Raw genomic sequence first — 57035 nt, 5'->3', positions numbered from 1 at the left:
CCAGCTCGACACCTCGTTCGGTAGCGTGCCGACCTCCAGCATGGGCCGGTTGTTCGACGCCGTGGCCTCCCTGGTCGGCGTGCGGCATACGGCCGACTACGAGGCCGAGGCCGCCATCGTGCTGGAAGGCCTGGCCCGCTCCTGCGGTCGTGCGCCCCGCCGCGCGTACCCCATGGATGTTGATGGCTCGGTTGTCTCGCCGGCCGAACTGGTGCGGGCCGTGGTCGCCGACGTGCGGGCGGGCGTGCCGGCGGCGGAGATCGCGGCGGTCTTCCACGTCACGATCGCCACGCTGATCGCGGATCTGGCCGGGCTCGCCCGCGACCGCACCGGGCTGGCCACCGTTGCGCTGGGTGGCGGCGTGTTCCAGAACGCGGTCCTGCTCGACGCGGCCGAACGGCTGCTCGCCGACCGGGGCTTCACCGTCTTGCGCCCGCGCCTGCTGCCGCCCAACGACGGCGGCATCGCGCTGGGGCAGTTGTTGATCTCCGCAGCATCGTAGGAGGGAACCACCACCGTGTGTCTGGCAGTACCCGGGCAGGTCAAGAGCATCAGTGAGCGGGACGGCACCTTGATGGCCGACGTCGACTTCGGCGGGGTGCGCAAGGACGTGTGCCTCCAGTACGTCCCCGACGCGGTCGTCGGCGAGTACGTCGTGGTGCACGTCGGGTTCGCGATCCAGCGGCTCGACGAGGACTCGGCCAAGCAGACCCTGGCCAACTTCGAACAGTTGGGCATTCTCGAAGAGGAGTTCGGGGCGAAATGAAGTATCTCGACGAGTTCAGCGACCCGGTGCTGGCCCGCCGGCTGCTCGACCAGATCCACGCGGCCACCACCCGCCCGTGGGCGATGATGGAGGTCTGCGGCGGGCAGACGCACTCCATCATCCGGCACGGCATCGACCAGCTCCTGCCGGACGGCATCGAGATGATCCACGGCCCCGGGTGTCCCGTCTGCGTCACTCCACTTGAGATGATCGACCGGGCGCTGGCCATCGCGGCCACGCCTGGGGTGATCTTCTGCTCGTTCGGCGACATGCTGCGGGTGCCCGGCAGCGGTCGCGACCTGTTCACCGTCAAGAGCGCGGGCGCCGACGTGCGGGTCGTCTACTCGCCGCTGGACGCCCTCACCATCGCCCGCGACAACCCCGACCGCGAGGTCGTCTTCTTCGGGATCGGCTTCGAGACGACGGCGCCGGCCAACGCGATGACGGTCTATCAGGCGCGGCGGCTGGGTGTCCGCAACTTCTCGCTGCTGGTCTCGCACGTGCTGGTGCCGCCGGCGATCGCGGCCATCATGGAGGCGCCGAACTGCCGCGTGCAGGCGTTCCTGGCCGCCGGCCACGTGTGCAGCGTGATGGGCACGTCCCTGTATCCCGCGCTGGCCGAGCGCTACCGGGTGCCGATCGTGGTGACCGGGTTCGAGCCGCTCGACATCCTGGAGGGGATCCGGCAGACGGTCGTCCAGCTCGAGTCGGGCACTCACGAGGTGACCAACGCGTATCCGCGGGCGGTGCCGCCGGAGGGCAACGTGCCGGCGCGGCTGATGCTCGAAGACGTCTTCGAGGTGACCGACCGCACCTGGCGGGGGATCGGCATGATCCCGGCGAGCGGGTGGCGGCTGTCGGCGCGCTACCGTTCGTTCGACGCCGAGGAGCGGTTCGCCGTCGGGGAGATCCACACCGACGAGTCGCCGCTGTGCCGGGCCGGCGAGGTGTTGCAGGGGCACATCAAGCCGCACGAGTGTTCCGCGTTCGGCAAGGAGTGCACGCCGCGCAACCCGCTCGGGGCGACGATGGTGTCGTCGGAGGGCGCCTGCGCGGCCTACTACGCCTACCGCCGGCTCGACCTCGTGGAGGTCGGCGCGTGACCACTGTGGACTTCTCCAACTGGACCTGCCCGGTGCCGCTGCGGGACACCCCGAACGTGGTGATGGGGCACGGCGGCGGCGGCGCGATGTCGGCCGAACTGGTCGAGCAGATCTTCCTGCCGGCGTTCGGCGGGTCGGTGGCCGACCTGGCCGACTCGGCCGTCGTCACCGCCGGGGGTGCCCGGCTGGCGTTCTCGACCGACTCCTATGTGGTCAAGCCGATGTTCTTCCCCGGCGGGTCGATCGGTGACCTGGCCGTCAACGGGACGGTCAACGACCTGGCGATGTCGGGTGCGACGCCGCTCTACCTGTCGTCGGCGTTCATCCTCCAGGAAGGCACCGACCTGGCCGTCGTCGGGCGGATCGCCCAGGCGATGGGGCTCGCGGCGGCGGCCGCCTCGGTGCGGCTGGTGACCGGCGACACCAAGGTGGTCGACAGCGCCAGCGGCGACGGGGTGTTCGTGACGACGGCGGGGATCGGGCTGGTGCCGCCGGGCGTCGAGATCGGTCCGCGCCGGGCCAGGCCCGGCGACGTGGTGCTGGTCAGCGGCGACATCGGGGTGCACGGGGTCGCGGTGATGAGTTGCCGCGAGGGCCTGTCGTTCGGCACGTCGGTGCTGAGCGACACGGCGCCGCTGGCCGGGCTGGTCGCGGCGATGCTGGCGGCGGGGGAGGTGCACGTGCTCCGCGATCCGACCCGCGGCGGTGTTGCCGCGTCGCTCAACGAGATCGCCCGCGCGGCCGGTGTCGGGGTTTCGCTCGTCGAGCGCGACCTGCCGGTGCCGCCCGCGGTGCGCGACGCATGCAGCCTGCTCGGTCTCGACCCGCTCCAGGTGGCCAACGAAGGCAAGCTGATCGCGATCGTCCCGCCGTCGGCCGCTCCCGCGGTGCTGGACGCCATGCGGGCCCACCCGCTGGGCGCCGGCGCGCAGGTGATCGGCACGTGCGTGGCCGAACACCCCGGCATGGTGGTCGCGCAGACGGCGCTGGGCGGCAACCGGGTGATCAGCCTGCCGATCGGCGAGCAACTGCCGCGGATCTGCTGAGGTGACGGCCGAGGGCGCGCTGATGTTCGCGCGGTACGCGTACCCGCCGAACGCTCTGGGTTATTGCGGTCCGGCCGGTGCCGAGGCGATGCTGCGCGGCGACGCGACCGCGGACATCGCCCGGCGCGCGCGCCGCTTCGAGGGCGCATGGTCCTACCTGGAGTTCCTGGCGTCCTCGGCCGGCATCGCCGACCCACTCGACGAGCGGGTGGTCGAGGCCTACTGGGTCGGTGGCGACCTGCTCGCCGGGGTGTCGTCGCCCGCGTTGGTCGCGTTCCTGTCGGAGCGGTTCGCCGGCCAGTCCGGCGGAAGCTGGCGGTCGGCCGCCGACCGGGCGCTGCCACACCACACGTTCCAGGTCTTCGAGGTCTACCCCTGGTCGGGCCTGCTCGCCGCGACCGGCCATCCGCAGGCGCTCTCGGTGCTCGACCAGTGCCGCATCCGCACCGGCGTGGTGACGGCCGTGTCCGGCGAGACGGCGACGGTCGAGTCCCGGCCACTGCTGTCGGCGCCCGGTGGGGGCCTGGCCCGGGGCGCGCCGCGGCGCGAGACCGTGCGGTGGTCGGTCGAAGGATGGTCGCTGCTGCGCGGGCTCGGCGCGGGCGACCGGGTGGCGCTGCACTGGAACTGGGTCTGCGACACGCTCACGCCCGACCAGGCGGACCGCATCGAGGCTCTGGAAAGCCGCTACCACGCGGTGCCCAGCGACCACCCATGAGCGACTGGCGTTCGCGGGCGGCCCGGCCCTATCGGCGTGTCCGGGGCCGGTCATCCGAGCAGCAGCCGCCCGCCGCGGCACCCGAGCTGTCGATGGACCCGCGGGCCGTCTCCGTGGAAGTGCCGGCCGAGGCCAGCCTGGTCCGCTCCGCGGTCTACCGCGACGGCGCGAAGGTCGACAGCCCGACGACGCTGGCCGCCACCTACGAGTGGCTGCGCGAACAGCCGGACGCGATGGTGTGGATCGGGCTGTATCGGCCGGCGGAGGCCCGCCTGCTCGAGATCGCGGAGGAGTTCGGGCTGCACGAGCTCGCGGTCGAGGACGCGATCGTCGCGCACCAGCGACCGAAGCTCGAACGCTACGGGCACACGCTGTTCGTGGTGCTGCGCGCGGTCCGCTATCTCGACGAGGCGGAGGAGGTCGAGTTCGGCGAGCTGCACGTGTTCGTCGGCCCCAACTTCGTGGTCACCGTCCGGCACGGCCAGGCCCCCGACCTGGCGGCGACCCGCGACCGGATGGAACACGACCCGGACCTGCTGCGCCGCGGCCCGGAAGCCATCCTGTACGCGATCCTGGACACCGTCGTCGACGGCTACGCCCCGGTGATCGCCGGCCTCCAGAACGACATCGACGAGATCGAGACCCAGGTCTTCGGCGGCGACCCAAAGGTGTCCCGGCGCATCTACGCGCTGTCCGGCGAGGTGATCGAGTTCCAGCGGGCCACCCGGCCGTTGCTCGACGTGCTGGCCGGGCTGGCGTCCGGCTTCGACAAATACGGCACCGACGAGGAGCTGCGCCGCTATCTCGCTGATGTGATCGACCACGCCACCACGGCGGCCGAGCGCGTCGACGGTTTCCGGCAGATCCTGGCCGACATCCTCACGCTGAACGCGACGCTGGTCTCGCAGGCGCAGAACGAGGAGGTACGCCGACTCAACGAGGCCAGCTTCACCCAGAACGAGGAGATCAAAAAGGTCTCCGCATGGGCGGCGATCCTGTTCGCACCAACCCTGATCGGCACGGTGTACGGCATGAACTTCGACCACATGCCCGAACTCCACTGGCGGTTCGGCTATCCGTACGCGATCGGGCTGATGCTCCTCACGTCCCTGACCCTCTACCTGGTGTTCAAGCGCCGCCGGTGGCTGTGATCGTCACTGGTCATAGCGGCCGCCGTCCATCCGGATCGTCGCGCCGGTGATGTAGTCGGCGATCGGACTGGCGAGGTAGGCGACCAGATCGGCGTACTCGCGGGGCCGACCGATGCGCCCGACGTCGTTGCCGGCCCGAATCGGCGCCGCGTTGCGCTCGACCTCTTCCCAGGTGTCGCCCCACCCGTTGGCGCTGGCGAGACCCATCAGGTAGTCACGCGTGGTCGTCACGAGAATCCCGCCGGCGGCGATCGCGTTGGAGGTCACCCCGGTGTGCTTGAGGTCGCGGGCGAGCGAACGGGCAAGATTGAGCCGCGCGGCGTTGCTGGCGGCGTAGTGCGGTTGCGCCGCGGCAGGCATCTCACCGGTGACGCTGCTGATCTGGATGACCCGGCCCCATCCCTTGGCCCGCATGGCGGGAACCAACTTCTGGATCAGCCGCACGGAGCTGAGCACGTTGACGTTGTAGATCTCGGCCCACGCGCCGGCGTCGGCATCTGCCCACCCGGTCGCGGGATCGTAGAAGCCGGCGTTGTTGACCAGGATGTCGACCTCTCCGGCCGCAGCGGCCACTGCGGCGGCGCCGTCGTCGGTGGCGAGGTCCCCGATGACGGCCTGCCCGTCGACGACCCGCGCGACCTGCTCGGTGCGGGCCCGATCACGGCCGTGCACGATCACGGCGGCACCTTCCTGCGCGAGGGTCGCCGCGATCTCGGCACCGAGGCCGGCGCTCGCACCCGTGACCAACGCCCGCTTACCGCTGAGCCGCAGATCCATGTCTCTTCCCCGTTCGTCCGGAACGGTCGGGCTCCGCGCCCGACGCCGGTTGGAACGGTGACGCGAAAAAACTGGACCGGCAAGTCCAGAATGCCGGGCTTGATCAATCCTGTCCTTGCAGGTCGGCGGCCCTTGTCGAGAGACTTTGCTCTGCACCCCTATGGGCACCGCCTAACGGTTAGAGGTGGTGCCTATAGGGGTGCAGAGCAAGGAGTGCCGGCGTGGCGTCCGGCTGGCGTGTCGAAAGATCTAGGTAAATCCGCCGGGGCTATCGGCGGGCGATGACGTCGGGATCCGCGGCGCTACCCGCCGCGTAGGCGGCGTCGAAGGCCGGCCCCAGGGCGCCACGGGCCGCGGCCTCGGTGCGGGCGAGGTCGGCGAGTTCGGCCGGACCATGTGGCGTGCCCGTCGGCTCGCGCGTCGCGGCGGCGGTGCCGAGCAGCTGGGCGGCCTCGATGAACCGCCCATCGGCGGCCGCGACAGCGGCCAGCCCGCTCAGGGCCAGCGCCACATCACGGGTAGCGCCCAGCGTGCGGGCCGCGGCCAACGCGTCGAGGTGGTGGCGCCACGCGGTCGCCGCATCGCCGCGTTCGATGGCGACGTACCCGAGTTCGACCAGAACGCTCGGCAGATAGAGCGCCTGCCCACTCTCCGCGTCGTTGCGGCCCGCCGTCTCGAGCAGCCAGCCGAGATGGTTCGCCGCGGCGTCGAGATCCCCGGCGCGGCGGGCCGCGAATGCCAGGCCCATGGTGGCGAACACGGCCAACAGAGGGGCGCCCTGCTCCTCGGCCAGGGCCAGCGCCTCGGTGCAGCGCTCGCGGGCCGCGACATAGTCGCCCTGCTCCATCGCGAGCCAGCCCAGCCAGCCGAGGCGGCCGGATACGTCGGCCCACAGGCTCAGCTCGCGGGCCACCTCGAGGCCCTCCGTGTGCAGGCTTTCCGCGGCCGCGTGGTCGCCGGTCAGGGCCGCGTGGGCGGCGAGCCACTCCGTCGCCTGGAGCAGACCCCAGCGGTCGCCCAACTCGCGGAACATCGCCGCGCTGCGGTCGGCGTCGCGGCCCAGGGCGGCGGCGTCGCCCCGGATGTGGGCGAGCTTGGCGGCAAGCGTGAGGGTGGCGGCCGTACCCCATTGGTCGCCTTCAGCCGTGAAACGCGTCAGGAGCGAGGCGACCAGCGTCTCGGTCGCGGCGACGTCGCCCAGGTCGATCTCCGCGTAGGCCAGGAACCACTCCGCCCGGGTCGGGTCGTCGAGGCCGGCGATCGCGGCGGCGTGCCGGGACGGCCAGTCGGCGACGTCGCCGAGCAGGAAGGCGAAAGCGGTCAGCCAGGCTGTCGCGCGAGGGCTGGCCGGCGCGGCCTGGAGCGAGCGGCGGGCCTCGCCCAGGCGGCCGCGCAGGAACCAGTACCAGGCCAGGGCCTCGACCAGGCGGGTCGCCAGCGCTGGGTCGTGTGCGGGGTCGAAGGCGGCGCGCAGGTTGGCCGACTCGGCGTCGAGGACGCGCAGCCAGTGCGCCTGGTCGGGGCCGCGCAGCCGGGTTTCGGCCCGTTCGGCCAGCGCGGTGTAATAGCGCCGGTGCCGCTGCCGCGTCGCGGCCAGGTCGCCGGCGTCGCGCAGCTGGTCGAGGCAGAAGGCCGACACCGACTCGAGCAGGCGGTAGCGGGGCGGGCCGGCGGTGCGCACCACCAGCGAGCGGTCGACCAGTCGGGCCAGCAGTTCGGGAACGTCGGCGCGGACCACGTCGCCCACCGCGCAGACCGCCTCGGCCGCGTCGAGGGTGCAACCATCGGCGTGTACGGCCAGCCGGCGCAGCGCGATCCGCTCCGGCGCGGTCAGCAGCCGCCAGCTCCAGTCGATCGTGGCCAGCAGCGTCTGCTGGCGTGCTGGTGCGCCGCGCTGGCCGGCGGCGAGCAGCCGGAAACGGTCGTCGAGGCCCGCGACGAGGCGGTCGAGCCCGAGCCCGCGCACCCGGGTCGCGGCCAGTTCGAGGGCGAGCGGGATGCCGTCGAGGCGCTGGCAGAGCAGGGCCACCTGCTCCGGGTCGGGCTCGAAGCCCCGGGCGGCCGCGGCGGCGCGGGCCACGAAGAGCTCGACGGCGTCTGGAAGAGCCAGCGGAGGTACGGGCCAGACGACCTCGCCGACCAGCCCCAGCGACTCGCGACTCGTGGCGAGCACCGTCAGCTCCGGCGCCGCGCGCAGCAGCCGGGCCGTGAGCTCCGCGACGGGCTCGACGAGGTGCTCGCAGTTGTCGAGGACGAGCAGCATTTTCCGGGCCCGCAGGGCGGCGAGAAGGGGGTCGGTCCCGGTCGCGTCGCGCAGGCCGAGCGTGCCCATCACGGTGTCGGCGACCTCGTCGGCGCCGCCCTCGACGCCGGCCAGCTCGACCAGCCAGGCGCCGTCGGGGAACGTCGGGCGGGCCGCGCACGCCACCTCGACCGCGAGCCGCGTCTTGCCGACGCCGCCGGTGCCGGTCAGCGACAGCAGCCGGTGCTTGCCGAGCAGCGCGGTCAGCTCGGCCACCGCCTCGTCGCGGCCGAACAGGTCGCCGAGCGCGGCGGGCAGGTTGCTGGTCGGCGGCCGGGTGCCGGCCTTCTCCGGCGGGGGCCGGTCGAGGCTCGGGTCCTGGGTCAGGATCGCCTGGTGCAGCGCGGCCAGCTCGGGCGAGGGGTCGAGGCCGAGCTGCTCGGCGAGCTGGTGCCGCAGGTCGGCGTAGCTGTCCAGGGCCTCGGCCTGCCGCCCCGACCGGTAGAGGGCCACCATGCGCAACGCCCGGGTACGCTCCCGCAGCGGCTGCCGGGCGACCAGATCGGCCAGCTCGCCGGCCACTGTGGAGTGTCGGCCGAGCGCGAGGTGGGCCTCGGCGCGGTCGTCGAGGGCCGACAGTCGCCGCTCGTCGAGGCGCAGCACGTCGGCCCGCGCGAACTCCGCGTCGCGGAAGCCGGCGTAGGCGTCGCCCCGCCACAGCGCGAGCGCGTCGTCGAGCAGCGCGGCCCGGCCCGCCGGCGAGCCGTCGTCACCCGCGCGGGTCAGCAACTGGTCGAACTCGACGGCGTCGACCGCCCGGGTACGCAGCAGATAGCCGGCCGGCCCGGACTCGACCAGCGCCCGGGCGCCCGGTTCGGCGTCGTCGAGGGCCCGGCGGAGCTGCGAGACCTTGACCGCGAGCGCGGCGGCCGGGTTGCCGGGCGGGGCATCACCCCAGATGTCGTCGACGAGCCGGTCGGCCGAGGCCGGCTGGCCTTCCCGTGCGAGGAGGGCCGCGAGCAACGCTCGTACCTTCGTGCCGGGAATGGGCACCGTAGCCCCGTCCGCGGTCCACACCGCGAGCGGCCCGAGCACCCCGAAACGCATGCCCGCCACCCTAATCCCGCCGGCTCGCGCGGCCGTAAGGATTCCGTAATCGGCGTCCGCAGGATGGTGTGCGAGCGGGGCGGATACGCCGCCCCACACACGAGGGGTCAGGGTGCGATGAGCGACATCGAACGGCAGGTGGCCGAGGTCGTCGAGCGGCTGGTCGACGACGGTGCCGAGCGCGGCGTGCAGGTCGCCGTGTATCGCCACGGCGAGCAGATCGTCGACGTGGCCGCCGGCGAAGCCGACGCGGGGCGGCCGGTCACCGCGGACACGCTGTTCCATGTGACCTCGACCGGCAAGGGCGTCACCTCGACGGTGCTGCACACGCTCGTCTCAGACGACGTGCTCACCTATGACCTGCCGATCGTCGACGTGTGGCCCGAGTTCGGCGTCAACGGGAAGGACCGGGCGACGCTGCGCGACGCGCTCACGCACTCGGTTGGTGTGCCGGCGGTGCCGGTGGACACGACGCCCGAGGACCTGTGCGACTGGGACCGGATGTGCGCGCTCATCGCGGGTGCCACGCCGTGGTGGGAGCCCGGGACGCGGACCGGCTATCACCCGCACACGTTCGGGTTCATCCTCGGCGAGATCGTCCGCCGGGCGACCGGGAAGACGATCTCGACGGTGCTGCGGGAGCGGGTCGCCGAGCCGCTGGGGGTGGGGCGGGAGCTCTTTTTCGGCGTACCCCAGGATGATCTTGATCGGGTCGCCCGGCACGAAGACGCCGCGGGCATGACGATCACCCCGGACATGGCCGCGTCGATGGCCGAGACCGTCCCGTTCTTCCGGGTGCTCGACGGCTGGACCGCGGCGCCGCTGGGCGCGATGCCGGACGCGGCCTACTGCAACCGGCGCGACGTGCTCACCGCTGACATTCCGGCCGGCGGGGTCATGTCGGCGCGGGCCATCGCCCGGATGTATGCGGCCCTGCTGGGCCCGGTCGACGGCGTGCGGTTGCTCTCGCCATCGCGGCTGCGGGAGGTGACCACGGTGGCCGCCAGCGGGACCGACGCGGTGATCGGGTTCCCCGCCCGCCGCGGGCTCGGGTTCGACCTCGGGTTCCAGGGTGCGTTGGGCAGCGCGACGCTGTTCGGCATGGCGGGCAGCAGCGGCACCGCGGCCTATGCCGACCCGGCGACCGGCGTGGTCGTCGCGGTCGCGAAGAACCGGGTCACCGCCGGCGACTACGCGACATTCGGTGCGGTCAGCGCCGTCGTCGCCGCGAACCTCTGAGGGAGAGATCATAAAGGACATCGACGAGTACGTCACCCGCCACCTCACCGAGCCGCAGTCCTCGATCGTGGGGGCGGTGCGGGCGCTGATGGCCGCGCACGCCCCAGGCGCGCACGAAGTGATCAGCCGCGGCTCCCCGGCGTGGGAGGGCAAGAAGATGATCGCCATCATCAGCCGGAGCAAGACGCACATCACGCTCGCGTTCGCTCGGGGTGCCGAGTTCAAGGACCCGCATGGGCTGTTGGACGGGGTGGGCAAGACGACGCGGCACGTGAAGCTCAAGACCGTGTCCGATGTGGAGGACGCGCGGCTGGTTGATTATGTGCGGCAGGCCGTGGCGCTGGACGCGCAGTAGAATGATCAGGATGGACGCAGAGGCCTACACCCGGGAACTGGCCCATCGGGCGATCGCCGAGGGTGATGCGACGGCCTGGTTCGAGCGCCTCTACGCGGCCGCGGCCAACGGCGAGGCCGTCGTGCCGTGGGACCGGGAGGCGCCACACAGTTTGCTCGCCGAATGGGCGGCGCGGTCTTTGACGGCCGGCGACGAGCGGCCGGCGGGGTCCGCCGTGCCTGGTGGTGACCGTTCGGCGGGGTCCGCCGTGCGTGGCGGTGACCGGCCGGCGGCGTCCGCGGTGGCTGGCGACGGGCGGCGTGCGCTCGTCGTCGGCGCCGGGCTGGGCCGTGACGCGGAGTTCGTGGCGGGGCTGGGGTTCGACGTGGTCGCGTTCGACATCTCTGAGACCGCCATCGAGTCGGCCCGTCGGCGGCATCCCGGCTCGCCGGTGCGCTACGTCGCGGCCGATCTGTTCGACCCGCCGGGGGAGTGGATCGGGGCGTTCGACCTGGTGGTCGAGAGCATGACCGTGCAGGCGCTCCCTGACCCACCCCGCCGGTCGGCGATCGTCCAGATCGGACGGTTCGTGGCGCGGGGCGGGACGCTGCTGGTCATCGCGGCCGGTCGCGACCCGTCGACGGTGTATGAAGGCCCACCGTGGCCGCTGACCCGACCGGAGATCGACGCGTTCGCGGTCGGCGACCTGGCGCCGACCAGTATCGAAGAGCTACGCGACGGCGACGCCCCGATCTTCCGCTGGCGCGCGCAGTTCCTTCGCCCGACGGCGGTTTCATCCTAGGATGCCTTATAGGGTGTGACGGCCGTTCCACGGACCCGGACATCGGCGACCAGGCAACCCCGAATGTCGTCAGGCGCGCGGCGCCGTCTGGAACGATTGACCGCATGGGGTTCCTGGAACGCGAACCGGGTCCGCGGGCAACGCCCGCGGCCGGGGACGCGTCCGCCGCCGCACCGCGGGAGGCCGAGCACCGACGGACGGCATCCGCCGTCGAGGGCCCATCGGGCGCCGCACCCCAGGACCCTGAGCCCCAGTGGACGGCATCCGCCGTCGAGGGCCCATCGGGCGGGGCACCCCAGGAAGCCGAGCCCCCGCGGACGGCATCCGCCCCAGAAAGCCCAACCGCCGCCGCAGACCAGGATGGGCAGCGGCGGACCACATCCACAGCAACGGGCCGATCGGCCGCCGCCGCCGCGCCGCCACCGACGGCATCAGCAGCAGGCGGCCCATCGGGCGCTGCGCCACCGCTGGGATTCACCGTGGACAGCCTGCGTCAGTGGTACCACCGGCACAGCACCCGGTTCTACCGCCCCAGCCGCCGCAACACCTGGCTGAGCTGGATCGGCGCCGAGCGCCTGGCAGTCGGTAGCCTGCCGACCGGCGTCACCCTCCCGCTGCTGCGCGACGAAGGGATCACCGACGTCGTCAACTGCCGTTCGACCGCGCAGACCTGGCTCTCCCAGGATCTAGCGGCCGAGCGCGCCGTCTTCGGTCGCGCTCACGTCGTGCACGCGCCGATGTGGGACTTCGGCCAACCACAGCACCCCAGACTCTGGTCGGCCGCCGCGCGCTATGTCGCCGACCTGCTCAACGAGAACCCCGACGCCGGCGTGCTGATCCACTGCCATCAGGGGCGGCGGCGGTCGATTCTGCTGACCTACGCGGTGCTGCGGTTGCGCGGGCAGGACCCCGACGAGGCCGCCGCGCTCATCGCCGACCATCGGGCCGAGGCCCAACTGGTGCGCGCCTACGCCCAGAGTGTCGAACGCTGGCTCGCCAACGGCGCGGTCCCCGTCGGGCGGCTGCGTTGAAGAGAAACACGCGGAAAGGGCCGGGAGAATCCCGGCCCCGTTCCGCAGAGAGTTGATCAGCGTGTTGCGAGGCGGCCTCCACCGCGGCTCATCATGCTCATTCGGGAGCTGCCGCTCACGCGCCGGCGCATGAGGTTGCCGGCCGCGCCGAGCAGGCCGAAGAAGATGATGAAGCCACCGACGATGATGTCGCTCCAGCCGGGGCGTCCGCCGCTGCCGAAGTGCGGGTAGCCGAATGCCCATGGCGACGCCATCATCCAGGCGCCGGCCACCACCGTGACCAGGTTGATCATCGGGTTCGACCGGTATGCGGACATCCGCACCAGCGCCATGATCGCCACCGCGATGCCGATCACGACACCGTTGAGGACCCCGCCGGCCGTGGAGCCGGCGAGCGGGAAGTCGAAGACGAACCGCGAAAGGATCAACCAGATGCCGGCGATCAGCAGCAGCGCGTTCGGCGCGGAGATCGCGGTCTGCTGGACGCGGTCCGACATCGCCATCGGTCCCATTGGTGCGCCCTGGGCCCCGTAGCCCCCATCGGCCATCTGCCCGCCCGACCCGTCGCCGTAGGACCCGGCGTCGGTGGCATGCCGGCCGGCCATCCCATTGCCGGCCATCCCGTTCCCGGCCGTGCCGTTCCTGGTCATGCCGCCATTCGTGGAGGTGCCGTTCGGCGCCCGGTCGGTGACCCCGTCACGGACCGGATCGTCCTGCCGTGATCTGCGTGGGCTTGCCATTGTTCCCTCCAGGTGCGTGTAGTTACTCCTCGCCTCGGGTTGGCTACCCCCTGCTACTAACTGCAAAACGCCATAACCCACCCGTAAAACGGCCCAAGAGGCGCAGATCACACCTACTCCGGCGTTGGCGGCTGGTTGGCCCACCGCATGACCGCCCCAATGCCGTGCTCCAGCGGCACCTCGTCGGGCCCCACCAGCACCAATGCGGCATCGGTACCCTCGATCGCGCGCAGCAGCGCCTGGTCCGCGCGTACCCGAAGCGGATCTTCGACCCCCTCGCTCCGCAGCGTGTCGGCGTCGACGGCGACCAGCGACGGGTCGTCGAGCCCGACGAACAGCGTGTCCGTCGAGGACAGGTCGTTGACCAGCAACACCGTCTCCACCTGCCGCCGCTGCAACGCCGACACCACGTCGGGCAACCCGGTGGTCGACACGTTTTCGCCGCGCTGCGTCTGATAGCGGTCGATCGCCTGCTGGGTGTGCTGGTCCGCGAGGTCGGCGATCGCCTGGATGGTCACGTCGTCGAGCGCTTCCTCGTCGGCGCCCGGTGCCCGCGACCCGGCGTCGGTCCGCACCACCCGTTGCTGCCAGCGCTTGGGCAACTTCGCGACAAACATCGGCACGGTACGCACATCGCCGCCGACCACCACGACCTCCGCACCGACGGCCTCGGCCAGTTCGGCCGTCGCCGCCGCGACGTCACCGGCGTTGCGCTGCCAGTTGTCGTCGATGCTGGCCGTGTCGCCGACCCGGCCCTGCCCGCCGCTGTGTGCCTTGTGCAGCGGGAACGGCTCGCTACCGCGCACCGTGCGGTCGATCTCGCGGAGCCGGGGCGCGGTCGCGACCGCCAGGCCCTCCAGGTCGGCGCCGGCACGGTCGGCGACGACCCGGACATAGGGGATGTCCTCCCCACGGAGGGCGACCAGCGGCATCGCGTGCGGAAGCTCCGAGTAGCGCGCCTCGTCGGCCGGCGGCGGCGCGTTCATCGGCTCGACCAGCGCGACCCGCCCGGCCCGCGCGAACGCCGCCAGCCCGTAGCGCCCCACCTGGTTCGGATAGTTCAACAGCGCCTCGCCGGTCACGTCGATGGTCGGCTGATCGGCGCCGAGCGCCTCGAGCTGCGACGCCAACGCGCGCCAGCGCAGCGCGACCTCCCGGTCCCCGCTCTCGTCATTGCGCGACGCGTCGAGATAGACCGACGCCCAGGGCCCCGGCTGCGCGTAGATCGGGTGTAGGTAGTGGAGATCCATGCCCCAGCGTCTACCCGCGATGCACCGCTTCTCACGATCCAGATCATGATCAATAGGGGGTACGGGCGAGAGCACCGACGATGCCCTCGCCCGTAGTGGGGATCAGGCCTCTTCCACCGTGGACGAACGACCGCCGGAGCCGATCGCCTCGTACACGGCCGGCTGGTTGCCCCGCAGCCACATCGCGTAGCCGGCGCCCAGGAGCCCGACCACCACGAGCACCACCGGGATCGCCCACGCCAGCGCGCTGTCCGGTGCGACGCCGAGCAGCGCGTCGAAGTTGCGCACCGCCAGCACCACGACGACGACCAGCACGATGAGCGCGATCGCCGGCGCGATCAGCCGCGACCACAGGGACTCGCCGTGCGCGTCGCGGCGGAAGAACAGCAGCACCGCCAGCGCGGTCATGGTGATCAGGAACAGCACGCCCAGGCCGCCCGAGGTGCCGCCCCAGAAGAACAGGTGCACGGTCGGCTCCCAGCCGCCGATCGCGTACACGATGATGACGACCAGGCCGATCACCGACTGCACGAGCGACGCGTTGCGGGGTGCCTGGGTGCCCTCGCTGGTGCGGCCGAGCGCGGCCGGCAGCATGCGTTCGCGGCCGAGAGCGAACATGTAACGCGCGATGGTGTTGTGGAACGAGATCATCGCCGCCGCGATCGAGGTGGCGAACAGGACCTCGCCGATGGTCACCCAGGTGCTGCCGAGGTTGCCGCCGGCCAGGCTGAAGATCAGGCCGACGCTCTCGTCGCGGGACCGGTCGACGATCGCGTCGGGGCCGGTCGCGACCGTCATCGCCCACGACGCGAACGTGTAGAGCACCGCCGTGGCGCCGACCGCGACGTAGGTGGCGGTGCGGATCGTGCGCTTCGGGTCCTTGGCCTCCTCGGAGAACACCACCGAGGCCTCGAAGCCGACGAAGCCGAGCAGCGCGAGCACCAGGATCGCGCCGACGCCGTCGCCGAACAGGTTGCTCGGGTCGAGGGTGGTGGTGCTGATCGCGCCGCCGGCCGGGCTGGACAGGTCGGCGATCGAGTAGACCAGGATGATCAGCACCTCGGTGCAGAGCAGCACCGCGAGGATGGTGCCGTTGAGGTCGATCCGCAGCACGCCGAGCACGGCGACGAGCGCCCAGGCGACCAGCGCGATCACCCACCAGTCGGCGTTGATGTCGAACCAGTCCTTGAGCAGCGGGCTGGCCGCACCGCCGATCGCGCCGTAGAGGCCGACTTGCAACGCGTTGTAGGCGACCAGCGCGACCCACGCGGCACCGACGCCGGCCGGGCGGCCGACACCGCGCGCGATGAACGTGTAGAAGGCACCGGAGTTGGCCAGGTTGCGCGCCATCGCGACGTAGCCGACCGAGAACACCGCGAGCAGCAGGCCCACGACGACGAACGCGACCGGGATGCCGATCAGGCCGGTCGTGGCGAAACCGGTGGTCACCACGCCGGCGACCACGGTCAGCGGGGTCGCCGCCGACATGACGAAGAAGAGGACCGCGGGTACGCCGAGCCGGCCGGCGGCCAGCGATGCGGTGGGCTGGGCGCCGACGGCGCGAGGGGGAGCGGACATGGAGCGCCTCCAGATTGGACAACAACCGAGTGGATATTGATCTCCGTCGCGTCTGCCGTCAAGGACAATGTCCGGCATGATGTCGACGGAGCTCGCTGACCTCGTGACCAACCGTTACGGTCTGGGGAGCCTGACCACGCCACCGGTGTACGCGGCCCGCGGCGAGCTGGGTCGGGTCTGGCGCTTCGATACCGGGCGCGGCACCTGGGCGGTCAAGGAAGCGCTGGTCCCGGTCGACGAGGCCGACGCCGTGGCCGATGTGGAGTTCCAGCACGCGGCGGCGGACGCCGGGCTGCCGCTGCCGAGGCCGGTGCGCACCACCGACGATCAGGTGACGGTGCGTGGCCCTGAGGCGGTGCTGCGGGTCTACGAGTGGGTCGACCTCGACGCCAGCCCGGCCGACGCCGCCGACCTCGGCGGGCTGCTGGCCCGGCTGCACGCGGTCGAGCATCCGCCGCGCGGCCCGGTCGGGGAGTGGTTCGCCATGCCGCTGGGCAAAACCGCCTGGCGGTCTCTCGCCACGACCGCGACCGGTGCCGGCGCGCACTGGGCCCCGGCCCTCGCCGCCGCCCTGCCCGACCTGGTCGCCCTCGACGCGCTGGTGGTGCCGCCCGACCCGGCCCGGGTCCGCACCTGCCACCGAGACCTGCCCGACAACGTCCACCGCACCGCCGCGGGCGGCCTGGTCGTGCTCGACTGGGAGAACAGCGGGCCGGCCCAGCCGGAACGCGAACTCGCGGCGCTGCTGGCCGACCTCGGCGACGCCGCACCGCGGGCCGCCGCGGCCTACGGCGACGCGAAGCTGGAGCCGGAAGACTTCTCGATGGCCATCGCCGTGCAGGGCCACCTGCTGGAGTTCTACGCCCGCCGGGCGCTGGACCCGGCCGAGCCGGCGGAGAACCGCGAGCGGGCCGAGGGCCGCCTCACCTCGATCCTGGCCCGGCCGCTGACCCCCGACGGCATCGAAAAGCTCCTCGACACATTGCGCTGAAAAGCCGCGGCCGCCCGGGGCCCCGATGCCCCGAGCGGCCGCGACTGGCTCAGCGACGAACCGGCCTAGGAGAAGATGCCGATCGACAGCCGCAGGTCGACGTCGGCCTGGTCGACGAACGCCACCCGCTGCCCGAACTGGATCTCCACATAGGTCTTGTCGCCCTGGATCACCGTCCAGTCGCCGGGTGAGGTGCCGGCGAACGTGGTGGCCCGGTAGTACTGACCGGGCAGGACCGCGCCGACCGCGTAGCGCTGCCCGGCCGAGAGCGTGTATTGCAATGGCGAGATCGCCTGCACCGGCACGCCGGCCGGGTAGGCGGCCGCCTCGGGGTAGGCACGCCCGTACACCGGGATGGTGGTCTTGTCCTTCTTGGGTATGGCGACCAGGCCCAGCTGCCAGTTGGCGGTCGGCTTCGAGCGGGGGTTGAGGAACCAGCCCTTTTGACCGAGATACCAGATCGCGGTCCAGTCGCCCTGCCGCCCGGCCAAGGCGAACGTCTGCCCGGCCGAGGCGCGGGCGCCGTGGTCGGAGATGTGCATCGTGGACGGTGCGCCGTTGGGGTGCAGGCCGAGGTCGGTGAGCAGCGGCGCGTCGGCCGACGGCGCGGTGCGCAGGATGACCGCCGAGGACCCGTGCGGTGCGCACGGCACGCCGGCCGTCACGCAACCGGTGAACGCGGGCTGGTTGCTGGCGTAGTCGGGATCGATCTGCACGAGCCCGGTCAGCGCGGTGCCGGTCGACCAGAGCGGTGCGCCGAGCAGGTCGAAGTAGTGCGACCAGTCCCAGTAGGGGCCCGGGTCCCAGTGCATGCCGGCGACGGTCGCGGCGGTCGTGCCGGGAACCGTGTCGTGGCCGAGGATGTGCTGGCGGTTGAGCGGGATGCCGAAGCGCTGGGCCAGGTAGCGGACCAGCTTCGACGAGGATCGGTAGAGCGCCTCGGTATACCAGGAGCCGTCGGCCGCGAAGCCCTCGTGTTCGAGCCCGACCGAGCGGGCATTGACGTCCCAGTTGCCGGCGTGCCAGGCCACGTCGTTGGTCTTCACGTGCTGTGCGATCTGACCGTCGACCGAGCGCAGCGAATAGTGCCAGCTGACGTACGTCGGGTCCTGCACCAGGTCGAGCGTGGTGGCCCAGGACGCCTCGGTGTCGTGGATGACGATGTATTCGATCTTCTGCCGCTCCGGCCGCTGCGACAGGTCGTGGTTGCCGTAGGCGCCGGGCGTCGTCCCGTATTGCTCGTAGGGCGCCGGAACCCACTCGCAGGCCACGGTGACCGGGCACTCGAGCCCGTCGGGCCGGGTCGTCTTCCGCAGGCCGAGCCGGTCGGCCAGGGCCCGCTGGGGCGCCACCGAGCGCCCGTCGAGCCGCACGGCCTGGCCGTCGTCGGTGGTGCGCGCGGCACCGTCGCGGATGGTCGCGTAGACCTCGTCGGCGAACGTGGTCGCCGCCTCGGCGGTGTCGGCACCCGAGTAGCGGGCGACCGCGCCGAACCAGGCGGCCGGGTCGCTGCCCGCGCCGGTGGGCGCGCCGAGCGCGTCCTGGTAGGAGGCGAGCAGGGCCGCGCCGCCGCGGATGTTGGCCGCCGGGTCGGTGCGCAGTGCCTCGGGGGCGGCGCCGGTCAGGCCGGCGGCCGCGTCGAGGGTCTCCAGCGCCGCGGCCGGCGGTGCGGGGTCGGCCTCGGCCGGCGGCGCGCCGGACAGCGGGCGGCTCTCGTCGCCGCGCGGGTCGACCGCCTCGCCGGCCGTGCCGTCGGGCCGGGCCGCCGCCGACGCGGCCCGGATGCCGTCGGCGTCGGTCAGGTGCATCGGGCCGTAGCCGCCGCTGGTGCTGGGCTTGCCCGCGTTGGTGTCCCAGCGGGACTCCAGGTAGGACACGCCGAGCAGGACGCTCTCCGGCACGCCGAACTCGGCCGCCGCGCCGGCGTACACCTGTTGGCGGCTGGTTGGCGCGGCGCTCGCCGTGCCGGGGGTGACCAGGGTGAGTCCCGCGAGCGTGAGGGTCGCGGAGGTGAGATAGCTGAGGGTTCGTCGCATGCGTGCGCCTCCCGGGGGTGCCTCGGGTCACCTTGCTCCATCGACGCCGATCGCGTCAATACCTGCCACGCCGCACGCATGCCCTGAAAGTAAGTTTCACAACTGCGCGTTGTTGCGGGTCAACTGCGGGTGAGTTGCGGATCGGCTACGTGGTGGGGCGTCGATGGGTTCGGCACCGTGAACACATGCGGATCGCATTGCTCGGGCCCCTGCGGGTGCAGGCCGCGGGGGTTCCCCTGGAGGTTCGCGGCCTGCGTGCGCGGCGGGCGATCGCCCTGCTCGCGTTGAACGCGGGCCGGCCCGTCGCGCTCACCCAACTGGTCGACACGCTATGGCCCGACGATCCGCCGGCCACGTTCCGGGAACAGGTCTACAACTGCGTCGCCGGGCTGCGCCGGACGCTCGGCACCCGCCCGCGGCCGGAGGTCGACGTGGTCCGCACCGGCGGCGGCTACGCCCTGACCATCGACGCCGACCGCGTCGACGCGTTGGCATTCGAGGCGGCCCTGCGGGTGGCGGCCGCGCGGGCGAGCGCCGGCGACCGGGCCGGTGCCACCACGGTGCTCCGGTCCGGGCTGCGCCTCTGGCGGGGCGAGGCGCTGGAGGGTGTCGTCGACGGGCCGCTCGGCTTCGCCGCGACCCGGCTCGACCGGCTGCGCGGCGAGGCGTGGGAGAAGCTTTTCGAGCTGGAGATGGGGGTACGCCGTGATCCCGGCCTGATCGCCGAGATGTCGGCGGTGGCCGAGCGCTATCCGTTGCGCGAGGGGCTGACCTGCCAGCTCGGCACCGTCCTGTGGCAGGCCGGGCGGGCCGCCCAGGCGCTCGAGGTCTGCCGGGAACACCGGCGGCGGGTGTTGGCCGAGTTCGGTGTCGACGCCGGCCCGGCCGTGCGCGACCTGGAGACCCGGATCCGTGCCGCGGGGCCGCCGGCCGGCGTCGACCGGCTGATCGCCGACGTGGAGGTGCTGCTGGCGGAGGTACGCGGCCTGCTGACCAAGGCTGCCCGGTGCCCGGCCTGCCGCACCGGCTAGAAGCGGATGGCCTGTCGCCAGTTGCGCCGGGCGCCCTCGAGGTCGCCGAGGGCGCGCTGGGCCAGGCCGAGCACCACCCGGTAGGTGTCGGCGGCGTTGCCGTCGCCGAGCCGCTCGAACTCGCTGACCGCGAGGGCGAGTCGGGCCCGGGCGGTGTCCGGCTGACCCGCGGCGAGCAGGGTCAGGCCCAGCTCAGCCAGGACGTAGGCCGAACCCTCGCGCAGGCCGTGCCGCCGGGTCAGCTCCAGGCACGCCTCGTGCTCCTCGATCGCGTCGGCGTAGCGGCGCAGCGCGAACAGGCAGCGCGCGGTCTGGTGGCGCAGCATCACCGAGGCCACCTCCGGGCCGGGCGGCAACAACCGGCGGGCCTCGTCGAGCACCGCCAGACCCTCGGCGCCGCGGCCCTGGGTGGCCAGGCACTTGGCGAGGTTGATCCGCGAGTTGACCACCCCGGCGGTGTGGCCGAGCGTCTCGAACAGCGCCAGCGCGGCCCGGTGCGCCACGATCGCCGGCCGCGGACTGGCCTCGGTGAACCGGAGCAGGCCGATCAGGTTGAGGGTCCGCGCCTCGGCGGCCCGGTCGCCGAGCGCGCGGGCGAGGTCGGTCGCGGCCGCCAGATGGCTGCCGGCCAGCGCGTAGTCGTTGCGCAGGATGGCCAGGTGGCCGAGTTGCATGCCGGCCAGCAGCGCCGCCGGACGGTTGCCGTCGCGCACCGCGACCTGGCGCACCGCGTCGGCCAACCGCTGCCACTCGTCCCACTCGCCGGTCGCCCGCAGGTGTGGGCCGAGCGCCCGGGCCAGGTCGGCGCACGCCTCCGCGTCGACGTCGGCCGTCAGCTCGGCGGCCAGGCAGACGGCGGCCACGATGAGCTGGCCCTCGGCGGTCAGCCAGCCGGTGGCCGCGGCGGCGTCGCGGAACGGCGGCGACGGCAGCTCCTCGATGGTCTGCAGCGCGGCGACGGCGGTCTTGCGGTAGCCGTCGACCAGCCGCCGCACCAGCCGGGCGGCCACCTCGGGCGGGTCGGCGGCCCGCGACCGCTCCTGGGCGAACAGGCGCACCAGGTCGTGGTAGCGGTAGCGGCCCGGCCGCGGCGAGAGCAGCAGCCGGGCGTCGACCAGGTCTTCCGCGATGCCGGCGGCGATGGCCGCGTCGACGTCGCAGGCGGCGGCCACCGTGTCGACCGAGATCTCGCCGAGCCGGGGCCAGGCGAGCTGGCGGAACGCCTCCGCCAGGTGCGGGGGCAGCGCCTGGTAGCTGAGGTCGAAGCTGGCGCGGACCGCCTGCTCGGTGCCGCCCAGCTCGTGCAGCCGGCGGTCGCTCGCGGCGAGCCGGTCGGCGAGGTCGCGCATCGACCAGGCCGGCCGGGCGGCCAGCCGGACCGCGGCGAGCCGCACGGCAAGCGGGAGCCGGCCGCACGCGTCGACCACCTCGGCCGCCGCGGTCGGGTCGGCGACCGCGCGGTCGGTGCCGGCCACGCCGGCGAGCAGCCGCACGCTCTCCTCGGCGGAGAACAGGTCGAGGTCGACGGCGAGCGTCACCGGCAGGCTGGGCAGCGGCTTGCGGCTGGTCAGCAGCAGCCCGACCGGGCCGGCGCCGGGCAGCAGCGGCAGCACGTCGCGGGCGTGTTCGACGTCGTCGACCAGCACCAGCACCGACCGCTCGGCGAGCACCGAGCGCAGCAGGGCGGCCCGCTCCTCGGCGTCGGTCGGCACGGCGCCAGCGGGTGTGCCCAGGGCGCGCAGGAAGAATCCGGCCGCCCGGTAGGGCTCCGCGCGGCCGGCCCGCCGCAGGTCGATGTAGAGCTGGCCGTCGGGGTAGTGGCCGCGCACCCGGTGGGCGACGTGCAGCGCGAGGCTGGTCTTGCCCACGCCGGCCATGCCGGAGATCGACACCACGACCGGCCGGGCACCGGGCCGCAGGGCGGCGGCGAGCCGGTCGGCGACCTCCTCCCGGCCGGTGAAGTCGGGCAGCTCCGCCGGTAGCTGGGCCGGGCGCGGCGGCGCGTCGTCGCGGGCCGGTTCGTCGTCGTCGCCGGTCATCGCCCGGGTGAACCGCTCACGGTCGGCGCCGGCCAGGCCCAGGGCGTCGGCCAGCAGCCGCACGGTCGAGGAGCGCGGCGCGCGGTTGCGCCCGGACTCCAGCGACTGGATGCTGCGCACACTCAGCCCGGTCGCGGCGGCGAGCTCCTCCTGCGACAGCCCCAACCGTCGGCGGTGCACCCGCAGCGGATGAGGCGGCATGACCATATCGAACACCATCTGTGCTGCACCGCGCAGTCTGCGGTCCGAAGCGTGGGAGGCTGCTCAGTCGATCAAACCAGGCGTTCGCCGCCGTCGACGCCCAGGGACACCCCGGTGAGGAAGGTGTTCGTCAGGGCGAAGACGACCGCGTCGGCGACGTCGTCGGAGGTGCCGACGCGGTGTGCCGGGTTGTGGGTGCGGCGGTTGTCGTAGAGCGCCGCCTTCTTCTCGGCGCCGAGCGCGTCGTAGGCGCCCGTGTCGATCGTCCCCGGCGAGATCGCGTTGACCCGGATCGGCGCGAGCTCCACCGACAGCGACCGCGCGATGGCGTCGACGGCACCGTTGGTCGCCGCCACCGCGAGCATCCCCACGGTCGGCTTGTCGGCCGTCGCGCCGGAGAAGAGCACGAACGAGCCGTCGGGCGGCATCCGGTCGGCGAAGTGCTTGGCCAGCAGGATCGGGCCGACCGCCTTCGTCCGGAACGACTCGACGATCGTGTCGGGCGCCAGGTCGCCGACCGTGCCGCGGGCGCGGGCCGATGCCGTGCAGACGACGTGGTCGACGCGGCCGAGCCGCGCGGCCAGGGCCTCCACACTGGACTCGTCGGTCAGGTCGACGGTTTCCGTGACGACGCCGGGGTCGTCGTAGGCGTCGGCGAGCGCGGCGGAGTCGCGGCTGGCGGCCACGACGGTGCCGCCGGCCGCGCGGACGGCCTCGGTGGTCGCGCGGGCGATGCCACTGCCGCGGCCGATGACCAGGACGGTGCGGTCCTTGAGACCTGCGAACATGATCGTTTCCTCTCAGGCTTTGGCCAGAACCTCGTCGACGTCGAAGCCGCGGTCGATGCCGTGCGGCACGACGGTCTGGCCCGGTTCCATCGCGACCTGCCGGCCGTCGAGGAAGACGTCGATCTTGTCCGGCTCGAACGAGACGTAGTCGGAGATCAGGTCGACCTCCGGCCAGGCCTCCTCGTAGGACCAGGCGGCACGGGCCCGGCCACCGATGTCGTAGTAGCTGGCCAGCCCCTTGTAGGGGCAGAAGGTCTGCCGATCCACCGGCGCCAGCGCGGCCGGGTCGACGTCGGCGCGCGGCACATACCAGCGCGGCGCGAAACCCGATTCATAGAGCACCCGCGGGTGTACGGAGTCCGCCACCACCCGATCGCCGTCACGCACCACCAGGTGGCGCGACGAGCGCCGGATGTCGATGCGGTGGTAGAGGTCGGCGGCATGGCCGGTGATCCGCTCGTCCTCCTCGTAGAACGCCTCCATCGGGTGCCAGGCGAACGCGACCCGGTGGCGCAGCGGGCCGGCGTAGCGGGGCAGGTCGGCGAACCGCCAGGCGGCCCGCTCGGCCCGGGCCGGGCCACGGTGGACGGTGAACCAGTCGGTCGGACCGAGGTCGCGGTGGGTGGTGACGTGGTCGGTCGGTTCCAGCACGCCCGGCGCGATGGCCGCCTCGGGGAAGTAGGCCACCGGGTAGCGGCCCGGCTCGTGCAGCAGCGTGACGTCTTCGCTGTCGGCGATCCAGTCACCACCGAACCGGACCCGCAGGCGGCGGCGCAACGGTTCGGCGTACAACATGCGCTCGGGGGGTGGGTCCGGAGTGAGGAACTGCCCGACGCTGCGCTGCGCGAGCGGGCCCTGCTGCCAGGAGAGTCCCATGGTCGTCGTCCTTCCGGTTCAGGTGAGCGGCTCGCCGCCGTCGATGTGCAGCGTCGTGCCGGTCAGGAACGGGCTGGTCAGCGCGAACAGCACGCCGTCGGCGATGTCGCCGGTGGTGCCGATGCGGTGCGCGGGGTTGCGGGTGCGGATGCGCTCGAAGTAGGCGGCCTTGCCCTTGTCGCCGAACTCGTCCCAGGCGCCCGTGTCGACGACGCCCGGGGAGATCGCGTTGACCCGGATCGGCGCCAGTTCCAGGGCGAGCGAGCGGGCCAGCACCTCGACGGCGCCGTTGGTGATCGCCACGGCCATCGTGCCGACCGCGATCTTGGCGGCGGCGACGCCGGAGAAGAGCATGATCGAACCGCCGTCGTGCATGCGGGGGGCCAGGTGCTTGGCCAGCATCAGCGGGCCGATCACCTTGGTGTCGAACGAGCGCCGCACCGCGTCCCGGTCGAGGTCAGCGAGGTGGCCGCGGGCCCGGGCGGAGGCGGTCGAGACCACGTGGTCGATGCCCTCCAACCGCCGGCTCAGCGCGGCGATCGACTCCTCGTCGGTCAGGTCGACCCGCTCCGCGATGATGTCCGGCTCGCCGGCGTAGGCCTCGGCCAGCCCGGGCTGGTCGCGCCCGGCGACGACGACCCGGGCTCCCGCGTCGCGGGCGGCGACCGCCACCGCGCGGGCCATGCCGCTGCCGCGGCCGACGACGAGCACGCGCTGGTCCTTGAGCAGTCCAGACATGGCGGTTCCTTCCTGTCGCACCTGACCAGCGTCCGGCCGCACCTGCCCGCCGCGCATCCGCCAGTGGCCAGCGACGGGGGCGGGCCGGCGATAGCGTGGTGGCTGTGCACCGGCCCATCGCGGGGACGGTCGCGGCGGCGCTGACCGGCCGCCGCGGCGAGTGCGCGGTGCTCGACGACCTGGTCCGGGCCCTGCGCGCGGGTGACAGCCGGGCACTGGTGGTGCACGGTGAGGCCGGTGTGGGCAAGACGGCGCTGCTCGACCACCTGGCCGTGGAGGCGCAGGGCTGCCGGGTGGCCCGCGCCGCCGGCATCCAGTCGGAGATGGAACTGCCGTTCGCCGCGCTGCACCAACTCTGCGCGCCGATGCTCGACCGGCTCGACCGCCTCCCGGCACCCCAGCGCGACGCCCTGCGGACCATGTTCGGCCTGAGCGCCGGCCGCGCACCCGACCGGTTCCTGGTGGGGCTGGCGGTGCTGGGGCTGCTGTCGGCCGTCGCCGAGCAGCAGCCGCTGCTCTGCCTGGTCGACGACCAGCAGTGGCTCGACCGGGCGTCGACGCAGGTCCTGGCCTTCGTCGCCCGGCGGCTCGGCGCCGAGTCGGTCGGGCTGGTCTTCGCCGCGCCCGACGTGCACCCTGAGCTGGCCGCCCTTCCGGACCTGCGGGTCGGCGCGCTGCCCGACGCCGACGCGCGCACCCTCCTCGACGAGGCACTTGCCGGACCGATCGACGCACGGGTACGCGACCAGATCGTCGCCGAGGCCCGCGGCAACCCGCTGGCCCTCCTGGAGTTGCCGCAGGGAATCACGCCGGCCGAGCTGGCGGGCGGGTTCGGGCTGCCCGGTGCCGGCGCGGGAGGCATCGAGGAGCAGTTCGAGCGCCGGGTGTCGGCCCTGCCGGAGCCGACCAGACGGTTGCTGCTGCTGATGGCGGCCGACCCGGCCGGCGACCCGGCGGTGCTGGCCCGCGCGGCCGCGGTGCGCGGCATCGGCCCCGGAGCCGAAGGCCCGGCGGCCGACGCCGGCCTGGCCGACTTCGGCGCCCGGGCCCGCTTCCGGCACCCGCTGGTCCGCTCGGCGGTCTACCGGTCGGCGCCGGCCGACGAGCGGCGGGCCGCGCACCAGGCCCTCGCCGACGCCACCGACCCGCGGCAGGAACCCGACCGGCGGGCCTGGCACCGGGCCGCGGCCACCGCCGGGCCCGACGAGGACGTGGCCGCGGAGCTGGACCGCTCGGCCGGCCGGGCCCAGGCGCGCGGCGGCCTGGCCGCGGCGGCCGCGTTCCTGCAACGCGCCGCGGCACTGACCCCCGACCCCGCCCGGCGGGCCGGCCGCGCGCTGGCCGCCGCCGAGGCCGAGGTGCAGACCGGCGGCTTCGACGCGGCGCTTGACCTGCTCGACGTGGCCGCCGACGGGCCGCTGAGCGACGATCAACAGGCCGGCGTCGACCTGGTGCGCGCGGAGCTCGCGTTCGTCGCCAACCGCGGCAACGACGCACCGCCGCTGCTGCTCAAGGCCGCCGAACGGCTCGCCCGGGTCGACCCGGCGCTGTCCCGTGCGACCTACCTCGACGCGCTGTCCGCCGCGATCTTCGCCGGCCGGCTGGCCGCACCCGGCGGCGACGTCCACGACGTGGCGCGGGCCGCGCGCACGGCACCGGCCGCGCCGGACCCGGGCGCGGCCGACCTGCTGCTCGACGGCACCGCGGCCGCCTACAACGACGGCTACGCCGCCGGGCTGCCGGCGCTGCGCGCGGCGCTGCGCGACTTCGGCGCCGGCCTGTCCACCACCGAAGAGCTCGACCTGCTCTGGATGGCGAGCACCACCGCGCTGCGGCTGTGGGACGACGAGCGGTGGGACGCGCTCTCGGCCCGCCACCTCGAGCTGGCCCGGGAGACCGGGATGCTCAGCCAACTGCCGCTGGCCCTGACCACCCGCGCCTACCTGCTGCTGTTCTCCGGCGACCTGGCCGGAGCGGCGTCACTGACCGCGGAGACGACGGCGATCACCGAGGCGACCGGCACCAACCTGGCGCCCTACAGCGCGCTGGGCCTGGCGGCCTTCCGCGGCGACGAGCCGGCCGCGGCCGCGCTGCTCGACGCGACCACGATCGACGTGACCCAGCGGGGCGAGGGGGTCGGGATCACGTTCGCGGAATGGGCCAACGCGCTGCTCCATAATGGACTCGGTAACTACCGGGAGGCGCTGGCGGCGGCCGAGCGGGCCACCGCCTACCAGAGCGACCAGGGCGCGCTGATCTGGCCGGCGGTCGAGCTGATCGAGGCGGCGAGCCGGGCCGAGGCCGCCCCGGCGGCGGTCGCCATGTTCGACCGCCTCGCGGCGATGACCAGCGCCAGCGGCACCGACTGGGCGCTCGGCATCCAGGCGCGCGCGCAGGCGCTGCTGACCGACGACGACGCGGCCGAGGGCCACTACCGCGCGGCGATCGAGCACCTGGAACGCACCCGGCTGCGGGTCGACCTCGCCCGGGCACACCTGCTCTACGGCGAGTGGCTGCGCCGGGACCGCCGGCGCACGGACGCCCGCGAGCACCTGCGTACGGCCAACGAGATGTTCGACGAGATGGGCACGGCGGCGTTCGCGGCCCGGGCGGGGCGCGAGTTGCGGGCGGCGGGCGGGAGCAGCAACCCGCGCGTCCCGGCGCCGCAGGACGAGCTGACCGTGCAGGAGGCCCAGATCGCCCGGATGGCGGCCGGCGGCCTGTCCAACCCCGAGATCGCCACCCGGCTGTTCATCAGCGCCCGCACCGTCCAATATCACCTGCGCAAGGTCTTCACGAAGCTCGGCATCACCTCGCGCGGCCAGTTGGATCGTGTGCTGCCAGCCGGCTGAGCGCCGGTTGTCAGCTTTGCTGCTCTGAGGACTGTCGATATCTCCGCGCCTACACACTGGGCGGATGAGGCCGGTGCGTGCGGTCGTGGCCGTGGTGGCGGTGCTCGCCGCCACGGTGGTGAGCGTGGTGACGCCGTCGCCGGCGGCAGCCAGCTTCGCCGGTCGGGTGTCCGTCACCTCGCACGAACTGCACGGCGGTCCCGAGTGTCTGGACCGCACGTGGGGCGTGTTCTGCCCACGTCCCGACCTGTTCGCCCGGGCGATCATCAACATGGCCGACGGCACGCGGGTCTGCCCGACCGGGCCGGTGACCGACGACTTCGAGAACGTGGTGGCTGACCAGGCGCTCTGCATCAACGTCTACGTCAAGGGTGATTTCACGGTCACGTTCGAACTGTGGGACTCCGACGAGGACGACGCGCCCGGCGCGAGCCAGCAGGGCGACCTCGCCGCGGGCGACGCCAAGGGCTGGACGACACCGCGGTTCACCGGCGGCGTCGAGGGAACCCAGCGGTTCACCACCAGCGGTGGCCCGTCCACGGCGGTCTTCTCGGTCCTGATCAGGCCGGTGACCACGACCATCACGGTGACGGAGCCGGTGGCGGCGGGCACCGACTTCGACCCGAGCCTGGGGGAGCGGGCCTGGATCCGCGGCATGCTGAACGACCCCGCGCGGCTGCGGTTCGTGATCTCCGTGTCGGCGACCGGCGAGTCTTTCGAACTCGTCACCGGGCCGTTCTGGGGCGGCACGTTCAATATCGACTGGGATGGGCGGCGAACACCCGGCGCCGGGCCGGTTCTGCCGGTCGGCGACTACACGGTCACCATCTCCGATGTCTCGCACGCCAACCCCGCGACGCGGCCGTCCGTGTCACGCCCGATCCGGATCGTCAGACGGGCCTCGTCTCTGCTGGCGATCACCGGTGCGCGGCCGGCTGCCACCTGGGACGTCGCGAGCGGGCCCATCACGGTCGACGCGATCACCGGGCAGGGTGGATCCTTCTGGGTCGAGGTGGCGCCCCGATCGCCGGCCGGCCCGTGCGGCCCCACGCTGGCCCGCACGCCGGAGCAACAACGCGGGGCAGGACAGCTCGAGCTGGGCTGGGACGGCAAGGCCGCCGACCAGAGTCTGGCCACACCCGGCGAATACTGCCTGCGCCTGTTCGGACGCGCCACGAGCGGCGGCGCGCTGGGCCCGTCCACGCCGTTCGTGGTCACCGTCGCGCCGCGTACGGTGGGGCTGGAGGCCTACGCGCTGCTGAACCCGGCGGTGCCTGCCGCGCTGCCGACCGCGGGCGGCGGCCGGATCCAGATCGTCGCCGAGGCGCTCCGGGCGAAGCACTCGGGCCGTTACGCCGCGAGCATCACCATCGAGGCCACCGCCGCCCGCACCCCCGGCGCCAGCATGGCGGCGGCACCGCGCGTGCTGCGGCGCTGCGAGCGGGTGACCAGTTGCATCGTCGACCTGCCACCCGACCTGGCCGCGGCCGAGGCGGTCGCCTACCGGGTGTCCGCGGCGGAGCGTGCCGACCTGGCCGACGCGGCCACCTTCGCCGGCACCTGGCGGATCACCGACCTGCACCCACTGCCCAACCGGGTGTGGCGGGTCTCCTCGCCCGCGGTGGTGACCACCATGGTCTCCGGCACGCCGGTAACCTCGCAGATCAACGTCGTCTACTACCCGGGTACGGGCTACGACCTGACCAACACCGTCGCCGCCACTGACTTCGCCGCGACGGTCGGCGACAACGTGTGGCAGTTGCTCGGCGCCGGGCCCAGGGCGCGGTTCCCCTCGTCGGTCGCGGCCGGGTGGGATGCGGTTTCGGTGCACGTGGCCAACATCCCCGTCGCCGTCTCGCACACCGACGGCACGATGCCGGGCTCGGCCGAGGACCTGTGCGAATGGCCGGGCTTTCCCACCGTCAGCTTCGGTGAGGTGCACGGGGTCCCGCACCGGGTCGACTGCCGCGACAACGCCGGCAACGGGGTGTTCACCGCGAACGACCCGCAGATCGGCTGGCACGAGTTCCACCACGCCGCGTACGCGGAGGAAGGCCTTAGTTTTCTGACGCCATGAAAGTTCACGCCAGACGCCGCCGAGCCCGATCGCCAGCGGCGGCACGGGCGCGCCGCGAAGGTCGTTGGCTCGGCGCACGAGCGTCAGGGACTGGCGCATCTTCAGTAGGTAGAACGACGCCACGACAGCGCCCACCGGGACGCAAACGAGCGCCAGCGCCGGCGATCCGATGACCATAAAACGGAACCTTTGACCGTAGCCCGCTGCCGACCACTCTAGAGGGTGATACCGGAACGCGTCGACGGCCGCGACGGCACTGACAATGAATGAGCCCATTAGCAGGACTCCATAGATATCACCGAGAAACATGGGCCCCACCCAGTCGAAGCCAACGATGCGGCGCACCGCCATGGTCGGTGCAGGCACGCCGTGATCGCTATAGGCCAAGAGTCCGTTTTCTACGATTCATCCTTTCGGGGCCGTGCCCACGGGTAGAACCGCGCCACTCTCTACTGAGTGCTACGGCGACGCTGCGCTCCCACGGCGCACATACAGTGTGGCGAAATCGCCTTATGCTCTGCCCTATGCGGTACGTGTCTGCTGTCGCCTTCTACGGCCCCAAAAAAGACCCTCTGGCCAGCCTGCTATCCGAGCTACAGGACATCGTGGCCCGGTCCTTGGGTCGTGCGTTCCGGCCATACGTCCTGGACCAGATCCACGGCACGCTGATCGCGCTCGGCGGTGCCTCCGGCGTGAACGACTTCTACAGAGAGCACCGAGGCGCGCGCAAGCGCATGGATTACCCGGCGGCCCTGCGTATGCTCACCGCGGCGCTTACCGACCCGCTGACGGTCCAGTTCGGAGGGGTTGCGGAGGAGCTTGGCTTCAGTAGTCGAGGACAGGCTCTGCGCACCAGGTGTCTTTCGGAACAGGGAGGCAGCGTCGTCATTATCGGCTGGCCCACGGAGGCGTTCCGTTCCAGCGGCGCGGACCGGCGTCTCGACGAGTTGCGACGTCGGATGATCTCGGCCAACGTCCTGCATCGCTATCATGCGACACCTTCGGACGTTGATGACGACCTGTACATGGTGCTCGGCCACTGCCACGGCGCGGACCTTACCGACGTGACCAAGGCGGTCGACGCTGGACGCGGCTACCTGGCAGCCCGTCCGACTGCGGTCACGATTCAAATGGCCGATGTCTCGGTGGTCGCCGCGGACACACCCACCCTGCTCCCGACGATCCGGACGATTCCACTGGCGCAGGCGACCGTCGCGGACCTGATTGAATTGAACGGTGGTTAGGCAGTGAAGATCGGGATTGTGGTCTCAGGAGGGTTCCGAGGGACGGTCAACTTGTGGCGCCGCGTTGGCTGGAACTTTACGTAGAACGTCACTCCCGCACCGACGACGCCCGCTACTAGGCCGTAGGCCGGGTTGGCATGGTCGGTGTTCGCCAAAAAGTCGAGCGTCTTCGTGAACGCAGTGCTGAAGAACCCGACCGATGCGCTCTGTGCGACAACGATGGTCAGATTGCTGCGGCCACCCTTTGCCACCTCGCGTAGCTCGCGTGCGTAGGCCTCTGCGTGCAGCCTCAGGGTCTCCGACATGCGGGTCTCGTTGGTCGGTTCACGATTGGCCATCCATGCCCGTCTGCTGGCAAAGAAACCTTGCCCAGCCCCACTCGTCATGGCGTCAAGCACCCGCGCACTGTCGGCCTCGAGCAGCGTCCTGACTGTCGGCACCCTTACGGCAATCTCCAAGGTCGTCGGCAACGCGTTGATCCCGTCATCATCAGGGTAGAGCGACATGGTCACAGGCGAGAGGGGGCCAATAGAGTTGTGCAGGCTGCTGAACCCCGTAGCCTGACTACGCTGATAGGTAACGTTTACAACATCGACGAAAAATCGCACTCTTCGCGAAAGCTGCTCGTCTCGCAACGCGTCCACTGCCGTGATCAGGTCACGTGGCTTGTCGAAATCGCGCGGCCCGCCAATGATCGGCAACCTGGCGCCTAAGGCGTTGAACATCTCGGCCCGGCGCAGGCCTAGACCACCCTTATCACGCGTTGCACGCATCGCCGCCTCCGGCACTGTCTCGCGCCACTCCTCAATGCCTACCCACAGGTCGTGCTGGCGCTCGTCGAGTGCGCGGGGCAATTCCGGACGACTAAAAGTCGCTTCGACCACCTTTTGATATCGACCACCCATGTTCGAGGGCCAACTCATTCGCAACGCTTTCGACGACCCAGCAGTAGCGACATCGAGCGCCTCGGCGAGGAGTTCGGGCTGGGTGCTGTGCCTCAGGTACTGCTGGTATTCGATCCCCAGAATCTGCTCGCCGCCGATCGCTGAAAGCGCACCGCCGAATGTCTCAGTATCCTCGGACCGGAACGCAGGAATGATCAGGCCCCGCCGCAGCGCTTGGAGGACGAGCGGCCAATGTCCTGTGTTGTACCTGGCGACGTGCCCGATTAACGGCTCGCAATTGAAAAAGAAGATGTCCGGGATGACGAGTCCGCCCTCGGAGAACAGCAGGTTGTAGACGAGGCTGTTATCGAAGATCGCCGGATCTCGTGAGATCGAGTGTTCGACGCCACCATCAGACGCCGAGAAATATTGCGGCGTTGTCCAGGACGATCGCCGGGATGAGTCGTATGCGTCCATGAACTCACCGTATGTCCGTGCGTCCACGCAGGACAGTCCACCGAAAGCGGTCCGTCCCTGTCGAGCTTGACGAAGGACCAACGATTGCCGTCAAGGCCCGTTTGGAGCCGGGAGCGCCGGACGGCAGGCGGATCAAGCGTGTTTCTGGTTTCTTCGTGGCATCGGTGGAGGAGCCAAAGGCGCCGTCGGTGCAATCTGATGACGATGCGGCCGCGCCGACGTACGGCGTCGCGGATGGAGGTAGATCTCGATGTTGTTCACGGCGTCTGTTGCCCCAGCCAGGTTGCGGCCATTGGCTTCGCCTTTGGTTCCCCGTATCGCGCAGGTCAAGGTAGAGCTCTTGCAGTTCCTATCGATCCCCCCGTGCTGCACCGATCTGACATGGCGTCCACGTGTTCGTGGCGAACATACCGATCCATCCCATCATCGAAGCTCCGGAGCAGGCACCGCTGGGCGGCAGGCCACCGTCGACTGCACTCACGTCGGCAGACGGGGCGTCCTGGTGCGGCTCACTCCGTGATTCCGACTAGTCGCGGGCGTTCTCCTCGAACGCGGGCGTGCGTGGGCGTCTGCCACTCACCCCGTCTCCTCGGGATGATTTGCGCGATGGCCTCGCTTCCTGGGTCCAGGTCGCCTGTTGTGGCCATCGGGCAGCAGCTCTGCTTGTGGTCATCGCCGCGTCGATCCGCCGGCGGCCGCGACCTAGACCTCCGGGGCTTCGGTGCTGGCGTTGGGGCGGAGCCGGGCGAGCAGCGGCGGGGAATACCACGCCGCTTCGCCGCCGAACCAGCGCAGCAGCGCGGGCTTGGGCGGCCGGACGCCGCCGAGCGTGTAGAGCGCGACCCCGACCAGGGCCCCGAAGACCGACAGGCCCAGGCACACCCAGAGGGCGGTGCGGATGCCCGCGGTAGCACTGCTCCCGACGTTCAGGGCGACGTAGAGCAGGACCGGTGCGATCATGAAGGCCGCCACTGCGCGCATCAGCTCGACGATCGCGAAGACCCGCTGGAGAGCGGCGTTGCGCAGCGAGAAGCCGGCGATGAACAGCGCCGGCGTGACCGAGGCGCCGACGCCGACGCCGATCAGGCCGGTGGCAATCAGCACGACGATGGTGCTGGGCGGCATGTCGACGGCGAGCAGCGCGATTCCGGCGCTCAGGCAGGCCAGCCCGACGAGCGCGAAGTAGTGCAGGCCCTTCGTCGTGAACAGGATCGCGAACAGGATCGCGGTGATGAACGCGCCGCCGAACTCGGGCAGGTAGAGCAGGCCCAGCTTGAGCGGCGAGTAGCGGTCCTGGAGGAGCACGCTGCTCAGCGTGATCGCCGAGACCGAGGCGGCCGCGGCGCAGATGGCCACCACGATGCCCGACGTCGGCATGGTCGTGGTGAGCGGCTTGATGATCAGCAGCGGCCGCTTGGAGTGGTACTGCTGGATCAGCAGGGCGACGATCACCAGCACGCCGCCGATCAGCGGCCCCAGCGTCTCGGCCTCGATCTTCTGTTTCGTGAGGAGCTGCGCGGAGCCGTAGAACGCCGCGATGCAGCCGACTGCGGCCATCGAGACCGCGAGCGGCGAGCGGGTCGAGGTGAGGTCGGCCGGCGGTATGTCCTCGAACGTCAGCAGCACCAACAGCAGCGCGAGGATCGAGATACCCGCGATGATCCAGAACAGCGGCCGCCAGTTGTGGTAGTTGGCCTGGATGCCGCCGATCAGCGGACCCAGCGCGACCGCGCCGAAGATCGACAGGTTCAGGATCACCGCCGTGTAGCGGATCTTCGACGGCGGGAAGCCGGTGACCAGCGGCGGCACGGCCGCGATCAACAGGAGGCTGGTGCACAGGCCCTGGAGCACGTGCCCGGTGATGAACTGGATCGCGCCGGTCGCCGATGCCGCCAGCAGCGAGCCGGCCACCAGCACCAACGCGTAGATGATCAGCATGCGGCGCTGTGGCAGGTGCTGGGCGAGCTGCACCGACAGCACGGTGCCGAGCGCGTAGCCCGCGTTGGCCAGGCCGGTCGCCAGGTTGATCTGCTCGGTGCTCATGCCCAGTTGCTGTTGCACGATGGGCGTGATCGGCCCGAGCGCCGCGGAGAGCACCAGGTAGGGGATCAATGCGGTGACGACCATCGTCGCGACCACGGGGTAGTGGCCCGCGAAGGGACCGCGTCGGCTCATTTCGCGAACCTCCTTTGCCCCATTCCATGGAGTTCATCCAAATTAGCCCGCTTTGCGATTCATTCGGGCGGCATTGTCCATAAAGGCTTTCACGTGGTCTAGATCACGAGAGCGGGCGCTACGGCGAGTCCAGCTATTACAGTCCCACCGCTGGTTAGGGCAGGCTTAGCTAAGGACTCGGGTGCGTCGTCGTTTGGTGCTGCTGGCTGGGGCGGTGCTGCTCCTGCTGGTCGTGTTGACCAGCCTGGCCGTGGGCAGCAATCCGTTGAGCCTGGCCCGCGTGTGGCACGCGCTGGTCGCGCCGGACGGCGGTGAAGCGGCCACTGTGGTCTGGGACCTGCGGGTCCCGCGCACGCTGCTCGGCCTGGTCGTCGGTGCCGCCCTGGCCGCCGCCGGTGTGCTGCTCCAGGCGCTGACCCGCAACCCGCTGGCCGAGCCGCGGATCCTGGGCATCAGCGCCGGCGCCTCGCTCGGAGTGGTCGTGGCCATCACGGTGTTCGGCATCGGCTCGCTGACCGGCTACGTGTGGTTCGGCATCGCCGGTGCGCTCGGTGCCGGGCTGCTGGTGTTCGGCGTGGCCGCGCGCACCCGCGAAGGGGCCTCGCCCGTCACCCTGGCCCTGGTCGGCGCCGCGCTGGACGCGAGCCTCGGCGCGGTCACCGCCGGCCTGCTCAGCGCCGACGCGCGGACGTTCGAGGAATACCGCTTCTGGGTCGTCGGCGGCCTCACCGGCCGGGACTCGGCGGTCGCCCTCCAGGTGCTGCCGTTCCTGCTGGCCGGCCTTGTGCTGGCCGCCGTGGTGGCCCGCGGTCTCGACTCGCTCGCGCTGGGCGACGACGTCGCGAAGGGCCTCGGCACCCGGGTCGGGCTGACCCGGATCGGTGGCGGCGTCGCCGCGGTGCTGCTGACCGGCGCCGGCGTGGCGGCGGCCGGGCCGATCGCGTTCGTCGGGCTCGCCGTGCCGCACCTGGCCCGCTACCTGGTCGGCTCCGACCAGCGCTGGGTGCTCGCCGTCTCGGTGCTGCTCGGACCGAGCCTGCTGCTGGCCGCCGACGTGATCGGGCGGGTGGTGGTGCTGCCCGGCGAGGTGTCGGCCGGGATCGTCACCGCGCTGATCGGCGCGCCGCTGCTGGCCGTGCTGGTCAACCGCGCCCGGGTGGTGGCGGCGTGACCCTGCTGCGGGTCGGCGGGCTGGCCCTGGTGGTGCGCCGCCGCGCGGTGCTCGTCTCCCTCGTGCTCCTGGTGCTGCTGGCCGCGGCGCTGGTGCTCGCGGTCTCGCTGGGCAGGCCCTATGTGGCGCCCGGCGACGTGCTGCGGTCGCTGTCCGGCGCGGGCACGCCCTACGACGTGGTCGTGCAACGGCTGCGGCTGCCCCGGGCCGTGCTCGGCGTCGCGGTCGGGGTGCTGTTCGGCGTGGCCGGCGCGCTGATCCAGAGCGTCGCCCGCAACTCGCTGGCCAGCCCCGACGTCATCGGCATCACCCAGGGCGCCGGGCTGGCCGCGACCGTGGCGCTGACCACCGGCGCGGCCGCGGCGGTGATCGCACCGGCGGCGCTGGCCGGCGGGCTGCTCGCGGCCGCCGCGGTGCTGGCCCTCGGTGCCCGGCACGGCCTGGCCGCGCAACGGTTCGTGCTCGCCGGCGTCGCGGTCGCGATCGCCCTGCGCGCGCTGACCGAGATCGTGATGCTCTCCGCCGAACCGATCGACGGGCAGCGGGCACACATCTGGCTGGTCGGCACGCTGGCCGGGCGGGGCTGGACCGAGACGCTGTGGTTGACCGGCACCCTGGTCGCGCTGCTGCCGGTGCTGTTCTGGGCCGGCTGGGCGCTGCGCACCAGCGCGCTCGACGACGACACCGCGCGCGGGCTGGGCGTACGCCCGGTCGCCCGCCGGGTCGGCCTGGCCGCCGCCGGGGTGCTGCTGGCCGCGATGGTCACCGCGCAGGTCGGCGCCGTCGACTTCGTCGCGCTGGTCGCGCCTCAGGTGGCCCGCCGGTTGGTGTGCGCCGAACGCCCACCGCTGGTCGCCGCCGGGCTGACCGGTGCGCTGCTGGTCGTACTCGCGGATCTGGTCGGCCGGTTGCTGTTCGCGCCGACCCAGTTGCCCGCCGGGGTCGTCACCGCCGCGATCGGCGGCCCGTACCTGCTGTTCCTGCTCGTCCGGAGGAAGTCGTGAAGCTGACCGCCCGGGACCTCGCCGCGGGCTACCAGGACCGCGCGGTCTTCGCGGGGCTCGACCTGGACCTGCCCGACGGCGCGTTCACCGTGATCGTCGGCCCGAACGCCTGCGGCAAGTCGACCCTGCTGCGCACGCTGGCCCGCCTGCTGCCGGCCCGGACCGGCAGCGTCCTGCTGGACGGCACCGACATCACCACGCTGCCCACCCGCGAGGTCGCCCGCCGCCTCGGCGTGCTGCCGCAGAGCCCGCTGGTGCCCGAGGGTGTCACGGTCGAGGACCTGGTCGGCCGCGGCCGCCAGCCGCACCAGCGCTGGTGGCACCAGTGGTCGGCGGAGGACACCGCCGCGGTGGCCGAGGCGATGGACCAGGCCGGTGTCGCCGATCTCGCCACCCGGCCGGTCGACCACCTCTCCGGCGGGCAGCGGCAGCGGGTCTGGATCGCGATGGCGCTGGCCCAGCGGACCGAGACGCTGCTGCTCGACGAGCCGACCACCTTCCTCGACCTGGCGCACCAGGTGGAGGTGCTCAACCTGCTCAACCGGATGCGCGAAGGCGGCCGCACGATCGTCGCCGTCCTGCACGACCTCAACCAGGCCGCCCGCTACGCCGACCACCTCGTCGCGATGCGCGACGGCGCCGTGGTCGCCGCCGGACCACCCCGCGAGGTGGTCACCGTGGACCTCGTCCGGGAGGTGTTCGGCCTCGACTCCGTGGTCGTGCCCTGCCCGGTGAGCGACGCGCCGCTCGTCCTGCACATCTGACCGAAGGAATTCCAGTGAACCGACGTTCCATAGGCGTGCTCGCCGCCCTCACCGTTGTCGTCATGACGGCCGCGTGCTCCAGCGATCCGGTGCCCGCGGCGACCGACGACGGCGGCACCCAGCAGATCACCCACGCGATGGGCACGACCACGGTCCCGCTGCACCCGAAGCGGGTCGTGGTGCTCGACACCGACAAGGTCGACACCGCGGTCAGCCTGGGCATCACCCCGATCGGCGCGACCCAGCCGCCGGAGATCGACACGTTCCCGGCCTACCTCGGCGACCTGTCGTCGGTGAAGAACGTCGGCGAGATCTCCGAGCCCGACCTGGAGGCGATCGCCGCGCTCCAGCCCGACCTGATCCTCGGCAGCAAGTTCCGCCAGGAGAAGTTCTACGACGAGTTGTCGGCGATCGCCCCGACCGTGTTCACCGAGAAGGTGGGCATCACTTGGAAGGACAACTTCCTGCTCGACGGCAAGGCTCTCGGTCAGGAGCAGAAGGCCAAGGACCTGCTCGCGGGGTACGAGCAGCGGGCCAGGGACCTGGGCGCCAAGATCCCGAACGCGGCGGGCATCAAGGTCTCCATCGTGCGCTTCATGCCGGCCGAGATCCGGGTGTACGGCCCGGACGGCTTCTCCGGCATCGTCGTCGGCGACGTCGGCCTGGGTCGCCCCGAGCGGCAGAAGCTGGCCGACAAGGACGACAAGCGGTTCGACAAGGTCAGCCCGGAGCGGATCGCCGACCTGGACGGCGACGTCATCTTCGTGACCGCCCAGGGCCCGACTGCGCAAGCGCAGCAGAAGAAGGTCGTCGACGGCAACCTGTGGAAGGACCTGTCCGCGGTCAAGGCCGGCAAGGCCTACGACGTGCCCGCCGAGGTCTGGATGACCGGCATCGGCGTCACCGCCGCCAACAAGATCCTCGACGACATCCAGAGTCGCTTGATCACCGCCTGATACCCGGCCGGTACGGTGCAACGATGAGCGCGTCACCTGGTGAGATCGCCCGCGAGCTCGAGGTCGGCCCGGCATTTGACGCCGGCAACGAGATCGAGCGGCGGGTGGCGTTCCTCGCTGACGCGCTCATCGGCACCGACACGCAGGCGCTCGTGCTCGGGGTGAGCGGTGGCGTCGACTCGGCCACCGCGGGCCGGCTCTGCCAACTCGCCGCCGAGCGCGCCCGGCGGGCCGGCCACGACGCGGCCTTCGTGGCCATGCGGCTGCCCTACGGCGTGCAGCACGACGAGCCCGACGCCCAGGCGGCCCTGGCGTTCATCCGCCCCGACCGCACCCTGACCGTCGACATCGGACCGGCCAGCGACGCGAGCCTGCGCGCGTTGCTGGCCGGTGGCCTGGTGGTGCGCGACACCGACCAGCAGGACCTGATCCTCGGCAACATCAAGGCCCGGGAGCGGATGATCGCGCAGTACGCGGTCGCGTCCGCCATGCACGGCCTCGTCGTCGGCACCGACCACGCCGCCGAGGCGATCACCGGCTTCTTCACCAAATACGGCGACGGCGCCGCCGACCTGGTGCCGCTGACCGGTCTGACCAAGCGCCGGGTCCGTGCGCTCGCGGAGGCCCTCGGCGCGCCGCCCGCGTTGATCCACAAGGTGCCGACCGCCGACCTCGAGTCGCTGCACCCCGGCCGGCCCGACGAAGAGGTCCTCGGCTTCAGCTACGCCGACATCGACGACTTCCTGGAAGGCAAGCCGGTGCGGCCCGAGGTGGCCGAGTTGATCGCGCGGCGGTTCCAGTTTACGGCGCACAAGCGTCGCCTCCCGCTCGGTCCCGCCTGACCCAGCCGCAACCAAAGGTTGCGCATCCAATGGTCCCGCGCTAACGTAATGAGCAACCAAAGGTTGCGATAACGCGGGAGCATTCATGGAGTACGCCAGCATCGAGCGCGAGATCCACGTCGACGCACCGCCAGAGGTGGTGTTCGAGGTGGTCAGCCAGCCCGAGCACATCAAGGACTGGTGGCAGGCCGACACCGACGTCCGGCCCACCCCGGGTTCGACCGGTGAGCTCGTCTGGGCCGACGGCGACAACATGCGCGCCAACGTCGTGCCGATGAGCGTGGTCGACGTCGACCCGCCCCGGCTGTTCAGCTTCCGCTGGACCCACGGCGCGGGGGAGACGGCCGCCGACGGCAACTCGATGCTGGTGACCTTCGAACTCGTGCCGTCCGGCGCGGGCACGCTGTTGCGCCTGACCGAGACCGGCTTCCGCGAGCGCGGCTGGGAGATCGCGGCGCTGGAGAAGCAATACCACGAGCACGGCGTCGGCTGGGACATGTTCGTGCCCAGGATCGCGGCGTCGGCCGAGCGGCTGGCGTCGTCGCGATGACGGTCGCCATCGACGACGAGCTGTGGTCGGCGATCGGCGACCCGACCCGGCGACGGATGCTCGATCTGCTGCTGGCGACCGGATCCTGGACCGCCACCTCGCTCAGCGAGCGGCTGCCGGTGACCCGGCAGGCGGTGGCCAAGCACCTCGCGGTGCTCGACCGGGTCGGCCTGGTGGAAGCGACGCCGGCGGGCCGGGAGAAGCACTACCGGGTCGACGAGGCACAGCTGAGCCGTGCCGTGGCCCAGCTCACCGCCGTCGGCGACACCTGGGACGCCCGACTGCGGCGGATCAAGCAGATCGCCGAGACCATCCAACAGACAAAGACACAAGAGGAGAAGCGCAATGGTTGACATCCTGCACCGGGTCGGCGTCATCGGCTCGAAGGAGGCCGTCTACGCGGCCATCACCTCGCCGGAACAGCTCGCGGCCTGGTGGACCGACGACACCAAGGGCGACGGCGGCGAAGGCGGCGTGCTCAAGTTCCAGTTCGTGCCCGGCGGTTTCGACATGAAGGTGCTCGAGGCCAAGCCGGCCGAACACGTGCTCTGGGAGGTGATCGAGGGCCCGGACGAGTGGATCGGCACGCACGTCCGCTGGGACCTGCACACCGAAGACGACTTCACCATCGTCATGTTCAGCCACGAGGGGTGGCGCGAGCAGGTGCCGTTCATGAACCACTGCAGCACGAAGTGGGCGACCTACCTGATGAGCATGAAGCAGCTGGTGGAGACCGGCACCGGCGCACCGTCGCCCAACGACGTGCAGATCAGCAACTGGCACTAAGGCCCTGTTTGATAACTGAGGCCGGGCTGCGGCGGGCCCAGGCGCCGCCTGACCGCACGGCGGCTTTACCCGGATACAACACCGGTATCCGGGCAAAGCCGCCGCACGCCCAGACGACACCTGGACTCCGCCTCGCCTCGACCCCAGTTATCAAACAGGGCCTAGATATGCTCGCGGCCTGTCGTCGCCGGAGGCCAGGTCGTGCGGTTCGGGGTGTTGGGGCCGTTGCAGGTGTGGCGCGACGGGGCGGCGGTCCCCGTCGGCGGGCCCAAACAACGTGACCTGCTGACGCTGCTGCTCTTCCGGCCCAACGTGTTCGTCAGCGCCGACTGGCTCTCCGACGCGCTCTGGGACGGTGCGCCACCGGCGAGTGCCCAGGTCACGCTCCGCACCTATGTGGCCGGCCTGCGGCGCGCCCCTCGAACCCGACCGCGATCCCGGCGGCGAGTCGAAGGTGCTCCGCGGGCTGCCCGGCGGCTACGAGCTGTGCGTCGACCCCGACGCGCTGGATGCCGCCAGGTTCGAGGCCCTGGCGGACTCCGGCGCGCGGGCGCTGGCCGACGGCGATCCCCGGACGGCCGAACAGGCCTTCCTGTCCGCGCTGGGCCTGTGGCGGGGCGACAGTGTGGCGGCGGGCGATCTCGCGGCCCTGCGAACCGAGGCGGCCCGGCTGGTGGAGGCGCGCCGGATGGCCGAGGAGGGCTGGCACGCCGCCGCGATCGCGGCCGGCCGGCACGCCGCCGTGCTGCCGGCACTGCGGCGGTTCGTCGCCGACCATCCCGAGCGCGAGTCGGCCCGCGCCCGCCTCATGCTCGCGCTCTACCGCTCGGGGCAGCAGACCGCGGCGCTGGCGGTGTTCGACGAGGGCCGCCGCCATCTCGCGGAGGACTACGGGGTCGAGCCAGGTCAGGCGCTGCGCGACCTGCAACGCCAGATCCTCGAGCACGCGGTGCCAAGCCCACCGGACGCACAGCCCGTCGTCACGTCCTCCTTGGTCGGGCGCGCGACCGAGCTGGCCACGCTCACCGACCTGCTCACGTCCGCCCTCGACGGCTCGGGCCGGATCGTCGCGCTGGTCGGCGAGGCCGGCATCGGCAAGACGAGCCTCGCCACCGCGGTCAGCGACCAGGCGCGGGCGATGGGTGTGCCGGTGGTCTGGGGCCGGTGCCCCGACCTCGGCCAGGCGCCACCGTTCTGGCTCTGGTCACAGGTCGTCCGCGCGCTCGCCGCCCTGCCGCAGGCCGGCGAGTCCGGCGCCGCCGCGGCGCTGAACGGCTTCACACCGGGGCCGACCGCGACCGCCGACCACGATCCGGCCGCCCGGTTCCACGCCTACGAGGCGGTCGCGGCGCTGGTGGGTGCGGTCGCCCGGCAGGACGGGCTGGTCATCGTGCTCGACGACCTGCACGCCGCCGACCGCGACTCGCTGCTCCTGCTGCGGTTCCTGGCGACCGCTCTGCCGGCGAGCCGGGTCCTGGTCGTGGCGACGCTGCGACCCTACGGCCAGCTACCCGACACCGTCGCCGCCCTCGCCGACCTCGCCCGCGTGGGCGTGCGCCAACTGCACCCGGCCGGGCTCGACACCGCCGCGGTGACCGACCTCGTCCGGGCCCGCACCGGGGTGCGGCCGCCGGACGCCGACGTGGCGCGGCTGCTCGCCCGCACCGGTGGCAACCCGTTCTTCCTCACCGAGCTGCTGGCCTCGCCCGGCGGCAGCGCACCGCCGAGCATCCGCGACGTGGTCCGGTCGCGGTTCGCCGCGCTGTCACCGGCCGGCCGCGGCTGCCTCGACCTGCTCTGTGTCGCCGGCCGCGAGCTCGACCTGCGGCTGCTCGCCGCCGCCACCGGGCAGCCCGTGACCGAGGTCGCGGAGCTGCTGGCCGAGCCGGCCATCGCCCACCTGGTCGCGGAGGCCGGGCCGGGCGCGATCCGGATGCGGCATCCGCTGTTCGCGGAGGTCGGCCACGCCGAGCTGCCGCCGTCGCGGCGGGCCCTGCTGCACGCCCGGCTCGCCGACGCGGCCGCCGATGGCACCGTGCTCGCCCCGGCCGAGCTGGCCCACCACTACGGGCAGGCGCTCGGGCTCGGTCGCGAAGCCGACCACCTGCGCTGGACCCTGCGCGCGGCCGAAGACGCCACCCGCCGGGTCGCCTACGAGGACGCGCTGGCCCACCTCGAGCGCGCCGCGGCCCTGCTGGCGGCCGGCTCGCCCGCGACCGCCCGAGCCGAGTTGGCGGTGCAGCTCCACCGCACGGCGCTGCTCCAGATCACCGTCGGCGTCGGCAGCGACGCGGTCGACGAGGTGTGCGTCCGCGCGCGGGAGCTGCTGACCCTCGCCGGCCCCGACGCCGACTCGCGGGCAGCACTGTGGACACTCGGCGAGCTGGCCGCCAATCGCGCGGAGTTCCAGATCGCGGAAGATCTCGGCGGCCGGCTGTCGCGGGCGGCCGGTGCCGGGGACCCGCTGCTCGCGTCGGCCGGGTCCTACCTGCTCGGCGCCGTCTCCTATTTCACGGGCCGGCTCGCGGCGGCGGAGGAGCACCTGAGCCGGTCGATCGAGCGGCTGCGCGAGGTAGAGGTGCGGGCCCTGGCCGAGCAGGTCGGGCGTACGCCACCGTTGTCGCCGTTGAACTTCCGCGCGCTGGTGCGGTCGCTGCGCGGCGACGCGGCGGCGGCGCGGGCCGACCTCGCCGAGGCGGCCGACCTGGCCGAGCGCACCGACGACCCCTACGCGCGGGGCAACGTCGCCATGTTCACCGGCTGGCTGGCCATGCAGCAGGGCGACGCGGAAAGCGGCCGGGCGGCCGCCGAGAGGTGCCGGGCGGTCGACGTGCCGCACTTCACCACCATCGCCGAATTCCTGACGGAGTGGGTCGCGGTCCGCGGCGGCGACCTCGACCGATGCGACGCGATGCGGCGGCGGCGGCCATCTACGCTCTCGGGCTGCGGTCGACCCGCACGATCACCACGGCGGCGATGGCCGACGCGTGCCTGGTCGCCGGCGACCGCGCGACGGCGGCGGTGCTGGCCGACGAGGGCCTCGCGGCCGCGGTCGACGAGCGGGTCGTGGCCGCCGAACTCCTGCGCATCCGCGGCGTGGCCCGCGCGAACGCCGACGACCTGCGCGTGGGCGCCGCACTCGCCGCGGCACAGGGTGCTGAGCTGATCGTCGCCCGCTTTCCGGTCTGAGCCGCGTGGAGAACCCGTGGAGGCTGCTCCTCCACAGGACCTCCACGGCCGCCGGGTTTCCTGGGTGGCATGTCTATCGAAGAGGTCGACGTCGTCGTGGTCGGTTGCGGCCCGGTCGGCGCGCTCACCGCCAACCTGCTCGGCCGCCACGACGTGCGCACGCTGGTCGTCGAGCGGGGCACTGAGCCGCACCGGCAGCCGCGGGCGTTCTCCTGCGACGACGAGGCGCTGCGGATCTACCAGCTCGCCGGCCTGCGGGACGAGGTCGCCGCCGACATGTACGCACCGTCCACCGTGGAGTATGTCGACAGCGCGGCCCGCCCCTTCGCGACCATCGCGCTCGACGAGATCGACTTCGGGCTCGGCGCGCCGCCACTGCACTTCTTCGACCAGCCGATCCTGGAAGAGGCACTGCGCAAGGGCTTCGACCGCTTCCCACACGTCGAGCTGCGCACGGCGACCGAGATGGTCGAGCTGACCCAGGACGCCGACGGGGTCACCGTGGTGCTCCTCGACGTCGAGTCCGGCCGGCACACCACGGTGCGGGCGCGCTACGTGCTCGGTTGCGACGGCGCCCGCAGCGCCACCCGGGTCGCGGCCGGCATCGACCTGGTCGGCACCTCCTACGCCGAGCCCTGGCTCGCCCTCACCGGTGACGTCCCGCCGGAGGCGGTGCGGGTGCCGGTGACCCAATTCGTCTGCGACTGGAACCGGCCCGGCTTCGTCTCGCCGGGCGCGATCGGCACCCACCGCCTCGAGTTCATGCTCCGCGACGGCGAGACGCCCGAGGAGATGACCGACCCGGCGACGATCGCCCGGCTGGCCGCGCCCTATGTCGACCCGGACCGGTTCACCGTCACCCGCGCCGTCGTCTACACCTTCCACCACGTGGTCGCCGCGCGCTGGCGGGCCGGCCGGGTGCTGCTCCTCGGCGACGCCGCACACCAGATGCCACCGTTCCTGGGCCAGGGCCTGTGCAGCGGCCTGCGCGACGCGGCCAACCTGACCTGGAAGATCGCGCTGGTGGTGCAGGGCCGCGCCGGCGACACGCTGCTCGACACGTATGAGGCCGAACGCCGTCCGCACACCGAGGAGATGGCGGTCACCAGCGTCCGGCTCGGCCGGGTCTTCCTGGTCCGCAAGCGCTGGGCGGCGGCCCTGCGGGACGCGGCACTGCGGACGATCCAGACCATTCCGCGGGTACGCCGGTTCGTGCGCCACTTCGAGTTCAAACCACTCCCGGCCGTCGGTAAAGGAAAGCGCCCCGTGGGCGTGATGTTCCCGCAGCCGGCCGTGCTCGTCGCGGGCTCGCCGGAGCCACGCCTGCTCGACGACGTGCTCGGGGCCGGCTTCGTGGTGATCGGTCCAGACGTCGACGAACGGGCGGCGACGACCTGGTCCGGCCCGCCGGCCACGTTCGTCCGAGTGCTGCCGCCGGGCGCCGCCCTGGGGGGTGCGGCGCCCGGCGGCCTGGTCGACATCGGCGACCCGGCCGGGGTCCTGGCGGCCTGGTTCGCCCGCCACCAGGTCGGCGCCGTGGTGCTGCGCCCCGACCGCTTCGTCTACGCGACCGGGGTCACCGCGCCCGCCTGGTGAACCCCGGACCAGGGCGCTCAGCGCGACGGGTCGGTTGTCATCTCGCCGAAGGCGGCGCCGAGCCCGGTGAGGTCGACCGCCCGTCGCGACTGTTCGGGGACGTGATCCACGAACGAGCTCATGACCTCCAACGCGGCGAGGATCTCGCGGCCGACCTGGTCCGCCGGCCGCATGGCGTCGACGGTGACGAGGATGCCGCGTTCGCCGTACCAGGCGACAATGGGGTGCGTCAGTTCGTGGTAGAGCCGCAGCCGATGCTCGATGGCCTCTTCCGTGTCGTCGGAGCGGCCCTCGAGCGCGGCGCGAGCCAGCAGCCGTCGTTTGAGTTCCCGGTCGTCGGCCTTGAGGTGCAGCGCGACGTCCGCGGTCATGCCGAGCTCCAAGCCGATCTGGTAGGTGGCTCGCGCCTGCGCCATGTTGCGTGGCACGCCATCGAGCACATACCCGCCACCCGTGGCGGCCACCGCGGTGAGCGCCTCCTGAACCATGTCCAGCACGATCTCGTCCGGCACCAGCTCACCCTTGTCGAGATGGGCCTGGACGGCCCGACCGAGCGCGGTGCGGCGCGCGACATGGTCGCGGAGCAGATCGCCGGTGGCGATGTGCGGTATGCCGAAATGGGTGGCGATGACCGCACCCTGCGTTCCTTTGCCAGCACCCGGCGGCGCGACCATCAGCACCCGCATCCCCTGCCTCCTTCTGGTCCACCGGTCGTGCATCGGCTGAGCCTGCCATTCCGGACGTGGTCCGACGAGACCGGGTTGGTTCGGGTGGCCCAACTAACCCGACGCGCCGAAGAGAGGCTGCCGGCCGACACGCAGAAAATCTATGCTCGAAAACCTAGACATGCTTGTTGGCGTCCGTTAACGTTCTTCTGGTCGAGAGTGGAATAACAAAAACGCTGACGCACCCGCCCGCACGAGGCGGAAGAGCACGACCGTTCGTCGCACGTGCCGGGGCCATGAAGTCGCGTGGGGTTCCGACACCGGCGGACAGCACGAGTAAGAGATGTATGAAGTCAGAGGAAAGGGAGGGCCCGCACACCGTTGGATCGCCCGCCGCCGGCCGCATTGACGGGTCTGGGCGCGGACACCGCTGTTTCCATCGAACGAGAGGTGGTCTTCGGTCACGCTTATGCGATCCCCGCACCCGAAAGGCTCAGACGGGCCTGGTGTGGATACGACAAGCCGGCGTTCTGTCGGTAGATGGTGTTTCTGACCCGCAACCCTTGGGCCCCGGCGCTCCCAGCGCCGGGGCCCTCGCAACGGAGGTGTATATGGGCCAACCCGAAGACCGGCTCGATGATGAGGATTACCCCGCCTACACGATGGGCCGGGCGGCGGAGATCGTCGGTTGTTCGCCGGAGTTCCTGCGCCGACTCGGCGACGCGAAGCTGATCGACCCGTTCCGTTCTGACGGCGGGCATCGCCGCTACTCCCGCTATCAGATACGACTCGCGGCGCGGGCTCGGGAGATGTGCGATCAGGGCACGGACATCGTTGCCGCCTGCCGCATCATCATTCTCGAGGACCAGCTCGAGGAAGCACTGCGTGAGAACCGGGCCCACCACCACGATTGACCCCTTCGGCCGCGGAGCCTGGGCGGCCGTCCCAAGCTACTCCGGCGCGGCGGCGCCGAGGATCTCCGCGATCCGGTCGAGGGCACCCGTGAGCGCGGCGGCGTCTGGGGTCATGGCCGCCACCAGCGGGTCGACGAGCCGCAGGCCGGAGCGGTCGAGCAGGCGCTTCTCGTTGGTCACCCACTCGCCGCGGGCGGCCAGCACGGCGTGGGCCGTCTCGTGGCAGGCCCGGGCGGCCGCGCCGGCGCACTCCAGGGCGGCGCCGCGCGGTGCGAAGTTGGTGCGGGCGTAGGACAGCGTCAACTCGGCCCGGCTCCACCAAGCCCCCGGCGCCCGTTCGCGCAGCGCGGGCGGGTAGTCGGGCCGGGGGAGCGAGCCGTGCAGCACCCGGTTGCCGGCCAGCTCGGCTACCACGATGTAGGTCGGCACCCCGGCGAGGTGGAACAGCAGGTTTTCGATCCGGAACCGCCCGGCGCGCGCCTCGGCCAGGTGGTGCTCGACGTCGGCCAGGTCGCGGTAGTGCACGTCGACCCGTCGCCCGTCGACGGTCAGCCAGGCGCCGCCGTTGAACACGCCACCGCCCCAGCCGCCGAGCTCGGAGACCTCGCCCGGCCAGCCCAGCGCGCGCAGGTCGGCCGGGTCGAACCCGCCCCGGTAATAGACGGCGAAGTCCCAGTCGCTGTCGGGGCGGTGGGTGCCCGCGGCCCGTGAGCCGCCCAGCGCCACCGCCCGCACCGCCGGCAGGCCAGCCAGCCGGTCGGCGATGTGGAGCGGAAGCTCGGCGTCGGTGAACCGCATGGCGGCCATTGTCGGCCGATCAGCGGCGGCGCAACACCGGGTTTACCAGGGCGGGCCGGGTGTCGATCTTCTCGTGTGCGGCCAGGTCGACGCCGGGAGCGACGATCGCGTCGATCGCGTCGAGCACGTCGGCGGGCAGCACCGTGTCGGCGGCGGCGAGCTGCGAGGTCAGGTGCTCGAGCGTCCGCGGGCCGATGATCGCGCTGGTCACCGCGGGGTGCGCGGTCACGAAACCGAGCGCGAGCTGGATCAGTGTCAGCCCGGCCTGGTCGGCGACCGTGGCGAGCTGCTCGACGGCGTCGAGCCGGGCCTGGTTGGCGGGCACCGTCAGGTCGAAGCGGTCCGGCAGGATCGTCGCGCGGTGGGTGGTGATCTCCCGGCCGGCGCGGACCGCTCCGGACAGCCAGCCCGAGCCCAGCGGGCTCCACGCCAGCACGCCGAGGCCGTATTGCTCGGTCACCGGCAGCACGTCGGCCTCGATGCCGCGCTGGAGGATCGAGTAGCTGGGCTGCTCGGTGACGTAGCGGCTCAGATGGTTGGCGCGGGCGGCCCACTCGGCCTGGACGATGCGGTAGGCCGGGAACGTCGACGATCCGAAATAGCGGATCTTCCCGGCGCGTTGCAGGTCGGTCAGCGCGGCGAGCGTCTCCTCGTCGCTGGTGGTCGGGTCCCAGCGGTGGATCTGGTAGAGGTCGACGTGGTCGACGCCGAGCCGGCGCAGGCTGTCGTCGAGCGCGGTGAAGAGCCAGCGCCGGGAGCTGCCCTGGTGGTTGCGCTCGTCGCCCATCGGCAGGGTCGCCTTGGTGGCGAGCACGATGTCGTCGCGCCGCCCGGCGATGGCCTCGCCGACGAACTCCTCGGACTGGCCGGCGCTGTAGCGGTCGGCGGTGTCGATCACGTTGATCCCGGCCGCGAGGGCGGCGTCGATGATCGCGGTGGCATCTTCCTGGCTGGTGTGCCCGACGGCGCCGAAGTTCATAGCGCCGAGCGCGAGCGAGCTGACCTGCACGCCGGTGCGGCCCAAGGTGCGGTACTGCATGACTGTTCCTCCGTGGCATCATGGAAAGCGGAACGCTGCTCCGGTCAACGATACGGAGCAGTGTTCCGTTTAGCCAATGGAGTGACGAGGGGAACATGGCCGAGCGCAAGCGTGCCGACGCCCGGCGCAACGAGCGAGCGCTGCTCGACGCGGCGGCCGCCGTGTTCGTCCGCTCGGGGGTCGACGCGCCGGTGCGCGATATCGCAGCAGAGGCCGGCGTCGGGATGGGCACCATCTACCGGCACTTCCCGAACCGGGCCGACCTGGTCATCGCCGTCTACCGGCACCAGGTCGACGCGTGCGCCGAGGTCGGGCGGACCCTGTTGGAGAAGGAGCCGACGCCGTACGCCGCGCTGCGGGTCTGGGTCGATCTGTTCGTCGATTTTCTGATCACGAAGCACGGCCTGGCCGCGGCGCTCCAGTCCGAGACCGCCCGGTTCGAGAGCCTGCACGCCTATTTCGTCGACAACCTGGTGCCGGTGTGCGCCGCGCTGCTCGACGCCGCCGTCGAGTCGGGCGAGATCCGGCCGGGCGTCGACCCCTACGGCCTGCTGCGCGGCATCGGCAACCTCTGCGTCGGCGGCGGTGGCGATTCGCCCTACGACGCCCGCCAGTTGGTCGGGCTGCTCATCGCCGGGCTCCGGGCGACGTAGCTTCCAGCAGGTCCGTCTCGTCGAGGGACGGGTCAGCGGTCAGCATCGCGTGCTGGAGGCGCTGGATCCGCTGCGACGGTTCGAGGCCCAGGTCGGTCTGGAGCGTGCCGCGCAGGCGGTGGAAGGCCTCCAGCGCGTCGGTGCGCCGGCCCGCCCGGTAGAGCGCGACCATGTATTGCGCCTGGAGGTCCTCGTTGAGCGGGTGCCGGGCCGCGAGCCAGCCGAGTTCGCCGAGTGCCGCCTGGTGGCGGTCGAGCCGCAACTCGGCGTCGATGCGCTGGCGCCACAGGCTCAACCGGCCCTCCTCGAGCCGCCGCACCTCGACCTGGAGGACAGAGCCGAGCCGCACGTCCACCAGCGCGCCGCCCTGCCAGATGGCCAGCGCCTGGCCGAGCAGCAGCGAGCCCTTGACGTCGTCGCCGCTGCTGAGCGCGTGCCGGCCTTCCGCCGCGAGTTGCTCGTACGCGTGCAGATCCAACTCGCCCGGATAGACGTTGAAGCGGTAGCCGCCGGAGGCGGTCGCCAGGATGCTGCTGGCCGCGGCGCCGGCGAGCACCGCCGTCAGCATCCGCCGGATCTTGAGGATGTAGGTCTGCAGCGTCGTCTGCGCGCTGGCCGGTGGCTCGGCCCCCCACAGCTCGGCGATCAGCGTGTCTACCGGCACCACCAGGTTCGCGTGGAGCAGCAGCAGGGCGAGCACCTTCCGTGGCTTCGGCGCGGTCAGTTGATCGATGGCGTTGCCCGGCATGCCTCGCACCAGCAGCGGACCAAGAACGTGGTAGTTCATCGCGCCCCCGTATCCCGTCGCTGTGAAGAACCTTAAGACCCACAGGCGACATATGGAACTAATTCGGTTGGATCGGACTATCGCCGCGCTGGGGCACAGGTGTCCGCGCCGGCCTCCAGTGACACTCCAGGCGGGCTCAAGTGGACCCCTGCGACGGTCGTGGAGCCGATAGCTACCCCCGGCCTGAAGGAGTCCGCCGTGCCCGAAGCTGAGATCCGCAAGGGTCGGTCGCTGCCCGGGCTGCTCCGGCGGGCGGCGGCCATCGCACCCGGGCGCACCGCGATCCGCTACGGCGCCCGCGCCATGTCCTTCGCCGAGCTCGACGCCGCCGCGGACGGGTTCGCCGTGGCGCTCTCCGGGTTCCCGGCCGGCACCGTCGTGGGTGTCACGGCCGCGCTACACCCGGCCTTCCCGATCGCCTACTTCGGCGCCGTCCGCGCCGGACACGTCTGCGCCGTCGTCGACCCCTTCCTGACCGAGGACGAGTTGGACCACGTCATCGGGCACGCGGGGGTGGAGCTGCTGGTGGCGACCTCGGGGATGGCCGACATGCTGCGCCGGATCCGGCTGGAGCACCATCGCCTCACCGACGTGGTCTATCTGGACCAGCCCGGGCATCCGGGCGCGCAGACGGTGGCCAACCTGGCGCGGACGCACGCCGGCCGCCCGCGCCGGGCGCGGCTGGACCCCGATGCCGTGGCCTGCCTGCGGTTCAGCGGCAGCCCGCCCCGGCTGGTCCCGCTGACCCACCGCAACCTCACCGTCGGCGCCGCACAGGCGGCCCGGGCCTACGGCTTCGGTCCCGGTTCGACGGTCGTCAACCACCTTCCGGCGTACGAGCCGGTCTATCTCAACGCGACCGTCAAGGCGACCGCGACCCAGGTGCTGTGCGCGGACCCCGACCCGGCCGGCGGCGTCACGCAGGCCGGCCGCGAGGCCGCGACGCACTACTGCGGGCAGCCCGTGCGGCTGGCCCGGCTCGCGGCCGACCCGCGCCCGACCCACAAGCGCACGCCGACGGTGCGCGCCGTCATCTCCAGCGGCTCCGCGCTCGCCCCGGCCGCCGCGGCCCGCCTGCGCGAACGGGTCGGCGCGCCGCTGGTGCAGTGGTACGGCACGGCGGAGGCGCCGATGACGCACTGCGACCGGCTCGACCGCCCCACGGCCGGCTCGGTCGGCCGCCCCGTGCTGGGCACCGACTGTCTCGTGGTGAGCCTCGACGGGCGGCACCCCGCGCCCGGGCGGCCGGGTGAGGTCCGGGTCCGCGGTCCGCAGGTGTCCGCCGGCGCTGCCGACGCCGACGGCTGGCTGCGGACCGGGGACCTGGGCTACCTCGACGGTGACGGCGTCCTGTTCGTGGTGGAGCGGCCTGTGGGGGCGATCCGATGAGCGAGACCCAGGACTGGGCCCTGTGCCGCAAGTGCCGCGCCGTCGTCTACGGCAAGCGGCTGGCCCGCAACCACGGCGTCTGTCCACAGTGTGGTGCCTGCTTCCCGCTGACCGCGCACCAGTGGCTCGACCTGCTCGCCGACGCCGACACGCTGCACCTGCTGGACACCGACGTGCCGGCCGAGGACCCGCTGGGCTTCAGCGACGGCGTGCCCTACGCGGACCGGCTGGCGCAGGCCCGGCAGGCGACCGGGATGAGCGAAGCCGTGGTCTGCGCGCGGATGTCCATCGGCGACACGCCGGTGGTGGTCGCCGCGATGGACTTCCGCTTCATGGGCGGCAGCCTCAGCGGCGCCGTCGGTGAGCTGATCACCCGGGCCGCCGAGACCGCGCTCGCCGAACGTCTGCCGCTGGTGACCGTGACCGCCTCCGGCGGCGTGCGGATGCAGGAGGGCGTCGTCGGCCTGATGCAGATGGCCAAGACCGCACAGGCGATGCAGCAACTCGACGAGGCCGGCCTGGTCACCGTCTGCCTGATCACCGACCCGACCTACGGCGGCGTGGCCGCGTCGTACGCGATGCTGGGTGACGTCGTGATCGCCGAGCCCGGCGCGCGGTTCGGCTTCGCCGGGCCCAGGGTGATCGCGCAGACCATCCGGCAGGAACTGCCGCCCGGCTTCCAGACCGCGGAGTTCCTGCTGGAGCGCGGCTTCGTCGACCTCGTCTGCCCGCGGGCGCGGCTGCGCGAGCGGCTCGGCCGGGTGCTGTCGGTCGGCGCCCGGCGCGGCTGCCCGGCCAACGTCGGTCCCGCCGAGCAGGTGGTGATCCGCGATCCCGACCGGCTGGCCGAACAGGACGCGTGGCAGGCGGTGCGCCGGGCCCGGCACGTCGGCCGGCCGACCACGTCGGACTATCTGCGCCTGATCCTCGACGATTTCGAGGAGTTGCACGGCGACCGGGTCGGCGGGGACTGCCCCGCGATCGTCGGTGGCGTGGGGCGGCTCGGCCGCGAGTCGGTCGTGGTGATCGGGCACGAGAAGGGCCACACCCCGGCCGAGTTGGCGGCGCACAACTTCGGGATGCCCAACCCGGCCGGCTATCGCAAGGCGGCCCGGTTGATGCGCCTCGCCGCCAAGTGGGGCCTGCCGGTGGTGACCCTGGTGGATACCCCGGGCGCCTACCCGGGCTTGGACGCCGAGCTCCAGGGCCAGGCCACCGTGATCGCCGAGACGCTGCGGTTGATGAGCGGGCTGCCGGTGCCGCTGGTCACGGTGATCACCGGTGAGGGCTGCAGCGGCGGCGCGCTGGCCATCGCGGTCGCCGACCGCGTGCTGATCATGGAGAACGCGATCTACACGGTGATCAGCCCCGAGGGCTGCGCGGCGATCCTGTGGAAGGACTCGGCCGCCGCACCCACCGCCGCGCGGGCACTGAAGATCGACGCCCGCTCGCTGCTCGAACTCGGCGTGGTCGACGGCGTGGTGCCGGAACCACCCGGTGGCGCCGAGACCGACCATCCCGAGGCCGCCGGACTCGTCCGGGCGGCGATCCGGGCCGAGCTGAGCGACCTGGCCTCGCGCGACCCCGCCCGCCTTCGCGCCGACCGGCGGGCCCGGTTCCGGCGGTTCGGCGGCCAGTCCGCACCCGCGTCCGCCGTTACGCACCCTGGAGGTCCCCGATGACGTCATTGCTGGAACCGGCGCAGTCGGACCGCTCGGCGCCGCTCGCCGAAGCGCTCGACGAGGTCCGCCGCAGCGCCCAGTCGCTGCTGGCGGATCTCGGTGACCGGCCGCGGGCGCTGCGGATCCGCGCGGGCGACGTGGTGGTCGAGATGGAGTGGACCGAACAGCAGCGAGCCGTCGCCGCAGCCCCCGCCGAACCGAGACCGGCGGAACCGAAACCGGCCGAGGAGACAGCGAAAGGCAGCGAGATCCGCGCGCCTATCGTCGGCACCTTCTATCGCGCCGCGGAACCCGGCGCCGCACCGTTCGTGTCCGAAGGGGACCAGGTCCAGCGGGGCCAGCAGGTCGGCATCGTCGAGGCGATGAAGCTGATGATCCCGGTCGAGGCCGAGGCCGACGGCCGGATCGTGGCGGCGATCGCCGCCGACGGCGCGCCGGTCGAGTTCGGGGAACCGCTCTTCCGCATCGAACCGAGCGCCGCATAGGGGAGGTCGTCGTGTTCCGCACCGTGCTCATCGCCAACCGGGGAGAGATCGCCCTGCGGGTCGCCCGCACCTGCCGCGAGTTGGGCCTTCGGGTGGCCGCCGTCTACTCCACCGAGGACCGGGACAGCGCCGTCGTCCGCTTCGCCGACCAGGCCGTGTGCGTCGGTCCGGGTCCGGCCCGGCACAGCTACCTCTACCTGCCGGCGATCATGGAAGCGGCCCGGCAGACCGGTGCCGACGCCGTGCACCCCGGCTACGGCTTCCTGTCCGAGCAGGCCGACTTCGCCGAGGCGTGCGAGGCGGCCGGCCTCACCTTCGTCGGCCCGCCCGCCGGGGTGATCGACCAACTCGGCGACAAGTCCACCGCCCGCGCGGCCATGGCCGAGGCCGGGCTGCCGCTGCTGCCCGGCACGATCGAACCGGTCGCCGACGCGGAGGCGGTGGCCAAGGTCGCCGCCGACATCGGCTACCCGGTCATCGTCAAGGCGGTCGCCGGCGGCGGCGGCCGGGGCATGCAGGTGGTCAACGACCCCGACGACCTGCCCCGGCAATACCGGGAGATCCGGTCCACCGCACAGTCGCTGTTCGGCGACGACCGGGTCTACGTGGAGCGCTACCTGCCGGCCGCCCGGCACGTCGAGGTGCAGGTGCTCTGCGACCGGCACGGCAACGGGCTGCACCTGGGCCAGCGGGACTGCTCGGTGCAGCGCCGCCGCCAGAAGATCATCGAGGAGTCGCCCGCGCCCGGCCTGCCGCCCGAGCTGGTGGAGCAGATGGGCAGCGCGGCCGTGCGCGGCCTGCTCGCGGCCGGCTACGTCGGTGCCGGGACCGTCGAGTTCCTGGTCGACGAGCAGCAGCGGTTCTACTTCATGGAGGTCAACTGCCGGATCCAGGTCGAGCACCCGGTCACCGAGATGACCCACGGCATCGACATCGTCCGCGAGCAACTGCGGATCGCGGCGGGGGAGCGGATCGCCGCGACGCAGGAAGAGCTGTCGGCGCGCGGCTGGGCCATCGAGTGCCGGATCAACGCCGAGGATCCCGCGCGCGACTTCATGCCGACCCCGGGGATGCTGACCGAGCTGACCTTTCCCGGCGGCCCGTTCGTCCGGGTCGACACGGCCGCGTTTGCCGGCGGCCGGATCTCCGCGGCCTACGACCCGCTGCTCGCCAAGATCGCCGTCTGGGCGCCGGACCGGCCGCAGGCGATCGCCCGGATGCGGCGCGCGCTCAGCGAACTCTCCGTCGAGGGGCCGGGGGTGAGCACCAACCGCGACTTCCTGACGACCGCGCTGGACCACCCGCTCTTCGTCGCCGGAACGCACGACACGTCGCTCGTCGACCGGCTCACCGATTCGCAACCACGGGAGGAAAGATGACATTCACCATCGACGACCTGATGTCGCTGCTGGTCAGCAAGGTCGGACTGCCCAAGGACATGCGTACCGAGGATCCCGCCAAGACCTTCGGCGACCTGGGCCTGGACTCGCTCGCGTTCCTCCAGCTCCAGTCGGAACTGCAGGGGCTGTATGGCTTCGAGCTGCCGGACGACCGCCCGCTGGCGCAGACCGTCGGCGACATCACCGCTGAGATCAACAAGCGGCTGGCCAAGGAGCCGGCGGCATGAGCGCCCCCACGATCGGGCATGTCGACAATTCCGTGCTGATCAACGCCGGGCTCGACATCGTCTGGGAAGCGACCAACGACGTCGAGAAATGGCCGGAACTCTTCACGGAGTACGCATCCGCGGAGATCCTCGAACGCAGCGGCGACACGGTGCGCTTCCGCCTCGCGATGCACCCGGACGAGAACGGCAAGGTGTGGGCCTGGGTCTCCGAGCGCACCCTCAACCGGGCCGGGCGGCGGGTGGTCGCCCGCCGGGTCGAGCCGGGGCCGTTCGAGTTCATGAACATCGAGTGGACCTACGAGGTCGAGGGCCACGGCACCCGGATGCGTTGGGTGCAGGACTTCCGGATGCGCCCCGACGCGCCGATCGACACCGCCGCGATGACCGACCGGATCAACGCCAACACCGCGATCCAGATGGACGTCATCCGGCAGAAGGTCGAGAAGCTCGCCGCCAACAGCCACGCCGGCGCCGGCATCGGTGGTCCGGCCGCGCCGAAGCGCGAGATCCGGGTCGTGTCGATCGACGACGTGGCGGCCAACCGGCGCCGCGGCGGCGACATCCGCACGATCCTCTCGCCGGCCACCGTCGGCTCGACGTCGGGCTTCATGGGCACGCTGCGGCTCGCGCCGGCCGAACTGGTGACCGAGCACTGGCACCCGTACTCGGAGGAGTTCCTCTTCTGTGTCGAAGGCGCCATCACGGTGCGGCTGGACGGGCGCGAGGTCTCGTTGGCCGCCAACCACGGCGTACACATTCCGATCGGGGTCAAGCACCGGCTGATGAACGACAGTGACGCGCCGGCGTTCCTGGTCTTCACGCTCGGCCCGCTGGCGCCGCGGCCGGAACTCGGCCATGTGGACACCGAGGCACTGCCCGGGGAGGGCCCGTGACCAGGCGGACGGTCGTCACCGGGGTGGGCGTGGTCGCTCCGGGCGGCGTCAACCGGCGGGCGTTCTGGGAGCTGCTGACCGCCGGGCGGACGGCGACCCGGCGGATCAGCTTCTTCGACCCGACCGACTTCCGCTCGCAGATCGCGGCCGAGTGCGACTTCGATCCGATCAAGGCCGGGCTGACCTCGCAGGAGGTCTACCGCAACGACCGGTTCACCCAGTTCGCGCTCGCCGCCGCCGACGAGGCGCTGGCCGAGAGCGGCCTGGACCTCGACGCGACCGACCGGGACGCGGTCGCGGTGAGCATCGGCAGCGCGGTCGGCGCCACCACGCGCCTCGAAGACGAATACGTCAACGTCAGCAACCACGGCCGGGACTGGCAGGTCGACGAGCGCTACGCCAGCCGGTTCCTCTACCAGGCGCTGGTGCCGAGCAGCGCGGCGACGGAGGTGGCGTGCCGCTACCGGGTGCACGGGCCGGCCGCCGTCATCTCCACCGGCTGCACCTCGGGCCTCGACTCGATCGGCTACGGCCACCAGCTGATCGAGGACGGCGACGCCGACGTGGTCATCGCCGGTGCGGCCGACGCGCCGATCTCGCCGATCTCCATGGCGTGCTTCGACGCGATCCGGGCCACCTCGGCCCGCAACGACGACCCGGAGCACGCGTCACGGCCGTTCGACGCCACCCGCGACGGCTTCGTGATGGGTGAGGGCTCCGCGGTCCTGATCCTCGAGGAGTTCGAGCACGCCCGCCGGCGCGGCGCCGAGATCTTCTGCGAGGTCGCCGGGTTCGCCAACCGCAGCAACGCGTTCCACATGACCGGGCTGCGGCCCGACGGGCTGGAGATGGCCGAGGCGATCACCGACGCGCTCGGCCAGGCCCGGCTCGACCCGACCGCGGTGAGCTACGTCAACGCGCACGGTTCGGGCACGAAGCAGAACGACCGGCA

At 72.1% G+C, this 57035-nt stretch carries 50 protein-coding genes and 1 pseudogene (2 of these 51 cut by a window edge); 35 read left to right on the top strand and 16 right to left on the bottom strand.

What is annotated here, in order from left to right:
- The 6 genes in view from hypF to DFJ67_RS36955 are tightly spaced (at most 15 nt apart) and all read left to right on the top strand, a layout consistent with a single transcriptional unit that may run on beyond the window.
- Nucleotides 1–502: the 3' end of a carbamoyltransferase HypF gene (gene hypF / locus DFJ67_RS36980; RefSeq protein ID WP_116073598.1), read on the top strand. It extends 2027 nt beyond the left edge of the window; the window shows 502 of its 2529 coding nt (coding positions 2028–2529); the start codon falls outside the window, past its left edge; it ends in the stop codon at nt 500–502.
- A 15-nt stretch (nt 503–517) separates the two neighbouring features.
- Nucleotides 518–766, top strand: coding sequence for a HypC/HybG/HupF family hydrogenase formation chaperone (locus DFJ67_RS36975; RefSeq protein WP_116073596.1), 249 nt, complete (start codon nt 518–520; stop codon nt 764–766).
- On the top strand, nt 763–1869 hold the full coding sequence (hypD, locus tag DFJ67_RS36970) for a hydrogenase formation protein HypD (RefSeq protein ID WP_116073594.1): 1107 nt from the start codon (nt 763–765) through the stop codon (nt 1867–1869). Before DFJ67_RS36975 ends, hypD begins: the two co-directional genes overlap by 4 nt.
- On the top strand, nt 1866–2915 hold the full coding sequence (hypE, locus tag DFJ67_RS36965) for a hydrogenase expression/formation protein HypE (RefSeq protein WP_239097135.1): 1050 nt from the start codon (nt 1866–1868) through the stop codon (nt 2913–2915). The genes hypD and hypE overlap by 4 nt, the downstream gene beginning before the upstream one ends.
- A gap of 1 nt (nt 2916) precedes the next feature.
- Nucleotides 2917–3633: a DUF6390 family protein gene (locus DFJ67_RS36960; RefSeq protein WP_203783529.1), complete on the top strand. Its 717-nt coding sequence runs from the start codon at nt 2917–2919 to the stop codon at nt 3631–3633.
- On the top strand, nt 3630–4784 hold the full coding sequence (locus tag DFJ67_RS36955; RefSeq protein WP_116073592.1) for a magnesium and cobalt transport protein CorA: 1155 nt from the start codon (nt 3630–3632) through the stop codon (nt 4782–4784). The genes DFJ67_RS36960 and DFJ67_RS36955 overlap by 4 nt, the downstream gene beginning before the upstream one ends.
- Nucleotides 4785–4787: 3 nt before the next feature.
- Here the strand turns inward: DFJ67_RS36955 and DFJ67_RS36950 are convergent, their stop codons facing one another.
- Nucleotides 4788–5561 carry an SDR family NAD(P)-dependent oxidoreductase gene (locus DFJ67_RS36950; protein WP_116073590.1) on the bottom strand — a complete coding sequence of 258 codons (774 nt, stop codon included), beginning with the start codon at nt 5559–5561 and terminating at the stop codon, nt 4788–4790.
- A 268-nt stretch (nt 5562–5829) separates the two neighbouring features.
- A complete protein-coding gene (locus tag DFJ67_RS36945) occupies nt 5830–8910 on the bottom strand; it encodes an ATP-binding protein (RefSeq protein ID WP_116073588.1) in 3081 nt (1026 codons plus the stop codon).
- Nucleotides 8911–9027: 117 nt separating this feature from the next.
- Here DFJ67_RS36945 and DFJ67_RS36940 point away from each other — a divergent pair, with 117 nt between their 5' ends.
- The 4 genes from DFJ67_RS36940 (at nt 9028) to DFJ67_RS36925 (ending at nt 12316) form a co-directional block, all read left to right on the top strand.
- Nucleotides 9028–10149 carry a serine hydrolase domain-containing protein gene (locus tag DFJ67_RS36940; protein WP_116073586.1) on the top strand — a complete coding sequence of 374 codons (1122 nt, stop codon included), beginning with the start codon at nt 9028–9030 and terminating at the stop codon, nt 10147–10149.
- Nucleotides 10115–10504: a DUF1801 domain-containing protein gene (locus tag DFJ67_RS36935; protein WP_170216147.1), complete on the top strand. Its 390-nt coding sequence runs from the start codon at nt 10115–10117 to the stop codon at nt 10502–10504. Before DFJ67_RS36940 ends, DFJ67_RS36935 begins: the two co-directional genes overlap by 35 nt.
- A 10-nt stretch (nt 10505–10514) precedes the next feature.
- Nucleotides 10515–11285: a class I SAM-dependent methyltransferase gene (locus DFJ67_RS36930; protein WP_116077083.1), complete on the top strand. Its 771-nt coding sequence runs from the start codon at nt 10515–10517 to the stop codon at nt 11283–11285.
- Between the two features lie 479 nt (nt 11286–11764).
- Nucleotides 11765–12316 carry a protein-tyrosine phosphatase family protein gene (locus tag DFJ67_RS36925; protein ID WP_116073582.1) on the top strand — a complete coding sequence of 184 codons (552 nt, stop codon included), beginning with the start codon at nt 11765–11767 and terminating at the stop codon, nt 12314–12316.
- 56 nt (nt 12317–12372) lie between these two features.
- On the opposite strand, the gene DFJ67_RS36920 is transcribed toward DFJ67_RS36925, so the two are convergent.
- The 3 genes from DFJ67_RS36920 to DFJ67_RS36910 all read right to left on the bottom strand — a co-directional run bounded on the left by DFJ67_RS36920 (nt 12373) and on the right by DFJ67_RS36910 (nt 15884).
- Nucleotides 12373–12966: an SPW repeat domain-containing protein gene (locus tag DFJ67_RS36920; RefSeq protein ID WP_170216146.1), complete on the bottom strand. Its 594-nt coding sequence runs from the start codon at nt 12964–12966 to the stop codon at nt 12373–12375.
- 203 nt (nt 12967–13169) lie between these two features.
- Nucleotides 13170–14306, bottom strand: a complete 1137-nt coding sequence (locus tag DFJ67_RS36915) for a baeRF2 domain-containing protein (protein ID WP_116073578.1) — start codon at nt 14304–14306, stop codon at nt 13170–13172.
- A 102-nt stretch (nt 14307–14408) separates the two neighbouring features.
- On the bottom strand, nt 14409–15884 hold the full coding sequence (locus tag DFJ67_RS36910) for an APC family permease (RefSeq protein WP_116073576.1): 1476 nt from the start codon (nt 15882–15884) through the stop codon (nt 14409–14411).
- Nucleotides 15885–15960: 76 nt separating this feature from the next.
- Here DFJ67_RS36910 and DFJ67_RS36905 point away from each other — a divergent pair, with 76 nt between their 5' ends.
- Nucleotides 15961–16875, top strand: a complete 915-nt coding sequence (locus DFJ67_RS36905) for a phosphotransferase (protein ID WP_170216145.1) — start codon at nt 15961–15963, stop codon at nt 16873–16875.
- 65 nt (nt 16876–16940) lie between these two features.
- Here DFJ67_RS36905 and DFJ67_RS36900 read toward each other — a convergent pair whose 3' ends face one another.
- Nucleotides 16941–18911 (bottom strand): N-acetylmuramoyl-L-alanine amidase, encoded by a 1971-nt coding sequence (locus tag DFJ67_RS36900; RefSeq protein ID WP_116073572.1) that lies wholly within the window; start codon nt 18909–18911, stop codon nt 16941–16943.
- Nucleotides 18912–19096: 185 nt separating this feature from the next.
- Between DFJ67_RS36900 and DFJ67_RS36895 the strand changes: the two genes are divergently transcribed.
- A complete protein-coding gene (locus tag DFJ67_RS36895; RefSeq protein ID WP_116073570.1) occupies nt 19097–19942 on the top strand; it encodes an AfsR/SARP family transcriptional regulator in 846 nt (281 codons plus the stop codon).
- Here DFJ67_RS36895 and DFJ67_RS36890 read toward each other — a convergent pair.
- From DFJ67_RS36890 to DFJ67_RS36875, 4 genes are all read right to left on the bottom strand, one after another.
- On the bottom strand, nt 19939–22188 hold the full coding sequence (locus tag DFJ67_RS36890) for an ATP-binding protein (protein WP_170216144.1): 2250 nt from the start codon (nt 22186–22188) through the stop codon (nt 19939–19941). The genes DFJ67_RS36895 and DFJ67_RS36890 overlap by 4 nt on opposite strands.
- Before the next feature lie 65 nt (nt 22189–22253).
- Nucleotides 22254–22970: an SDR family oxidoreductase gene (locus DFJ67_RS36885; RefSeq protein ID WP_116073566.1), complete on the bottom strand. Its 717-nt coding sequence runs from the start codon at nt 22968–22970 to the stop codon at nt 22254–22256.
- A 12-nt stretch (nt 22971–22982) separates the two neighbouring features.
- Nucleotides 22983–23846: a DUF427 domain-containing protein gene (locus DFJ67_RS36880; RefSeq protein ID WP_116073564.1), complete on the bottom strand. Its 864-nt coding sequence runs from the start codon at nt 23844–23846 to the stop codon at nt 22983–22985.
- 18 nt (nt 23847–23864) lie between these two features.
- Nucleotides 23865–24584, bottom strand: a complete 720-nt coding sequence (locus DFJ67_RS36875; RefSeq protein ID WP_116073562.1) for an SDR family oxidoreductase — start codon at nt 24582–24584, stop codon at nt 23865–23867.
- A 104-nt stretch (nt 24585–24688) separates the two neighbouring features.
- Here DFJ67_RS36875 and DFJ67_RS36870 point away from each other — a divergent pair, with 104 nt between their 5' ends.
- The 3 genes from DFJ67_RS36870 to DFJ67_RS36860 all read left to right on the top strand — a co-directional run bounded on the left by DFJ67_RS36870 (nt 24689) and on the right by DFJ67_RS36860 (nt 30757).
- Nucleotides 24689–27436, top strand: a complete 2748-nt coding sequence (locus DFJ67_RS36870; protein WP_116073560.1) for an AAA family ATPase — start codon at nt 24689–24691, stop codon at nt 27434–27436.
- Between the two features lie 64 nt (nt 27437–27500).
- The gene (locus DFJ67_RS36865; RefSeq protein ID WP_116073558.1) at nt 27501–29513 is read left to right on the top strand and encodes a hypothetical protein; all 2013 of its coding nucleotides are present in this window, start codon (nt 27501–27503) and stop codon (nt 29511–29513) included.
- 524 nt (nt 29514–30037) lie between these two features.
- Nucleotides 30038–30757: a hypothetical protein gene (locus tag DFJ67_RS36860; protein WP_116073556.1), complete on the top strand. Its 720-nt coding sequence runs from the start codon at nt 30038–30040 to the stop codon at nt 30755–30757.
- Here DFJ67_RS36860 and DFJ67_RS36855 read toward each other — a convergent pair.
- Together DFJ67_RS36855 and DFJ67_RS36850 are read right to left on the bottom strand one after the other, a co-directional pair.
- Nucleotides 30754–32118 carry a hypothetical protein gene (locus DFJ67_RS36855; RefSeq protein ID WP_147315757.1) on the bottom strand — a complete coding sequence of 455 codons (1365 nt, stop codon included), beginning with the start codon at nt 32116–32118 and terminating at the stop codon, nt 30754–30756. The genes DFJ67_RS36860 and DFJ67_RS36855 overlap by 4 nt on opposite strands.
- 702 nt (nt 32119–32820) lie before the next feature.
- A complete protein-coding gene (locus tag DFJ67_RS36850; protein WP_116073552.1) occupies nt 32821–34293 on the bottom strand; it encodes an MFS transporter in 1473 nt (490 codons plus the stop codon).
- 181 nt (nt 34294–34474) lie between these two features.
- Here DFJ67_RS36850 and DFJ67_RS36845 point away from each other — a divergent pair, with 181 nt between their 5' ends.
- The 10 genes from DFJ67_RS36845 to DFJ67_RS36800 all read left to right on the top strand — a co-directional run bounded on the left by DFJ67_RS36845 (nt 34475) and on the right by DFJ67_RS36800 (nt 45151).
- Nucleotides 34475–35464, top strand: a complete 990-nt coding sequence (locus tag DFJ67_RS36845) for a FecCD family ABC transporter permease (protein ID WP_116073550.1) — start codon at nt 34475–34477, stop codon at nt 35462–35464.
- Nucleotides 35461–36468: a FecCD family ABC transporter permease gene (locus DFJ67_RS36840; protein ID WP_239097519.1), complete on the top strand. Its 1008-nt coding sequence runs from the start codon at nt 35461–35463 to the stop codon at nt 36466–36468. Before DFJ67_RS36845 ends, DFJ67_RS36840 begins: the two co-directional genes overlap by 4 nt.
- A complete protein-coding gene (locus tag DFJ67_RS36835) occupies nt 36465–37232 on the top strand; it encodes an ABC transporter ATP-binding protein (RefSeq protein WP_116073548.1) in 768 nt (255 codons plus the stop codon). The genes DFJ67_RS36840 and DFJ67_RS36835 overlap by 4 nt, the downstream gene beginning before the upstream one ends.
- A gap of 14 nt (nt 37233–37246) precedes the next feature.
- Entirely contained in the window at nt 37247–38188 is a 942-nt protein-coding gene (locus DFJ67_RS36830; protein ID WP_116073546.1) for an ABC transporter substrate-binding protein, read from the top strand.
- Nucleotides 38189–38211: 23 nt separating this feature from the next.
- The gene (gene nadE, locus DFJ67_RS36825; protein ID WP_116073544.1) at nt 38212–39030 is read left to right on the top strand and encodes an NAD(+) synthase; all 819 of its coding nucleotides are present in this window, start codon (nt 38212–38214) and stop codon (nt 39028–39030) included.
- A gap of 85 nt (nt 39031–39115) precedes the next feature.
- Nucleotides 39116–39580 carry an SRPBCC domain-containing protein gene (locus DFJ67_RS36820; RefSeq protein ID WP_116073542.1) on the top strand — a complete coding sequence of 155 codons (465 nt, stop codon included), beginning with the start codon at nt 39116–39118 and terminating at the stop codon, nt 39578–39580.
- Nucleotides 39577–39933, top strand: a complete 357-nt coding sequence (locus DFJ67_RS36815; protein WP_116073540.1) for an ArsR/SmtB family transcription factor — start codon at nt 39577–39579, stop codon at nt 39931–39933. Before DFJ67_RS36820 ends, DFJ67_RS36815 begins: the two co-directional genes overlap by 4 nt.
- The gene (locus DFJ67_RS36810; protein WP_116073538.1) at nt 39926–40366 is read left to right on the top strand and encodes an SRPBCC family protein; all 441 of its coding nucleotides are present in this window, start codon (nt 39926–39928) and stop codon (nt 40364–40366) included. The genes DFJ67_RS36815 and DFJ67_RS36810 overlap by 8 nt, the downstream gene beginning before the upstream one ends.
- Before the next feature lie 394 nt (nt 40367–40760).
- Entirely contained in the window at nt 40761–43532 is a 2772-nt protein-coding gene (locus DFJ67_RS36805; protein WP_244940453.1) for an ATP-binding protein, read from the top strand.
- Between the two features lie 92 nt (nt 43533–43624).
- On the top strand, nt 43625–45151 hold the full coding sequence (locus DFJ67_RS36800) for a bifunctional 3-(3-hydroxy-phenyl)propionate/3-hydroxycinnamic acid hydroxylase (RefSeq protein WP_116073536.1): 1527 nt from the start codon (nt 43625–43627) through the stop codon (nt 45149–45151).
- A 17-nt stretch (nt 45152–45168) separates the two neighbouring features.
- Here the strand turns inward: DFJ67_RS36800 and DFJ67_RS36795 are convergent, their stop codons facing one another.
- The gene (locus tag DFJ67_RS36795; protein ID WP_170216143.1) at nt 45169–45837 is read right to left on the bottom strand and encodes an adenylate kinase; all 669 of its coding nucleotides are present in this window, start codon (nt 45835–45837) and stop codon (nt 45169–45171) included.
- 590 nt (nt 45838–46427) lie between these two features.
- On the opposite strand from DFJ67_RS36795, the gene DFJ67_RS36790 reads away from it, so the two are divergent.
- A complete protein-coding gene (locus DFJ67_RS36790) occupies nt 46428–46730 on the top strand; it encodes a MerR family transcriptional regulator (protein WP_116077079.1) in 303 nt (100 codons plus the stop codon).
- A gap of 36 nt (nt 46731–46766) precedes the next feature.
- Here the strand turns inward: DFJ67_RS36790 and DFJ67_RS36785 are convergent, their stop codons facing one another.
- Complete coding sequence (locus tag DFJ67_RS36785; protein ID WP_116077077.1) at nt 46767–47528, bottom strand: nucleotidyltransferase domain-containing protein; 762 nt, start codon at nt 47526–47528, stop codon at nt 46767–46769.
- Between the two features lie 19 nt (nt 47529–47547).
- Entirely contained in the window at nt 47548–48567 is a 1020-nt protein-coding gene (locus tag DFJ67_RS36780) for an aldo/keto reductase (protein ID WP_116073532.1), read from the bottom strand.
- A 95-nt stretch (nt 48568–48662) separates the two neighbouring features.
- On the opposite strand from DFJ67_RS36780, the gene DFJ67_RS36775 reads away from it, so the two are divergent.
- The gene (locus tag DFJ67_RS36775; RefSeq protein WP_116073530.1) at nt 48663–49220 is read left to right on the top strand and encodes a TetR/AcrR family transcriptional regulator; all 558 of its coding nucleotides are present in this window, start codon (nt 48663–48665) and stop codon (nt 49218–49220) included.
- Here DFJ67_RS36775 and DFJ67_RS36770 read toward each other — a convergent pair.
- Nucleotides 49195–50007, bottom strand: coding sequence for an AfsR/SARP family transcriptional regulator (locus DFJ67_RS36770; RefSeq protein WP_116073528.1), 813 nt, complete (start codon nt 50005–50007; stop codon nt 49195–49197). The genes DFJ67_RS36775 and DFJ67_RS36770 overlap by 26 nt on opposite strands.
- 198 nt (nt 50008–50205) lie before the next feature.
- On the opposite strand from DFJ67_RS36770, the gene DFJ67_RS36765 reads away from it, so the two are divergent.
- The 8 genes and pseudogenes from DFJ67_RS36765 to DFJ67_RS36735 all read left to right on the top strand — a co-directional run.
- Nucleotides 50206–51396: a class I adenylate-forming enzyme family protein gene (locus DFJ67_RS36765; protein WP_170216142.1), complete on the top strand. Its 1191-nt coding sequence runs from the start codon at nt 50206–50208 to the stop codon at nt 51394–51396.
- The gene (gene accA / locus DFJ67_RS36760; protein ID WP_116073524.1) at nt 51393–53078 is read left to right on the top strand and encodes an acetyl-CoA carboxylase carboxyl transferase subunit alpha; all 1686 of its coding nucleotides are present in this window, start codon (nt 51393–51395) and stop codon (nt 53076–53078) included. The genes DFJ67_RS36765 and accA overlap by 4 nt, the downstream gene beginning before the upstream one ends.
- Complete coding sequence (locus DFJ67_RS36755) at nt 53075–53563, top strand: acetyl-CoA carboxylase biotin carboxyl carrier protein (RefSeq protein ID WP_116073522.1); 489 nt, start codon at nt 53075–53077, stop codon at nt 53561–53563. The genes accA and DFJ67_RS36755 overlap by 4 nt, the downstream gene beginning before the upstream one ends.
- 11 nt (nt 53564–53574) lie before the next feature.
- Nucleotides 53575–54942, top strand: coding sequence for an acetyl-CoA carboxylase biotin carboxylase subunit (locus DFJ67_RS36750; protein WP_116073520.1), 1368 nt, complete (start codon nt 53575–53577; stop codon nt 54940–54942).
- Nucleotides 54939–55190: an acyl carrier protein gene (locus DFJ67_RS36745; protein WP_116073518.1), complete on the top strand. Its 252-nt coding sequence runs from the start codon at nt 54939–54941 to the stop codon at nt 55188–55190. The genes DFJ67_RS36750 and DFJ67_RS36745 overlap by 4 nt, the downstream gene beginning before the upstream one ends.
- A pseudogene (locus tag DFJ67_RS44210) lies at nt 55187–55540 on the top strand (SRPBCC family protein); the annotation flags it as partial. The gene DFJ67_RS36745 and the pseudogene DFJ67_RS44210, both read left to right, overlap by 4 nt.
- Nucleotides 55541–55666: 126 nt before the next feature.
- A complete protein-coding gene (locus DFJ67_RS43490; protein ID WP_239097522.1) occupies nt 55667–56083 on the top strand; it encodes a cupin domain-containing protein in 417 nt (138 codons plus the stop codon).
- Nucleotides 56080–57035, top strand: partial view of a beta-ketoacyl-[acyl-carrier-protein] synthase family protein gene (locus tag DFJ67_RS36735; protein ID WP_116073514.1) — the 5' portion only. 304 nt of this gene lie beyond the right edge of the window; 956 of the gene's 1260 nt are visible here — the first part of the coding sequence; the start codon lies at nt 56080–56082; its stop codon lies off the right edge, out of view. The genes DFJ67_RS43490 and DFJ67_RS36735 overlap by 4 nt, the downstream gene beginning before the upstream one ends.

It is taken from the genome of Asanoa ferruginea, assembly GCF_003387075.1.
Taxonomy (GTDB): domain Bacteria; phylum Actinomycetota; class Actinomycetes; order Mycobacteriales; family Micromonosporaceae; genus Asanoa; species Asanoa ferruginea.
This window is presented reverse-complemented; position numbering and strand designations above follow the sequence as displayed.

Excerpts from the sequence above, each read along its gene's own strand:
- DFJ67_RS36880 (WP_116073564.1), bottom strand. The coding sequence starts at position 23,846 with ATGGGACTCTCCTGGCAGCAGGGCCCGCTCGCGCAGCGCAGCGTCGGG.
- DFJ67_RS36930 (WP_116077083.1), top strand. The coding sequence starts at position 10,515 with ATGGACGCAGAGGCCTACACCCGGGAACTGGCCCATCGGGCGATCGCC.
- DFJ67_RS36850 (WP_116073552.1), bottom strand. The coding sequence starts at position 34,293 with ATGAGCCGACGCGGTCCCTTCGCGGGCCACTACCCCGTGGTCGCGACG.
- hypD (WP_116073594.1), top strand. The coding sequence starts at position 763 with ATGAAGTATCTCGACGAGTTCAGCGACCCGGTGCTGGCCCGCCGGCTG.
- DFJ67_RS36785 (WP_116077077.1), bottom strand. The coding sequence starts at position 47,528 with ATGCGGTTCACCGACGCCGAGCTTCCGCTCCACATCGCCGACCGGCTG.
- accA (WP_116073524.1), top strand. The coding sequence starts at position 51,393 with ATGAGCGAGACCCAGGACTGGGCCCTGTGCCGCAAGTGCCGCGCCGTC.
- DFJ67_RS36860 (WP_116073556.1), top strand. The coding sequence starts at position 30,038 with ATGCGGTACGTGTCTGCTGTCGCCTTCTACGGCCCCAAAAAAGACCCT.
- DFJ67_RS36780 (WP_116073532.1), bottom strand. The coding sequence starts at position 48,567 with ATGCAGTACCGCACCTTGGGCCGCACCGGCGTGCAGGTCAGCTCGCTC.
- DFJ67_RS36815 (WP_116073540.1), top strand. The coding sequence starts at position 39,577 with ATGACGGTCGCCATCGACGACGAGCTGTGGTCGGCGATCGGCGACCCG.
- nadE (WP_116073544.1), top strand. The coding sequence starts at position 38,212 with ATGAGCGCGTCACCTGGTGAGATCGCCCGCGAGCTCGAGGTCGGCCCG.
- DFJ67_RS36945 (WP_116073588.1), bottom strand. The coding sequence starts at position 8,910 with ATGCGTTTCGGGGTGCTCGGGCCGCTCGCGGTGTGGACCGCGGACGGG.
- DFJ67_RS36820 (WP_116073542.1), top strand. The coding sequence starts at position 39,116 with ATGGAGTACGCCAGCATCGAGCGCGAGATCCACGTCGACGCACCGCCA.
- DFJ67_RS36770 (WP_116073528.1), bottom strand. The coding sequence starts at position 50,007 with ATGAACTACCACGTTCTTGGTCCGCTGCTGGTGCGAGGCATGCCGGGC.
- DFJ67_RS36905 (WP_170216145.1), top strand. The coding sequence starts at position 15,961 with ATGATGTCGACGGAGCTCGCTGACCTCGTGACCAACCGTTACGGTCTG.
- DFJ67_RS36775 (WP_116073530.1), top strand. The coding sequence starts at position 48,663 with ATGGCCGAGCGCAAGCGTGCCGACGCCCGGCGCAACGAGCGAGCGCTG.
- DFJ67_RS36885 (WP_116073566.1), bottom strand. The coding sequence starts at position 22,970 with ATGTTCGCAGGTCTCAAGGACCGCACCGTCCTGGTCATCGGCCGCGGC.
- DFJ67_RS36915 (WP_116073578.1), bottom strand. The coding sequence starts at position 14,306 with ATGGATCTCCACTACCTACACCCGATCTACGCGCAGCCGGGGCCCTGG.
- DFJ67_RS36755 (WP_116073522.1), top strand. The coding sequence starts at position 53,075 with ATGACGTCATTGCTGGAACCGGCGCAGTCGGACCGCTCGGCGCCGCTC.
- DFJ67_RS36745 (WP_116073518.1), top strand. The coding sequence starts at position 54,939 with ATGACATTCACCATCGACGACCTGATGTCGCTGCTGGTCAGCAAGGTC.
- DFJ67_RS36855 (WP_147315757.1), bottom strand. The coding sequence starts at position 32,118 with ATGGACGCATACGACTCATCCCGGCGATCGTCCTGGACAACGCCGCAA.
- DFJ67_RS36790 (WP_116077079.1), top strand. The coding sequence starts at position 46,428 with ATGGGCCAACCCGAAGACCGGCTCGATGATGAGGATTACCCCGCCTAC.
- DFJ67_RS36875 (WP_116073562.1), bottom strand. The coding sequence starts at position 24,584 with ATGTCTGGACTGCTCAAGGACCAGCGCGTGCTCGTCGTCGGCCGCGGC.
- DFJ67_RS36910 (WP_116073576.1), bottom strand. The coding sequence starts at position 15,884 with ATGTCCGCTCCCCCTCGCGCCGTCGGCGCCCAGCCCACCGCATCGCTG.
- DFJ67_RS36865 (WP_116073558.1), top strand. The coding sequence starts at position 27,501 with ATGAGGCCGGTGCGTGCGGTCGTGGCCGTGGTGGCGGTGCTCGCCGCC.
- DFJ67_RS36890 (WP_170216144.1), bottom strand. The coding sequence starts at position 22,188 with ATGGTCATGCCGCCTCATCCGCTGCGGGTGCACCGCCGACGGTTGGGG.
- DFJ67_RS36940 (WP_116073586.1), top strand. The coding sequence starts at position 9,028 with ATGAGCGACATCGAACGGCAGGTGGCCGAGGTCGTCGAGCGGCTGGTC.
- DFJ67_RS36920 (WP_170216146.1), bottom strand. The coding sequence starts at position 12,966 with ATGACCAGGAACGGCACGGCCGGGAACGGGATGGCCGGCAATGGGATG.
- DFJ67_RS36805 (WP_244940453.1), top strand. The coding sequence starts at position 40,761 with ATGTGGCCGGCCTGCGGCGCGCCCCTCGAACCCGACCGCGATCCCGGC.
- DFJ67_RS36800 (WP_116073536.1), top strand. The coding sequence starts at position 43,625 with ATGTCTATCGAAGAGGTCGACGTCGTCGTGGTCGGTTGCGGCCCGGTC.
- DFJ67_RS36900 (WP_116073572.1), bottom strand. The coding sequence starts at position 18,911 with ATGCGACGAACCCTCAGCTATCTCACCTCCGCGACCCTCACGCTCGCG.
- DFJ67_RS36950 (WP_116073590.1), bottom strand. The coding sequence starts at position 5,561 with ATGGATCTGCGGCTCAGCGGTAAGCGGGCGTTGGTCACGGGTGCGAGC.
- DFJ67_RS36795 (WP_170216143.1), bottom strand. The coding sequence starts at position 45,837 with ATGCGGGTGCTGATGGTCGCGCCGCCGGGTGCTGGCAAAGGAACGCAG.
- DFJ67_RS36810 (WP_116073538.1), top strand. The coding sequence starts at position 39,926 with ATGGTTGACATCCTGCACCGGGTCGGCGTCATCGGCTCGAAGGAGGCC.
- DFJ67_RS36895 (WP_116073570.1), top strand. The coding sequence starts at position 19,097 with ATGCGGATCGCATTGCTCGGGCCCCTGCGGGTGCAGGCCGCGGGGGTT.
- DFJ67_RS36955 (WP_116073592.1), top strand. The coding sequence starts at position 3,630 with ATGAGCGACTGGCGTTCGCGGGCGGCCCGGCCCTATCGGCGTGTCCGG.